This is a genomic window from Brevibacillus centrosporus (genome assembly GCF_046622605.1).
In the GTDB taxonomy this organism is placed as follows: domain Bacteria; phylum Bacillota; class Bacilli; order Brevibacillales; family Brevibacillaceae; genus Brevibacillus; species Brevibacillus centrosporus.
In genome coordinates this window covers 2,148,618-2,205,933 of sequence record NZ_CP176856.1, presented here as the reverse complement: position 1 = coordinate 2,205,933, position 57,316 = coordinate 2,148,618, and the positions used below count along the sequence as shown (strand labels likewise).

Genomic DNA, 57,316 nt, shown 5'->3' with positions numbered 1-57,316 from the left:
TGCAGCGTATGCATGAGTGGCCCCATGACATCAATGGCTGGGATTCCGTGCAGAGCCGCTTGCTTCGTAATGTAGGCATTCAGCTCGGGAATGACTAGCGTAAAAACGATCATTGCTTTGGACTCTTTTGCGGAAGCAATGATCTCGTCGATGGATTCTTTATCTTCTATGTAGGGATACTTCTGTACATCAATCAAAAAACGGTCAAACTGACTAGCACCAGCGCGAACAACAAGCTCGGCGGTTTCACCGATCGAGTCTGAAACTACGTAGATGAGCTGTCCTTGTTGATTTCCTTGCATTGCTTCTCCTCCTACACTTTCGGTTCGCTGCCCAATTCTACAAACGCTTTGGCGATCGTTGTCTTCGTGACTCTGCCTGTAAGCTCCATGAATTTGGGATCATCCTCGCTGGGACGAACCACTGGCAGGGAATCAATCTGGAAGTCGATCAGCTTTTTGGCTGCTGCATACAGTGTTTCCTCAGGAGCACAGGTGATGATATTGGGCATTCGTGACATGATGATGCTGACCGGTACATCCTCCAGCGTCTTGTTGCCAAGAGAGGCACGCAGCAAGTCTTTTCTGGAGATGACACCTGCCAGGTAGCCCTTCTGATTCACGACAAACAACGTCCCTACGTCCTCGAGAAAAAGCGTTACAATCGCATCGTATGCAGAGGCTGATTCGGACACAACGATGGGAACCGCCTTGTAATCATTGACGAGAAGCTTGTGAAGCCGTTCACTTATGACCGAGCTGGCTGGTCTCCCCGCATAAAAATACCCGACCCGAGGCCTGGCTTCTAAATAACCTGACATGGTGAGGATGGAAAGATCGGGCCGCAGCGTCGCACGGGTCAGATTCAATCGATCTGCGATATGCTCGCCTGTAATCGGACCTTCATCCTTCACTATCTGTAAGATTTGCTCTTGTCGTTTGGTGAGCTCGATGACCAATCACCCCGGTTTACGTCTGTTTACCTCTTCCTAGTATTACTCTATTCGACCGGATATTCCTTCTTTCGCATGGAAAAAAGGTACCTCCGCCAGTATATGGACGAAGGCACCCGGTGATTCTCACTCTATTTCTAGTAAGAAATATCTTTTTTTAGGCAAATACAAGCTTGGAAAAATCAGCATAAGCGAAAATGAGTCGAGAGAGACGCAGCAGCAAGCCCAGTCTGTTTGCCCGCACCGCTTGATCCTCCGCCATGACCATAACTTTATCGAAGAACGCCTTGATCGGCTCGCGCAGGGTTGCCAGCGTTGCCAGTGCCTTCTCCTGATCTTTCAGACCCGCTACTTCCTGTTGTACGGACAGGTACGCCTGATACAGGCTACGCTCCACGTCCTCCACAAACAAAGCTTCGTCTACTTGATCCGCTTCGGCTTTTTGCGCCAGATTGTTTACACGGTTGAACTGCTCCACGATGAGCTTGAACTCCTCGTCACTTACAGCTGTCATCAGCGCTTTTGCTTTTGCCAAAATTTCTGGCACGTAGGACAGGTCCGCAGACAGGACAGCATCGACTACATCGTAGCGCACGCCGTTTTCTTGCAGAACGTTTTTCAAACGAAGGCCAAAGAAGTCGACCAGATCCTTCTTCACTTCTTCAACCGTGCGCTTGTTCACACCTTGAGCTGCATACGTCTCGAGAGTTGCATCCCATAGCTGATCCAATGAAAGCTGCCAGCCTCGCTCCAGCAAAATGGTAACGATACCTGCTGCCATTCGGCGCAATCCGTATGGGTCTTGAGAACCAGTCGGCACGATGCCGATGGAGAAGATCCCGATGATCGTGTCCAGCTTATCCGCCAGGCTCACAATCGCTCCTTGCGCGGATTTCGGCGTCAGGTCACCTGCGAAGCGCGGCAGGTAGTGCTCAAATACACCGCCAGCAACGATCTCGTTTTCCCCTGCTTTGCGGGCGTAGTCTTCACCCATAATACCTTGCAGCTCAGGGAACTCGCCAACCATGTTGGTCACCAGGTCGAATTTGGCTATTTCTGCGATTCGATCGACTTGCTTTGCCTCTTCCTGACTCACACCCAGCTTTTCTGCGATTTGAGCAGCCGTTTTGCGAACACGGCGTACTTTGTCTCCGATCGTTCCCAGCTCTTCGTGGAAAACGATGGTTTCCAGACGTTTTAGGCAGTTTTCAATCGGGAGCTTTTGGTCTTCTACATAGAAGAAGCGAGCATCAGAGAGACGTGCACGAAGCACCTTTTCATTTCCTTTTGCTACGTTTTCCAGCGCACGGCTATCACCGTTGCGTACCGTTACGAAGTGGTTCAACAGTTGGCCTTGTGCGTTTTCCACAGGGAAGTAGCGCTGGTGCTCACGCATGGAGGTTACCAGAACCTCGCGCGGGATCGTCAGGAACTCTTCTTCAAATGTTCCGTACAGGGCAGTAGGATACTCAACCAGATGCACGACCTCGTCCAGCAGCCCTTCGTCCATCGGGATTTTCCAGCCATTTTCCTGTTCCATCCGGCGAATCTGCTCCACGATCGTGGCACGGCGCTCTTCCGGATTGACCATTACATGCTGTTCAGCGAGCTTGCTTGCATATTCAGCAGGCGAGTTGATTTCCACATCTGTGCCCAGGAAACGGTGACCACGGGAGATTCGGCCGCTTTTTACACCAGCAATCTCCAATTCAATGACCTCTTCCCCAAACAATGCTACCATCCAGCGAATCGGACGAACGTATTTCAGATCGTTTGCGCCCCAGCGCATGTTTTTCGGAAAGTTCATCCCGGCAATGACGTCTGCGAGCTGCGGCAGAAGCGTCTTGGTTTCTTTTCCTGCTTCTGATTTGCGCGCATGCACGTATTCCACGCCATTCACGTCTTTGAAGTACAATTGATCTGGTTCTACTCCGTTGCTGCGGGCAAAGCCCAGTGCCGCTTTCGACCAGTTCCCGGCTTCATCCTGGGCGATCTTGCGTGCAGGACCTTTCGCTTCGTCATTGCGATCTGGCTGCTTTTCTGCAAGGCCATTGATCAATACAGCAAAACGACGCGGCGATTCCATCGAGATGATTTGATCAAAGGGGATGCGCTCTGCTGCCAACCATTTTTCCACTTTTTCTTTCAACTGCGCTGCTGCCAAAGCGACGAAGCGAGCAGGCATTTCTTCGAGACCGACTTCCAAAAGCAAATCGCGCTTACTCATTCGAATTCTCTCCCTTCTCCACAACCGCACCATTGTTTCCTTTTTGCAAAAGCGGGAAGCCCAGTCTTTCACGCTCGGCGTAGTAGGTCTGTGCCACTTCACGAGATAGGTTGCGTACACGAGCGATGTAGCCTGCACGCTCGGTCACGGAGATAACGCCTCGCGCATCCAGAAGGTTAAAGGTATGGGAGCATTTCAGCACGTAATCGTAAGCTGGATAAACCAGGCGTTCTTTCATGAGACGCTTGGCTTCAGCTTCATAGGTGTTGTACAGATTGAACAGCATGTCCACGTCAGACAGCTCAAAGGTATATTTGGAATGCTCGTATTCCGGCTGAAGGAACACGTCACCATAGGTGTAGCCGTTCACCCATTCCAGGTCGAACACGTTTTCTTTTTCTTGAATGTAGGAAGCAAGGCGCTCCAGTCCGTAAGTCAACTCGACGGCTACCGGTTTGCACTCCAGACCGCCCACCTGCTGGAAGTACGTAAACTGGGTGATCTCCATCCCATCGAGCCATACTTCCCAGCCGAGGCCCCATGCGCCAAGGCCAGGATGCTCCCAGTTGTCTTCTACGAAGCGAATGTCGTGCTCCAATGGCTCAATGCCCAGCTGGCGCAAGCTGTCCAGGTACAGCTCCTGGATGTTGTCAGGCGACGGCTTCATGATCACTTGGAATTGATGATGCTGGTACAGACGGTTTGGGTTTTCTCCGTAACGTCCGTCTGCCGGGCGACGGGAAGGCTCTACGTAAGCTACGTTCCACGGCTCAGGACCGATGGAGCGCAGGAATGTCATAGGATTGAGCGTACCTGCCCCTTTTTCTACGTCATACGGCTGTACGATCAGGCAATTTTGTTTTGCCCAAAAGTTTTGCAGCGTCAAAATGATGTCTTGAAACGTCATCTTCATGCTCTTTCCTCCTCAAATAATAAAAACCCCTCGCCGCCTACACCGTCTACTTGCGACAGTGTAGGGACGAGAGGATTCTCGCGGTTCCACCCTACTTGGCGAAAAAAGCTTCCGCCCACCTTGGATTATGCATTGCTCCAGAACGCCCTTCATCAGCTTGGTGACCGGGCTTACACTATCCCCGGTTCGCTAACACATCCAGCGGCCGACTACTCTTTTCCTTCATGGCAACATTCGGTATCAAGTTTGGTAATTATCATAACGAAAAGACAAACGGATGTCAATTACTCGCTGTCTTTCATCGGCAGCCGTTCCATCCGCTCCAGTTGTTCCAGAAACGAACGACTTTTCAGGCGAAGATCGAGATGCTCATCCATAAAGCTGCGCAGTACATGCTTGAGCTGATTGCGCGTCGCGGGCTTCACTTCGATATCCCCCAGTCGCTCCAAATCAAAAACCTGAAACAGCCGCAGCAGCTTCCAGGTCGAGGGTGTCACTGCTATCGCATATGGATCTGCAGGCAGGCAAACAGGGCACAAAAGGCCTCCTTGCGAGACACTGATCGCATAAGGCTCCCTCTGCGCACCACAGTTTGCACACGCGGAAAGTTGTGGCGAGATCCCTGCCACGATCAGCATCTTCGTTTCAAAGATGCGACAGAGGATCTCCGCATCCCGCCCTTCGTCCAAATATCGAAATGTATGGAGAAGCAGCTGAAACAGATACGGATTGGGCTCTCGCTCATGTGTCAGTCGATCCAACAGCTCTGCTATGTAGGCGGCATAAGCCGTCGCACCCAGGCTTTGCCGCAGGTCCCGGAACGATTCCATGATGTCTCCCTGCGAGAGATCAGGCATACCTGTACCGGGTCCAGCCTTGCATAGATAGTATCCATGTGAAAACAATTGGGAGACGGCTGCCAGTCGGCTCTTGGTCTTTTTGGCTCCGCGCGCCATCAGACCCAGCTTGCCGTTCTCCCGGGTAAACAACGTCACCACTTTGCTGGACTCGCCATAGTCCACACTTCGGATGACAATTCCTTCCCACTTTACAAGCATGCCTGCGAGTCACCCAATTCTTCCTGGGCGAGATCAAAGGAGGCCTCCTCGACAGCACCATCCGTTTGATGGTGATCCCGGTAGAGAAGGTACGCATGGATGTCACCGGTTGAAGCGAAAACTCTCCAAGAAAAGTCACGAAGCATGGAGCATCATCCTTTCCTATATCGGGTCTATCCACTTCCTTCTTAGAATCACCTTAGCCCGTTTTTCTATGCCTTGGAAAAATTAACACGTATGAAGCTCGTCCTATTCTTCGTTGTAAAAACCGAAATTGCGCAGCATCCGCTCCTGGTTTCGCCAGTCCTTCTTCACCTTGATCCACAGCTCCAAGAAGACCTGGTCCCCCATTAGCCGCTCAATGTCCTTGCGCGCACGGCGCCCGATCTCTTTGAGCATTTGACCTTTTTCGCCGATGAGGATACCTCGCTGGGAATCACGTTCTACGTAGATAGCTGCGTAGATGTACAAAGTCTTGCCGTTTTCCCCACGCTTCATTTCCTCAATCACGACAGCGATCGAGTGCGGTACCTCTTCCCTCGTCAAGTGCAGTACCTTTTCACGAATCAGCTCGGCTGCTACAAAGCGCTCGGGATGATCCGTCACCTGATCAGCTGGGTAGAACATCGGACCTTCTTCCATCTCGCCCATGATAGCTTGCATCAAAGAATTGGTATTGTTGCCTTCGAGAGCGGAAATCGGCACGATCTGCTTGAAATCATAAAGCTTGCGATAGTCGTCGATGATCGGCAGAAGCGCTTCCGGATGTACCTTGTCGATCTTGTTGATGACGAGGAAGACTGGTGTTTTTACCTGTTTCAGACGCTCGATGATATACTCATCTCCCGCCCCGCGTTTCTCCGTCGCATCCACAACAAACAAAACGAGATCAACTTCGTTCAGCGTATTTTCCGCTACGGTCACCATGTAGTTGCCCAATTTCGACTGCGGCTTGTGAATCCCTGGTGTATCGAGGAAGATGATCTGCCCATCCTCTGTCGTATGGACAGCCGTAATTTTGTTGCGTGTTGTCTGCGGCTTATTGGACATGATAGCGATTTTATGACCTACCACATGGTTCAACAGTGTCGATTTTCCAACATTCGGCCGTCCCACGATAGAGACGAAGCCGGATTTAAAGCTTTTCTTGGTCTTGCGGTTATCCACGTAAATCCTCCTTGGTGAACGCCCCTGGAAGCAGGGCAGATACAGTCGTTTCCCAAACATCTCCGTTCAGGTTTGTTAAATAAACAGGCATTTCAGGCGGGCACAGCTCCGCCATCACTTGACGGCAAGCACCGCACGGAGACACTGCTTTTGGAGTATCTGCCGCTACTGCGAGTGCTTTGTACTGTTTATCCCCCTCGGAATATGCCTTAAACAAAGCCGTGCGCTCTGCACAGTTGCACAGAGAATACGCCGCATTCTCAATATTGCCGCCCAGATAGACTTTGCCTTCCTCTGTCAGGAGTGCAGCCCCCACTTGAAATTGGGAATACGGCACATAGGCGCGCTTTCGAGCTTCTATGGCTTGCTTCATCAATGCTTGTTTATCCATTCTCATCATTCCTCATATCGGTATTCTCTAACACCTAGGAGACACCAAGAGACCAGACTTCTTTCTCTTGGTAGAGGAAAGCATCTGGTCCATAGTAGTCTGATCATGCCATATTTTCAAGAAAGAAACCACTCTAACATTTTTTCATACAGTGGAGGTCCGAAAATAAAGCACCCAATCACCACTGACGCGATGGCTGCCACGAGAACGGCACCCGCTCCGACATCCTTGGCAATCTTGGCTTTGGCGTGCCAATCCGGGGAGGCCAGATCCACCGCTGCTTCGATCGCTGTGTTGACCAGCTCCAAGGATGTGACCAGCCCGATAGAAAAAAAGACCAGCAAAACATCGCTGCGTGGAATTTGCAGCCACCAAGCCGCCGCCAGCACGAGGAGAGCGGCAGCTACGTGGATTTGCATGTTTCGCTGTGTCTTCACGGTATAAACAATCCCTTGCCAGGCGCAGGAAAAACTACGCATCAAGCGACTCCACTCTTTCACTGCCATCGCCTACCTCGTCAAGCCAATTTGCTCCAATACCGCATCTTGACGGGAAAACATTTCTTTCTCTTCTTCTTCGCTGCCGTGGTCGTACCCTAACAGGTGCAGAAAGCCATGCACAGCGAGAAAGCCCAATTCTCTTTCCAAAGAATGCCCGTAGTCTTCTGCCTGCTCCTTTGCTTTTGGGAGCGAGATAATGATGTCTCCGAGCATGTTCGGGAAGTCTTCGAGATCACTCTCATCCAGAAAGATTTCCATCTCGCCTTCACCCGGCTCATTCATGGCAAAGGACAAAACATCTGTTGGCCGATCAACATCCCGATAGTCGCGATTCAGCTCGTGAATCCGCTCGTTGCTTACAATCGTCACAACGACTTCTCCACTCACGTCCTCGTGCACAGCAGCCGCCTCGAGGCTTTTTACAATCAAGCTTTGCAAATGTTCATCGATCGGTTCGATATCTTCATGAAGAATTTCTACAGATAGCACAGATGCCTAATCTCCTTTATCCAAAACAATTTATCCATAATTGTGCTCGACTTCTTCTTTCGCATACGCTTGGATAATCTTCTGTACCAGGCTATGCCGCACGACATCCCCTTCTTGAAAATGGATGAAGGCCACATCCGCGATCGGGCTCAGAATGCGCTGGGCTTCCCTCAGGCCAGACTTTTTGCCTTTTGGCAAGTCAACCTGGGTAACGTCACCCGTGATTACCATTTTCGAGCCAAAGCCGAGACGAGTTAAAAACATTTTCATTTGCTCGGGAGTGGTGTTTTGCGCTTCGTCCAAAATGACAAAAGAGTCTTCCAACGTACGGCCACGCATATACGCCAGTGGAGCGACCTCGATCAGCCCTCTCTCCATCATCTTGGCCACCTGCTCATTGCCTAGCATGTCATACAAGGCATCGTAGAGAGGCCGCAAGTACGGATCGACCTTTTCCTGCAAATCCCCAGGTAAAAATCCGAGACTTTCTCCTGCTTCCACAGCCGGTCTGGTCAAAACAATCCGTTTTACCCGAGCATTCTTCAATGCATTAACCGCTGTGACAACAGCTAGGTACGTCTTCCCTGTTCCAGCTGGTCCGATTCCAAAAACGATGTCTTTCTTTTTGATCGCCGACAAATAGTGACGCTGCCCTAGCGTTTTGGCACGAATGAGCTTCCCGCGTTGGGTTCGGGCTACTTCTTCGTCATAGACGTCCAGCAGTTGGGCTGCATCTCCCTGGTTCGTGAGCATCATCGCATACGAGATGTCACGCTCGGACAAGGCAATCCCTCTGCGGATCAGCTGCAGCAGTATGCCGACCAATTCAGCCAGCTTATCCACCTCAGGCTTGTCGCCAGAAATCACGAGCTCGCCTTCGCGCGTCATGATTTTGGCAGAGCTTTTCTCTTCGATCAATGTTAAGTACGCGTCGTGTGGTCCGAACAACAGCAAGGCCTCAGATGCGTCTGCAAATGGGATTCTTACCTCATCTTGTAGGTGCAACAGGCTTCCATCTCCTTGCAATGATTATCAGCAATCCATCACGGCTTGCCAGCATCGGCAGGCGGCTGCGGTGCTCCCACAATCGGCTGTTCAACGGCAATATCCTCAATGACGGAAAAATGAATGCTCAAGTAAACTTTACCATTCTCTGTAGTGACGTGCAAAACTTTTTCGTCTGAAATCTCCGCATCCTTACCCGCTTTCCTCAAGATGTCCTCTCTGGCAAAGCGTTTCGCGATCTCGGTCGCTTCCTCCACACTAAGCTTGCGCTGGATAGGTTCTGTCTCCGCAGTATGAACGGACTTCCACCCAATCGGAAAGGTGTACCCTGCGTAGGAAGGAATAAAGCGCGATTCCGTACTCTCCGCATGGACAAAAGTCCCTTTGTTGAATGGCCATACCTGGACAGCGTAAGGCCCAACAAGCAAGTATTGCTGCTCCTGATTTTCACCGGTTAAGCGGTACATGTTCTGCGTCAAGGGAACAGACGTTTCACTGACATACCATACTTCTCCACGTACAGTCCCTCGCGCGGAGACGACCTGCTGACGCGTTTCATTTCCGATTATCCCTGAAATGAGGACCTGTCCTTTTTCAACCAGCTGGTTGATCGTCACTTGACTCTTCCCAACCTCTGGCAATATCTTGGTTATAACGGCACGTTTTTTTGCGACCAAATGGCGTGGACTTGTCGGAAGTGGCTTGACAGGGGCATCCTTTTCAACCACCTGCAACTGCACCTTGGTTCCTTGGAAATCGATTCCGACCCACGTCACTTCCGGAAGCAGGCTCATCAGCTCTTTTTGCAAAACCAGTGGTTCCTTTAGTTTGACCTTCCATGCCCCTTCTTTAATCCCAACTTGTTCGGCAGCGAGCAGAACCTTTTGCGGATCCATGTGACGTGTGCCCGTGACCTCTACCGACCAAACAAACGAAGAGAGCATGTACAATCCGAGAAAAAAAAGAGAAGCGCCTATAGCCAGTCCTGCCCGCCTGCGAAGACGAATGAACCAGAACGGCAGTCCCCCTCGCCCCTCTACATGGCTGCGACAGCCTGTCTCCCTGAGCAACGGCCGCAGCCGGAAATAATCCCGAATCAGAATATCGCAGCGAGTCAAATCCTCACCGACCCGGCGGATGTTCCAGATGCGAATCCCATCTCGGATCGCCATATTCAACAAGCGCTCAAACCGCTTCCCTCGCACTGTGATGGTGACGTGTCCGTCTATCCACTCTTTCAGCCCGTTTCGCATGTGACTTCCCGCCCTTTCAAGTGTTACGAGCCCTGCGGCCCGGTTTCCAGAAATTTTACGCCCCCGATCCTGCCTTCCAGGAGCACTTCCTCGGGCAAGATGGCTCGTATCACGAGCTGCTCGCCAGATACGATCATCTGTCCATTCGTCAACAACAAGCGGAGCTCTTTTTCACTGAAGTGGAGAACTCCACGGTGATTCTCTATGTACATTTGCAAATGGCCGATCATGGTGATGCGCGGGACTTCCAGGACAACATCCTGCGGCAGCTCCAAAACCCCTCCCGCCAGTTGGCGCAGACGGCGGCTCCAACGCTTCATGGATAAGCCCCCTCTCTTACTAGCGCTACTGCGCCGAATATACTTTCCAATGGCCGTGCAAAACCGTTCTTACCTATGCGTATGCGGCTGACGAAGGTGGCATTCATGAAAAGAAAAAAGACCCTAACCGTCACGATTTCTCGTGCAACAAGGGCCTTTGTCAGCTATTGATCATCTTTAAGAGGTAGGGTTGCCATTTCGTTTCGAGAGAGTGCTTTCCATTTTTTCATGACACGTTTCACTTTTTCCGCTGTGCAGCCGCAAGCTATCGCTGTCTCATAGACCGATTTCTTTTCTACATACACGCATCGGATGACCTTTTGACGAAAACTCCCCATTTTTTCAAAAGCTTGTTGATTCATCGCTTGTCCACTACCCCTCATCCCGATTGGAAGATATTTCTATATAATCAGAATAGTCAACCGCAGGATGTGACACAAGACAAGATATTCGTGTTCTTTCGACACTTTTCTGTATCAGCTTGCTATTTTCTTCGCGCCTTTCGCCTACCAAAAAAGAGACAGGCAGACCCGCAGGCCCACCCGTCTCTCTACTCATTTCTTATACGTGCCTATTTCTTGCAGCAGGTGTCCCATGCGGAGCTTTCGCACGAGGCTCGCCAAAAATGATTGCCCACTTCATCCCTTGACGAGGATCCATGTGAGGTGCCGTAGGTTCTGCTTCGCTCTGCACCTCAGCTTGCACAGGCTTTTTGCGCTCTGCTGCGGCCTTTCTTTCATCGTCGCTCTCAGCAAAAGCCCACTCCTGCTCGACACCTACGCCTTCCATCGACTCGGAAGCGATAGGTTCGTATTTGGAAGAGGCACGAACGATTTGGCGCTCTCCCGGTGGTGCGGTGTTCGGATATCCACCGCTTTCCACAGGGGTCAATTGACGGCGAGGCTTTCCTTGTGCCATCTTCTTGGCACCTTTTCCAAAAAACTTGTAGCCGATCAGCGCCACGATGAGAAGCCAAAACTTGCCGATCAGTGGAATAACCCAGCCCAGGAGATCAAAAAGCAGATCAAGGAGTGCGTCCATGGCGGTCGCCCTTATTCCTGTCCGTTAGGCGGTGTATTCTTTTGCTTGTCGCCCGGCTGTCCAAAGGATTGGCGCATTTGCGTATCAGCAGCAATGTTTTGCATGTTGTAGTAATCCATGACTCCCATTTTGCCGCTGGTCAATGCTTCTGCGAGTGCAAGAGGTACTTGCGCCTCCGCTTCCACAACCTTCGCCTTCATTTCCTGTACGCGGGCTTTCATTTCCTGCTCCTGGGCTACGGCCATCGCGCGGCGTTCTTCCGCTTTTGCCTGTGCAATCCGCTTGTCAGCTTCGGCTTGGTCTGTCTGCAGCTGTGCACCGATGTTTTTACCGACATCGACGTCCGCAATATCAATGGACAGAATTTCAAAAGCTGTTCCTGCATCCAATCCTTTGTTCAATACTGTTTTGGAAATCAGATCCGGGTTTTCCAGAACTTCTTTATGGCTGTTGGAGGAACCAATGGTAGAGACGATCCCTTCGCCTACACGGGCGATGATTGTTTCTTCGCCGGCACCACCGACCAGTCGGTCAATGTTCGCACGTACGGTCACTTTTGCTTTTGTCCGCAGCTCAATCCCGTCTTTCGCCATCGCAGCAACAACCGGTGTTTCGATGACTTTCGGGTTAACGCTCATTTGCACAGCTTCCAGTACATCGCGTCCTGCCAGGTCAATGGCAGCCGCACGCTCAAAGCCCAAAGGAATATCTGCGCGCTGTGCCGCAACGAGAGCATCCACGACACGGTCTACGTTACCTCCCGCGAGAAAGTGACTCTCCAGCTGGTTCGTATCCAGCTCGAGACCAGCCTTGCGGGCCTTAATGAGCGGATTTACGATACGGGATGGAATAACGCGACGCAGTCTCATCGCAACAAGTGTAATGATTCCGATCCGCACGCCCGAAGCCAATGCTGAAATCCACAGCATGACGGGAACGAACGAGAAAAATATAGATAGGACAACAATGGCGACTGCCACCATGAAAATAAGTGGTATCAATCCGCTTTCTAGCATAATCCGATCACTCCTTTTGTTCTTGTTCTTGCACCACGACGCGTGTGCCCTCTACCTGGACAATAATTACAGGCGTACCTGCCGCCACATAACCGCCAAGCGTTACTGCGTCGATTCGTTTGCCTTCTACCTTTACCATCCCTGCAGGACGTAATGGCGTGAGCGCAATCCCTTCCTTGTTGAGCAATTCACGCTGATCTTTTGGTGCAACGTATCCTTCTTCGTTGCGCTGTACATCTCCCAGAATGAATTTGTTGAACAATCCCTTCACCCCAAATCGTTTCACGAGTAGGAGCGTGACGATCACCGTGATTACCACCGCGATGCCAAGCGATGCAAGTCCCTGCTGCGTGTCATAGGCTGCCATCACCAAGCCAGTGACGATACTGATGAATCCGAGGGCTCCGACGATACCACCTGGAAGAAAGATTTCCATAATCATAAGCAGAATCCCGATGATGAACAGTCCAATATGGAGCCAGTTGGCAAATCCAGCGACGAAGTGACCAAAGAAATACAATCCAAAAGCCACCAAGGATATGGTTCCGGCAACACCAAATCCGGGCGCAAAAAGCTCTACAACGATCCCGACAAGACCAATGACCAAGAGCAGGCTCATGACAATTGGACTGGTCACCCATCTGGCGACGCGTTCACCTGCTGTCGGATCGATGCTTTGGACAGCGGAAGCGCTCACACCTAATTGACGAAACAGCTCCTCCTTGTTAACAACGACCCGGTCCGCATATCCTACGTTCTGAGCTGTCTGGGCGTCCAGCGAGAGCACCGTCCCCTTTGGCTTTAATCCAGGGAACTCGGTATCAATCTCCACCATCGCCCGAGCCACTTCCGGATTGCGCTTATTTAGCTTGGCAGCACCCTGCATTTGCTCGGACCATGCAGAGATGACTTTGATATCCGCTGCATTCCCCGCCAAATCGATCGGCGTAGCGGCTCCCATACTGCTGCCTGGTGTCATGACGATTTCATTCGCATTCAAGGCAATGTAGGTCCCTGCTGAAAACGCCTGATTGTCTATATAAGCGACCACATGCATCGGTGCCTCACGGATGAGCTGCCCGATCTCTCCTGCTGCTCTCACTTCACCACCCGGTGTATTGATATCCAGGATGACTAGATCAGCCTGCTTCTGCTCTGCCTCCAAAAACGCACGCTTCAGAAAGCTTTCCAGTCCGCGTTCAATCGTGTTGTCCACCGGAATCCAGAAGGCTTTCTGGTAAGAGGCAGCCTTTGCTGCTTGCATGGAAGCGAACATCATGAGTCCAGTAAGCAAGCTGAGCAGCGATAACCAGAACCGAACGCGGCGAATGGATGGTCGTGCGGCTGCTGTATTCATCTCTTCTCCCCCCTCTCTATTTATCAGCTTCCACGAATGGCTACTATGGTATACGAAAGGGGGCAGGAAACGTTTCATTTTTATGCGTCCCGATCCCAAAAGAAAAAACCCAACCGCAATCGGCTGGGTTTTTCCTATTCGTATCTATATGAGGTGTTACTCGTCTACGTTGGTAGTTCCTCAGATACAATCTTCTGCACGAGGTTTCCGTCTGCTCTGCCTTTCACTTTCGGCATGATCGCACCCATTACTTTGCCCATCTCTTTTTTCGAGGAGGCATTCGTGGCTGCAATCGCTTCCCGAACGATATCACGAACTTCTTGTTCGCTTAGCTGAGCGGGTAAGTAAGCGGCGAGCACGTCAATCTCTTCGCGCGCTTTCGAGGCAAGGTCATCCCGGCCTGCCTTTTCAAATTCGTGGAGGGATTCACGGCGTTGTTTTAACTCACGAGTCAAGATGGTCAGCACTTCGTCGTCAGACAAAAGTCTGCCTTTGTTAATCTCTTCGTTCTTTAACGCGGCTTTCACCATGCGAATAACAGAGAGTTTTAGAGCAGCTCTGTCCTTCATTGCTTGCTTCATATCTTGATCGAGTCGCTCCATTACACTCATGATGGGCCCTCCGTCAATTAAAACTTGCGCTTGCGAGCTGCTTCGGATTTCTTCTTGCGCTTGATGCTTGGCTTCTCAAAGTGGCGACGTTTACGGAGTTCCGCCATCACCCCGGATTTTGCGCTCTCACGCTTGAAGCGGCGAAGTGCGCTATCCAAAGACTCGTTTTTCTTGACTCGAATTTCTGCCATTTGTCTTCCCTCCCTCCGCTAAAACCGTGGGACGCCTGAATCGAACGTACGAACAGACTGTCACACTTCATTATAGGATAATTAACTAAAGAAGGTCAACCTTTAGTTCATTTTTCTTCCTGAAATCCGGCAAGAAAATGATAGTGAATGTGGAAAACTTCCTGTCCACCTTCTTTACCGCAGTTGTTGATCAACCGAAATCCTTTGAGTCCAAGCTTGTTTGCCAGCTTCTGAGCGACGACATGAATATGGCCGATCAGTGGCAAATCCTCTTCCTGGACGTCCATGAGCGTAGCAATGGGCTTGCGTGGAATGATCAACAGATGCACCGGGGCTTTCGGAGCAATATCATGAATCACGATGACCTGTTCGTCCTCATATTCTACACGAGCCGGGATTTCTTTTTCCATAATTCTCGTAAAAATACTTTTTTCCATCTCAAATCACCTTTCGTTTCCGTAGATGCGGGAAAACTTTCGTTCGATTATGTACGCTAAGATAATATCATGATAGCGGACAATCCAGAGGAAAAGCAATCTTTTCGACAGCACGTTCCCCTTGCGGCTGCTTTGCCAGCGTGTTAGCATGACTTCGAGGTTTGGACTTATTTCATCATAAAGGAGCTCTTGGACATGAAACCAATCGCATTGGAACATGCGGCCATCAAAGCAGAAGGGATGGTACGAGCAGGCGATCCCGGATTGCTATTGCAAGCAGTTCACTTCGACACCCGCCAATTGATAGACGGATCCCTATTTGTAGCCTTGACCGGCGGTGCCAGGGACGGCCATGATTTTCTCCTCCAAGCGGCGGAGCAAGGTGCCGTTGCAGCGGTTATTTCAGACGAAAGCAAAGTTCCACAGGGTTTGCCTCAAGGATTTGGGCTGATTCTGGTCAACGATACGCTGCGTGCCTTTCAAAAGCTGGCCGCCGCCTATCGCAAAGAACTGACGATCCCGCACATCGCAGTAACGGGAAGCATCGGGAAGACGACCGTAAAGGACATCATTGCCCATGTGCTGGGAAGCCACTACTCGGTCTATAAAACCTACAAAAATTTGAACAATCATCTGGGTGTGCCCTATTCGCTTTTGCAAATTGAAGCGAGTCATCAGGCGGCTGTCCTGGAGCTGGGTATGAATCATGCAGGGGAAATCGATCTGATCGCCTCCCTGACCAAGCCGGAAATCAGTGTGATTACGTACATAGGGGATTCCCATATGGAGTTTTTCGGCTCCCGTGAAAAAATTGCTCTCGCCAAAGCGGAGCTGCTGCCCCATACTTCGCCAGACGGGCTCGTCCTTTTAAACGGCGACTCCGAATACTTGCGCATGATCGCTCATCTATATCCGGGGAAAATCGCCTATTATTCCGTCGAAGGCCCTGCGGATATTTGGGCAGAGGATATTCTGTCAACCGATGACGGCATGCAGTTTACCGTGTGCTTTCCTACTGGAGAACGCTTTGCAGCCGCTTTGCCTTTGTACGGAACGCACAGCGTGCTGAATGCTCTCCCAGCCATCGCCATTGCCATGCGCCTGGGAATGTCTGTCGAGCAGATTACGGACGCTCTCTCGACTGTCAAGCTGTCTGCCATGCGTTTTGAACAGGTGACTTCCGCTCATGGTGCTCTCTATATCAGCGACGCCTACAATGCCAGTCCGGCATCCATGGAGGCAGCGATCGGTACCTTTGCCGAGCTGTTCCCCAATCGTAAAAAAGTACTGGTACTCGGAGATATGTACGAATTAGGTGCTGAAAGTGATGCGATGCATATACAAGTCGGAGCCTATGCAAGTGCCCTGCGCGACCGCTTCTCCTTGCTCGTAACGGTCGGGGAACACTCTCGCCACATCAGCGAGGCGTACGAGGGACAAAAGCTCCATTTTGCCACGAAGGCGGAAGCTGTAGCCGCCCTGCTCTCTTTGCGCAACGAGCAGCATGCATTCTTGCTGAAAGCTTCTCGCGGCATGGAGCTCTGGACTGTCATTTCCGATCTGGAGAACCTGTCATAAGTAAGACGCCACTCCTGTGAAGCACTCACGGGCAGTGGCGTCATTTTTTATTCCTCCCACAATCGGACGACTTCTCTCAAGTCATTTTCGGCGAATGTCAATCGATACAAATCCGGCTTCGTGGTCTTCCTCCAGAATTGGAAGTCGTATGTGGAGTCAAAGCGATTCATGATGATAGTCATGATGTTTCCATGCGTCCCTATCGCCACCTTTTTCCCCCGATACGTTGCGAGCAGCTCCTCAAGAGCCTTCACCCCTCGCACGCCTGCGACTGCGTTGGACTCACCGCCTGGGTAGGAAAAAGCAGGATCCGAGAAAGCTCGTTCGACCGCCTGCTCCATGTCTATGAAGAAATGATCGTGACGAGCAAGGTCGCGTTCACGGAATCGGGAGTCGATTACAATGGATTTCCCCAATCGTTTTGCCGCGATCTCGATCGTTTGAATGGCTCTCTTGTACGAGCTGGAAACAAACGCGTCCACGCCCTCTCTTTGCAGGATCTCTGCGATACGCTCCGCGTCCTTCCAGCCTTTCCTCGATAGCTCCCTCGTCTCTTCCGCGTTTAAGGTAAAAGGAGATTCCGCATGTCGAACCATATAAATGTGAGTAAGCATAGTGTTCCTCCTCCGCTTCTAGGGCCCAGCCTTTTCAACAATTCGCTCCAGCTCGTCCAGCTTGTCGGCCGCAAAATCAGTAAAGTGCACCTAAGACCAATCTGCTACGTAAAAAGAAACGTTTCTGCACGCGCTTTGTTGCAGGTAACAGCAAAAAAGGGATGCCTTCGCCGGCACCCCTCGTTTCCCACGCTCCCATATTCGTTCCTGTGCAGCTATTCCAGTTCTTCTGCATCTACGATGTTGCGCTGCTTATCTGCATGGCGTTCAATTCCCAGTTGTACAAGTCTGTCAATCAGCTCGCTATAGCTGATTCCTGCAGCTTGGAACAGCATCGGATACATACTGAACGGCGTGAATCCTGGCATCGTGTTGACTTCGTTGATATACAGCTTGTCGTTTTTCTCGTCCCAAAAGAAATCTACCCGAGATAAGCCGGAGCCATCGAGCGCATGGAAAGCTTTTTTGGCGATCTCAGCAATTTGCGCGGAAACATGCTCGGGTACAATCGCTGGAATCGACAGCTCTGTCCCTGCCCCTTTGTATTTCGCTTCGTAATCGTAGAATTCTTTTGCAGCGATAATTTCACCGACTACAGACGTGATCAGCTCTTCATTTCCGAGCACACCGATTTCCAATTCGCGCGCATTCACAAATTCTTCGACAATCAATCGGCGGTCGAACTTGGCTGCAACATCGAGTGCGGCCGCGAGTTCATCCCTGTTCTTCGCTTTATTGACACCTACGCTTGAGCCCATATTCGCCGGCTTTACAAAACAAGGAAACCCGAGCTCTTCCTCGATGCGGTCCATTGCGGCTTCCTGATCTTTTTCCCATTGGGAACGCAGCAGTCCAATATATTTCACCTGTGGCAGACCCACCTGGCCAAATACGGTTTTCATCATCCATTTGTCCATACCGACGGCGGATGCCATGACACCAGCTCCTACATACGGCAGGTTCGCTAATTCCAGCATCCCCTGCATGGTGCCATCTTCCCCATTTGGTCCGTGTACGACCGGAAAAATAACATCAATCTGTTGGCCGATCGAAAACAGAGAAGCAGGCTTCGAGGAAGGGACCAATTGCTGTCCCGAAATTTCTTGGTTGTTGATTTCGTCTGGACGTCCTGGTGTCAATCGAAGAGCATCAATTCCCTCAGGCAATTGTCCGGCAATGACCTCTCCTTTTACCCATGAACCGTCGAGCTGAACGTAAATCGGGGTCACTTCGTATTTATTAGCATCGACTGCCTGCATAATAGACATCGCCGTCCGCAGAGAAACCTCATGCTCCGAGGATTTTCCACCGTAAATAATTCCCAGACGAATTTTCTCGCTTCCCATCTTCCTTACTCCTTTCCCCTCTGCTGCGGCAGAGAGCCTACCCAGTATCTTTCTCTCCTATGCTATGCGAAAGCCCAGCATCTGTTCTTTATCACTGGGCCGAGCCCATCAATCAGCATACACAAACTGTTCTCCGAATTCAAGGGATTCACCCATGGACTTCATCCGTCATATCATAGCAAATAAACTTCCTGACATGGAGCTATTATGTTGGAGGGATGTCCATGAGAGACTATCTCGTCTACTGTACGTACTGCTCTTCTTATACGCTGTTGCACAGCTTTGACAAAGACAGTGGCTCGTTTTTAGGGGAATATTCCCTCCTGCACAACGATTACACGCGAAACAGTGTCGTGCTGAACAAATTCCTGCTCTCTCACCTCGGTCATACCATCCGCTCGATTCCTTCCAAAACGGAAGACTATCGAAACATCATCTGTACGGCCTCCCATTTTCTAGAGAATGACATCGACAAGTACGTCGAAGAGAGCCAGGACCGAATGAGGTTCAGTGAGCGGAATCGGAAAAGCGAGCGGGAAATTGGTCAGGTACAGCTTTATCTCGTCGAGCATTTGCTCACCCACGAGCTGCAAATGATGACGCAAGCCCGAGCATCTACACCGGCAGAAGGACAAGTCATGCTGGGCAAGGAATTAGGTCTCAAGCAATCTCTGGAGGTACTGCGCAAAGTCCGCAGCGACAAGCAGTTCGCGTGAATACAGGAGGATATGGCAAAACCCCCGTTCGCGATGACGGGGGTTATTTTTCTTGCTCTATTTTCGATCGCGCACTTCAAAGATGGCAAACTTCAAGTAGTGCGCTTCATCGGCTCCGCTAATTTGCGGATGGTCTTTCCCTGCTCCACGCCACTCGATCAGGCGCAGAATTTTCTTCGCATCGATTGCGGCTTCCTGAATCGTATCAAGAAACAGCTCCGGCGACATATGATACGAGCAAGAAGCAGTCACCAGGAAGCCTCCCGGACGGACAAGCTTCAAGCCGTTCAGGTTGATGTCCTTGTATCCGCGGATGGCCCCTTTTACGGCACCCCGAGATTTGGCAAAGGCTGGCGGGTCAAGGATGACGACATCCCAGCTGCGTCCCGCTTCCACATTTTCACGCAGGTAATCAAACGCATTGGCTACCACAAAATCTACGCGATGCAAAAAGCCGTTCAAGGTGATGTTTCGCTTTGCTGTTTCAATCGCATGCTCGGAGATATCGAGTGCGGTTACCTTTTTAGCTCCATGCTTGCAAGCATTTAGTGTAAACGAGCCTGTGTGAGTGAAGCATTCCAGAACCTCGGCTCCGTCCCAAAACGGGTTTTTGATGGCTTTTCCCCGCTTGTCTACTGGCACGTTCTTCAGCTCTCCATCCACCTCAACCGACTGCAAGGAGATGCCATGCGACTCCCCCCACCCCTTCATCAACGGCGCGATCGATGCGCGGTTTTCACGCTGATCGTAGAAAAACCCTGTCTTCTGGCCTTCGACGATATCTACGTAGTACTTGAGCCCATTTTCTTCGATCAGTACTTCCCGCGGGCATTCTCCGTACAGAACCCCTTTTCCTTGCTCCAGACCTTCCAGCTTGCGCACGGGCACGTCATTGCGCAAATAAATACCTTCCGGGGCAAAGACTTCTACCAGCGCATCACGGATCCATTCGATTCGCTGCTCCATCCCAAGAGACAGTACTTGCACGACCAGCACATCGTTATAACGATCGACAATCAAGCCCGGCAAAAAGTCGGCTTCGCCATAGATAACCCTGCAGGCACGCGGGTTGTCCACAAAGCGCGTGCGAAACTCTGCCGCTTGTCTAATTTTACGCAGGAAAAAATCGTAGTCGATCGCTTCATTTGGATCAAAGCTCAAGATGCGGACGATCATTTGAGATGCTGGATTGATGTAGCCTTTTGCAAGGAAATGACCTTTGTGATTGGTCACTTCCACAATTTCTCCTGGCACGACATCGCCCTGGATCTCCAAAACCTCCGATTGATAAATCCATGGGTGACCGGTTTCCAGCCGTTTTTTTCGATGCTGATTTAAAAGTACTTTTGCCACTGTTCTAGGGCCTCCTTGTCATGCTCGTCTCCGTACAGGCATAGCGTAGTAATATCTTGCAGAAATCTCCTTAAGGAACAAAAGGATCTGCGCATGTATGTCTAGGGAAGGAGGATTTTGCTTTGTGATCGTGTCCATCCTCGCCCCGTTCACTTTTGGGCTCAGTTTTTTTCTGTTCGGTATGTATGCCATGAGGACCGGGTTTCAAAATCTTGCAGGCAAAAAAATGGAGCAATGGATGGGGCGCTTTACACGTACGCCTATCCACAGCTTTTGGATGGGGCTTTTATCCACGTTTGTCTTGCAAAGCTCCAGTGCAGTCACCGTGCTGACCATCGGCTTGACCAATGCAGGGATTATCCGCTTTAGCCAAACCGTCGGCATCATCCTCGGCACCAATCTGGGTACGACTGTTACCACAGAGCTGATCGCACTCAAGCTGGAGTCGTTCGCCATACCCATGCTGCTCATTGGAGTCGCCCTCTGGCTCATGCCTCGGCGCAACATCCGCTGCACGGGACTTGTCGTCGCAGGGTTTGGGCTGATTTTTCTCGGGATCGATACCTTGAAGCTCATGGCTGCCCCTCTGGAGCAATCGGAAACCTTTCGCTCCCTGTTTCTGGAGAGCAGCCATTCAATTGGGGTAGGTCTATTGACCGGGATCATTTTTACCGGGTTGATCCACAGTGGCTCGGCTACAACGGTCATCACGATGGGGCTGCTCAGCCACAACATCTTGTCGATGGAGACAGCCATCGCGATCGTGCTTGGCGCCAACATTGGCACCTGCTTTACCGCCATTATCGCCAGCATTGGAACCAATACAGCCTCGAAGCAAGTAGCGTGGTGCCATACCTTGTTCAACGTCGCCGGTGCTCTTGCCTTTCTGCCTATTCTTCCTCAGCTTTCCCTGGTCAGCGCCTTTTTAACGTCCAACCCTTCTATGCAAATCGCCCATTCTCAAACCATTTTCAATCTGGTTTGCTCGCTCGTCGCGCTGCCTTTTACCAGCCAGATCGCCAGCTTTATTCAGTGGCTGATTCCGGACAAGCGAATCCCGATCAAACGCTCCTGATCCAGAAGCGTTTCAAAAGGAGAATGGGATCAAATAGATCGAGGTGATGACTCCCGCTACAATCATCGCCACACTGGACGCCGCGGTTTGAACGGGAGAGATCCGATTCAGACTGGCCGTTCCTATGGCGTGGGCACTCGTTCCTACTGCGATTCCAATCGCCCAGTCATCCCGGATACCCCCCCATTTGAGGACAGGTCGGGCAACCAGAACGCCAATCATCCCGGTCAGTGCCGTGAAGAAGGCAGCCAAAGCAGGTACGCCGCCAACCGAGCGTGCCAGCTCCAAAGCGATCGGCGTAGTCACTGACTTGCTCAGCATGCTTTTCAAAAGGACATCATCGGAGCCTAGGCACCAGTGTATAACGTACACGGTGAGTATCGCAACTGCACAGCCTATCGCCACCCCCAACAAGACACCTTTCCATATATGAGCGAACTCTCTGATTTGTTTGGCTAACGGAATAGCGAGTGCCACCGTAGCCGGACCTAGCCAAAAGGAGATCCATTGACCTCCTGCCGAGAATGCCTCCCAGTCGCCGCTCACAAGCCACCACAAAAGCCAGACGAGTACGACCGCTACAATAAGAGGCTGTAAGCGCGGGAAGCGAGCACTGATTGTGGTCGCTCCTTTGTAGCCGATGAGGGTCACCACAATGGCAGACAGCTGACTAAGCATCCAGAGCCCTCCCTTCGTGCTGAACGGATGGCTCTTCTTTGTGCTTGTGTCGGCTCAAATACCATTGGACGACGCGACCGGTAACCAGCATAACGATGACGGGTCCTAGTACCAAAGACAGAAGGATCGTCCATGGATCTTTCGCGATTCCGCTCATATAAGACGCGACTCCCACAATAATAGGCACAAAGAACAACATCATGTGCCGTACTAAAAACGCGCTCGCTCGTTCAACCCAGTCCATTCGAATCCAGCCCATGCATAAGCACAGGGTCAACAGCAGCATGCCAATCAGATTGCCTGGCATCGGTATGTGCAGCCATTTGCTCGCCAAGGTCCCTACTCCGTAAAAGGCAAGCAAGATCAAAATTCCAGAAACGAGCTTCATCCCTGCTAACCCCTCTCCCCCAATTTTCACCCATCGGTGCTTCTCTTTTTCTCATTTTGACGATGAAGAAAAAGCCCGGCCTTTCCTTGGCCAGGCTTTACTCTGCTCCTAGTATCCGTTTCCTGTCGTTTTTGCACCTGTCACGATCGCTACGCCAGAGCTGGTGCCGATCCGGCTCGCTCCTGCTACGATCATCGCTTGTGCCGCTTCTCCGTCGCGGACGCCGCCAGAAGCCTTGACCCCAATATCAGGTCCTACTGTCTTACGCATCAAGGCGATGTCTTCCACCGTAGCCCCACCTGGTCCAAAACCCGTGGACGTTTTGACGTAGTCTGCTCCTGCTTCCACAGATAGCTTGCACGCGGTTTCTTTTTCGGCATCAGTCAATTGGCCCGTTTCCAGAATAACCTTGAGCAGAACGGAACCCGCTGCTTGTTTCACAGCCGCAATATCTTGCTTCACTGCATCCAGATCTCCGGATTTCAGCGCGCCTACATTTAGAACCATATCTACCTCAGTTGCGCCATTGGCGATCGCATCGCGCGTTTCCGCCGCTTTGATCTCTGTTGTATTTACACCCAGAGGGAAACCGATCACCGTGCATACTTTTACGTCTGTCCCCGCCAGCAGTTCTGCACAACGCTTTACCCAGTAAGGATTGACGCAAACGGAAGCAAAATCGTGTTCCTTTGCTTCTGCACACAGTTTGTCAATCATCGCTGCGGTGGCTTCCGGTTTTAACAAGGTATGGTCGATATATTTATTGATATTCATAGGCTACACCTCTATCCCTAATTGTTCAAAAGCCAGTAGGAACACTTTGTCGTTGTTTCGATAGCCGCGAGCCTGCTGGAGCGCCCAAGCCTCTGCAGCCGGATGCCAATGAACGTCATTGATCTCTTCCAGCTGCACCGTGATCTCTGTATTGTAAGCTTCAACCAAATAGTAGTGGACTTCCTTGTCGACGGCTTCTCCCGTCACCGGATGGTGGTATACATACGTAATCATATCCAGCTTTCCACCCAGACGCCCTGCTACACCGGTCTCTTCCAGCACTTCACGCAAAGCAGTTTCTTCGATGGTCTCCCCGATTTCCTGCTTCCCTTTTGCCAGCGTTACCTTCCCATAGCGATCCTCAATCAAGAGAAGCATGTATTCTCCGTCTTGCTCGCGGTAAACAACGCCTCCTGCCGAGATCTCTTTCATATGGCTCGCTCCTTCAAGAGGGGCAGATGTTCGTTTTCCAAGACGCGCACGAGTGTCCCTTTGCAATATTCAGAGCCTGGTTCGTCCAGACGGACCTTGCAAATTTTGCCGATCATGCTCTCGTCACCTGGGAAAACGACGTTCAAATAGTTGTCGGAGTACCCCATCAAAAGCCCGCTCTCTGGAGCTTCTTTGTAAGGGCGTTCTGGAATGACTTCCAGAACATCGCCAACGAATTTCGAAGAGTATTCCATGGTCAGCTGTTGATTCAGCTCGAGCAGCTTCGTCACGCGCTCGTGCTTCACTTCTTCCGGAATCTGATCGGTCATGCGGGCAGCAGGTGTACCTGTACGCATCGAGTACGGGAACACGTGCAGCTCGGCAAACCCGATTTTTTTGATGAACTCGTAGCCGTTCATGAACTGCTCTTCCGTTTCGCCAGGGAAGCCTACGATGACGTCTGTCGTGATCGCTGCACCTGGCAGAGCTTCGCGCACTTTCACCATTCTTTCGTAGAACTCAGCTGTCGTGTACTTGCGGCGCATGCGCTTCAGCACCTCATCATCCCCTGCTTGCAGCGGGACATGTAGATGGCGCACGACACGGTCTGAATTGTTGATGACTTCGATCACTTCATCCGTGATTTGGCTTGCTTCGATCGAGCTGATCCGAATGCGCTTCAGCCCTTCGACTTGGTGCAGGTCAACCAGCAGCTTCGCCAGGTTGTAATCTTCCAAATCCTCGCCGTAACCGCCGGTATGAATGCCCGTCAGCACGATTTCCAAATACCCTGCATCCACCAGCTTTTGCGCTTGTTCAACCACGCTCTCCGGTTTGCGGGAGCGCATCAAGCCACGCGCCCATGGAATAATGCAGAAGGTGCAGAAGTTGTTGCAGCCCTCCTGAATTTTCAAGGATGCGCGCGTGCGGTCTGTGAAGTTCGGTACATCCAGCTCCTCGAATTCACGAGCCTTCATGATGTTTCCAACGGCATTGATCGGTTGGCGCTCCACTTTGATCTGGTTCACATACTCGATCAGCTTCTCGCGTCCTTGCGTCCCTACGACGATATCCACCCCAGGAATTTGCGCAATTTCGCTCGGAGAGGTTTGTGCATAGCAACCCGTAACGGCGACGATTGCTTCCGGATTGCGGCGGATCGCCCGGCGAATGACCTGACGACTCTTTTTATCACCTGTATTGGTAACCGTACATGTATTGATGACATACACATCCGCGTCCTCCTGTTCGAAGTCGACGCGCTCATAGCCCTCTGTTTTAAATAGCTGCCAGATAGCCTCAGTTTCATAGCTGTTCACTTTGCAGCCCAATGTATGAAATGCAACGGTAGACATTGCGATTCCTCCTTTCTTCCTTGTCAAACTTAGCGTGATGATGGAGTCGTCCGTTCAAACTGATAAGAAGCACAGGCCAACACATACTGACTCGCTGTTTCCGTTCGCAAAATGCGTGGGCCGAGTGAGACAGAAAGAAAGCCCTTTGCTTCGGCTTGAGCGACTTCATCAGGGGTAAAGCCCCCTTCAGGTCCAATCAAGACGAGCAAAGACTCATCTGCAGTCATCTCGGTCAGCACCTGATGCATCGTCGTACCGCCCTCTTTTTCATAGGCAATCGCACAACGAGTGTACTGTTCGCCAGCTTTGAGCGCCTCCCGAAACGATACGGGTGCCAAAAGCTCGGGAAGCACATCGCGATGAGACTGCTCCGCCGCTTCCTTTACAATCTTTCGCCAGCGCTCCAGCTTCTTCGCCTCTTTTTTGGCATCGAGCTTGACGATGGTGCGCTCCGAGGAAAATGGGAAAAAGGAATACGCTCCCAGTTCCGTCCCCTTTTGCAGGATCCACTCCATCTTTTCGCCTTTTGGCAGCCCTTGGCCAATCGTTACGCGAATCGGCAATTCACGCTGTTCATTCAATAACTTCACTATGGTTGCTCTGACCTCTTTCGCAGACAGTGACACAAGCTTGGCCACTGCAGATCTGCCCGCTCCGTCAGAGACGAATATTTTTTCGCCTTCTTTTGACCGCATCACGTTTACGATATGGTGGACGTCGTCTCCAACAATCGTTACCTCGTGCTCGTTAAAGTGATCTGGCAGGGCAAAATATCGTTGCATCTCGCCAACCCCACTATTCTATCTTTTTTTCGACACAATTGCTACCCAGTCGTCGATCAAAATGGTTTCCACTACCACCAGTCCGGAATCAGCCAAAGCCTTCTTCACGTCAGCTTCGCGCGCCTGGATAATCCCTGATGCGATGAATACGCCCTCTGGTTTGAGAACGCGATATACGTCGTCCGTAAAGCGCACGATGACCTCCGCCAAAATATTGGCAACGACCACATCTACTGGCTCTTCTACTCCGTCTAGCAAGTTGTTCTGACGGACCGTGATTTTTTCATGAACCCCGTTCAGCTCCGTATTGGCTTGTGCGGAACGAACCGCTACCTCATCCAGATCCATCGCCAGCACATGCTCTGCGCCAAGCTTGATTGCAGCGATGCTCAAAATCGCAGTGCCTGTTCCAACATCGTAGAGACGGTCTCCTTCGTCTACATACTTCTCTACCGCACGCAGACACAGAATGGTCGTCGGGTGTGTGCCTGTTCCAAAGGCCATCCCCGGGTCCATCTCAATGATAATCTCCTTGTCATGTCTAGGCTCGTACTCTTCCCATACAGGCTTGATCGTCATCCGATCGGTTACATGCACAGGCTTGTAATACTTTTTCCAGGCGTGGGCCCACTCGTCTTCGTGCACATCGTTTACAGCAATGTTCGCCTTACCGATGTCCAAACCGTACTCGGTCAACTGTGCGAGCTGCTCCTTCAATTCTTCTACAACATCAAACAGCTCACTGCTATCAACCGGCAAGTATGCTTTGACGAATACGCCCTCGGCCGGAAAATCATCCGGGGAAAGCTGGTAGATTTCACCAAACGGCGTATCCCACTCACGATATAGTACCTCAGGGTCTTCAATTACGACACCATTTGCACCCATCTCGTACAGAATACTCGAAACCGCCTCTGTAGCTTCTGCTGTTGTATGGATACTGATTTCTGACCATTTCACGAATCTACCACTCCCCACGTATGCTCCCTAATAAAGCTGTGTAAAAGCGGACAACCGCGGCTGTTACTCGCCGCGGAATGCCCGTTTCATTTTTTCAAAAAAGCCTTCGTCTTCGCCGCCATGCTGTCCTGGCTTTTCACCTGACAGCTCAGCCAGCTCCCGCAAGAGCTCTTTTTGCTTGTCGCTCAGCTTGGTTGGAGTAATCACGCGCACTTTGACATGCTGATCTCCACGACCGTTGCCTCGCAGATGAGGAACACCTTTCCCCCGCAGGCGGAAAAATGTCTCGGTTTGTGTACCTGAAGGAATCTTCAGCTTCACACGACCATCTACTGTCGGCACTTCAATCTCGTCACCCAAAGCAGCTTGGGCGTAAGTGAGCGGAACCTCACAGTAGATATCATTTCCTTCACGCTCGAAAAACTCATGGCTCTTCACGCGCAGGACAACGTACAGATCTCCTGGAGGGCCGCCGTTTGCACCCGGTTCGCCTTCTCCTGTCACGCGCAGCTGCGCACCGTCATCCACACCCGCTGGAATGTTGAGATGAATTTTTCGGCGTACCTTCACGCGACCGCTTCCACGGCAGGTCGAGCATTTTTCTTTGAAGACTTTCCCTTTTCCTTCGCAAGTTGCACAAGTGCGACGGTTGGCAATCCGGCCAAACGGTGTGTTCGTGACCACTTCCTGCTGCCCCGTACCGCTACATGTTTTACACGTCTCGACTCCGGTACCTGGCTTGGCACCTGAACCATGGCATGTATCACACTCTGCTTCCTTGGGAATTTCCACGTCTGTTTCTTTCCCAAAGATCGCATCCAAAAAATCGATGCTCAGACCAAATTGAAGGTCGGAGCCTTTGCGAGGTGCATTCGGATTTGCCCGTCTGCCTCCACCGCCGAAAAACATATCAAAGATGTCGCCGAAGCCGCCCATTCCGGAAGCATCAAATCCGCCGCCACCAAAGCCCTGGTTTGGATCCTGATGTCCAAAACGGTCGTACTGCGCACGCTTTTGCGGCTCAGACAAGACATCATACGCTTCTTTTACTTCTTTAAACTTCTCTTCCGCATCTGCGGCTTTATTTACATCCGGGTGATACTGGCGCGCCAGTTTGCGGTACGCTTTTTTGATTTCATCTGCGTCCGCGCCCTTGCCGACTCCCAGCACCTCATAGTAATCGCGTTTCATCTCCTAAAATCACTCCCATGACAGTCAACTGTTATCATAGCATGTGACAGACTTGAAAAAAAGTCAAAGTCAGCATTCCGTGACTTTGACTTTCATGGGTCACATCGCGGGGAGGCAAGGGGAGAAACCTCCCCTGCCAGACTCCAACGTGATTACTTTTTATCGTCTACCACTTCGTAGTCTGCATCAACCACGTTATCCTTCTTTGGTTCTGCGCTACCTTCTGCTCCGCCTTGGGCAGCTTGTGCAGCCTGAGCCGCTTGCTCATACAGCTTCACAGAGATTTGTTGAACGATCTCGGACAGTTCGTCTTTCGCTGCCTTGATCTCGTCGAGGTTGGTACCTTCGAGCGCTTTTTTCACTTTGTCTTTCGCAGCATTTGCACGGTCGATTTCCGCTTGATCTACTTTACCTTCAACCTCTTTCAAGGTTTTCTCGGTAGTAAACACGAGCTGGTCAGCTTCGTTGCGGACTTCTACTTGCTCTTTGCGCTGTTTGTCAGCTTCTGCGTTCAGTTCCGCTTCTTTTACCATGCGGTCGATCTCTTCATCGGACAGACCAGAGCTCGCCGTGATCGTGATGCGCTGTTCTTTACCGGTACCCAGATCTTTCGCACGAACGTTTACGATACCGTTCGCATCGATGTCGAAGGATACTTCGATTTGTGGAACGCCGCGTGGTGCTGGCGGGATGTCGTTCAGGTTGAACCGACCCAGTGTTTTGTTGTCTGCTGCCATTTGACGCTCCCCTTGCAGTACGTGGATTTCCACGCCTGGCTGGTTGTCAGCTGCAGTAGAGAACACTTGGGATTTGCTCGTTGGGATGGTTGTATTGCGATCGATCAGCTTAGTGAATACACCACCCAAGGTTTCGATACCCAGGGACAATGGCGTTACGTCGAGCAGTACAACGTCTTTCACATCGCCAGTGAGTACGCCCGCTTGAACAGCAGCACCCAGTGCTACTACTTCATCAGGGTTTACACCTTTGTGAGGCTCTTTGCCTGTGAATTTTTTGATCGCTTCTTGTACAGCCGGGATTCGTGTAGAACCACCGACGAGGATTACTTTGTCGATTTCGTTTGGAGTCAGTCCTGCGTCGTTCAGCGCTTGACGAGTTGGACCCATCGTACGCTCTACGAGGCTTGCGGACAGCTCTTCGAATTTCGCACGAGTCAGGTTCATTTCCAAGTGTTTTGGACCAGTCGCATCTGCTGTGATAAATGGCAGCGAGATGGTAGTAGTCAATACGCCAGAGAGGTCTTTTTTCGCTTTCTCAGCAGCATCTTTCAAACGCTGTTGAGCCATGCGGTCTTTAGACAGGTCAATGCCATGTTCTTTTTTGAATTCGCTCACCAGGTGATCGATTACGACTTGGTCGAAGTCGTCCCCACCCAGTTTGTTGTCACCGGAGGTCGCTTTTACTTCAAAGAAGCCTTCGGACAGCTCAAGGATGGATACGTCAAACGTACCGCCGCCCAAGTCAAATACGAGCACAGTTTGATCTTCGGACTTTTCCATACCGTATGCAAGCGCTGCAGCCGTTGGTTCGTTTACGATACGCAGAACTTCCAGACCTGCAATTTTACCAGCGTCTTTTGTTGCTTGGCGCTGGCTGTCATTGAAGTAAGCAGGAACCGTAATAACTGCCTGCGTCACAGATTCACCCAGATACGCTTCTGCGTCAGATTTCAGCTTTTGCAGGATCATCGCAGAGATCTGTTGAGGGGTGTACTCATTGCCTTCGAGGGTTTCTTTATGAGCAGTACCCATGTGGCGCTTGATGGAAATTACGGTGTTGTCAGGGTTGGTAATCGCTTGACGTTTCGCTGCTTCCCCTACGATTTTCTCGCCATTTTTGAACGCAACAACAGATGGAGTGGTGCGGTTGCCTTCTGGGTTTGGGATAACGACTGGCTCTCCGCCTTCCATTACTGCTACACAAGAGTTGGTGGTTCCAAGGTCAATACCAATTACGCGACTCATACTATATGTCCTCCTAACGCTTCACTGTCTATTTAATAAGAAATGGATCTTACTCGTTTACTTTGACCATCGCCGGACGAACGACGCGATCTTTGAACATGTATCCTTTTTGCAGCTCTTCTACAACCACACCGGAATCAAACTCTGGATCCTGTGTTTGCATGACAGCCTGATGGACATGTGGATCAAAAGGCTGACCTTTTGCGGCAATAGCAGCCAAGCCTTCTTTTTCAAAGACTTGCACCATTTGACGATGCACCATGTCGACGCCCGTCAGCAGGCTTTCTACTGTCATGGATTCCTTGTCAGCTGCCAAGGCACGCTCGAAGTTATCCAGAATAGGCAGCAGCTCTTCCACGATTTTCTGGGAAGCGTACTTAGCCAAGTCTTCCTGCTCCTTGCGAACACGTCTTCTGAGGTTATCCATGTCAGCCATGGCGCGAAGCATCCGGCTTTGATGCTCTTCTGCCTGGGCCTTCCAATGGGCAGCTTCCTGTTCCCAGTTCACTTCTGCCGATTCCTGCGTATCTGCAGCTTCTGCTTGCTCTTCAGCAATCGGGTCTTGCGTCATTTTTTCTTCGCTCAACTTCGATACCTCCTGCGGCCAAGCTCCGGCTAGTAGAGCAGGAGCCTTTCCATCCATTTATTTCTCAAACTGCGAAGTCAGCATGCGCGATAAGCCTTCTGCCAAATAGTTCAGGACCGTAATGACTCTGCCGTATTCCATTCGCGTCGGGCCAAGTATCCCTACCATCCCTACAGGCTTGCCGCCCAAAGAATACGAGGTAGTAATGATACTGCATTGCTTAATCGCGTCTAGCTGGTTTTCCTGGCCGATGCGCACCGTGAGTCCATCTGCCGGCACTCCGAACAGGTGAAGGAGCTGATCATTACGCTCTAAGAGCTCCAAAATATCCTTGACCTTGTCTACATCCCGGAATTCTGGCTGGTTCATGATCTTGGTCGCACCGCGTAAGTATACTCGATCCTCTTCAGGCTGGATCAGGGATAGATCAAGGAGCTTCAACATTTCTTCATACTGCTCCGCATGGCGGCGCATCTCTCCTGAAATTTCCTGATACAACCGCTGGCGCAGCTGCCATAACGGGACATCGGAAAGCTTGCTGTTCAGCAGATTGACGAGTCGTTCGATCTCGGACGCCCCTATCCCTTCTGGCAATTCAATCAGCTTGTTTTCCACACGACCGGTATGGGTGACCACGATGGCCACAGCCTCCTTGTCGTTGAGAGGAACGATTTGTATATGTTTTAACCGATGCTCAAAAATCTCGGGTCCAAGAACGACGGCTGTATAGTTCGTCAACTGGGAGAGGATTTGAGCGGTGTACTCTACTACTTGTTCAGCATGTAGAATACGCTCGGCAAACAACTGTTTCAGTTTACCCAATTCACCCTCATCCAAAAGATGGGGCTGAATCAGGTTATCGACGTAAAAACGATAGCCCTTTGTAGAAGGCACGCGCCCTGCCGATGTATGTGGCTGTTCGAGATACCCCAGCTCCTCCAAATCGGACATCTCATTGCGGATCGTAGCCGAAGAAAATCCGATGTCGTCCCGTTTGGAAATCGTGCGGGAGCCAACAGGTTCGGCTGAATGAATGTAATTATCGACGATCGCATTCAGAATCAATTGTTGACGGTCAGATAACATAAATGTCTTTCGCCTCCCTGTTGTTAGCACTCATCTCGATCGAGTGCTAATTCTACTTACTAAGGTATCAATAGTAGAAGGATTTGTCAACGGACTTCGTGTGTTCCAGTGCGAAAATCACATCATTCGCCAGCAAGCGTGGGCTTATCGCAAAAAACGAGCAAAGACTTCGTTGCCGAGCGGCAGTCCTTTTTTTGTCAGACGCAGATGGCCATGTTCCTCTTCCAGCATGCCTTTGGCAATCTCTTCTTCTATTATGTTCCCAAAGACTTGCCGAACAGATACGCCAAACCGCTCTGAGAATCGCTCAAGACCGACGCCTTCTCGCAAACGAAGACCCAGGATCATTTGCTCCTCCATCGCATCCTCGCGCGGAACCGGGAATTGCTCGACACGCGGCAAGCCACTTTTGCTCATTTGCATGTAGACGGCTAGCGGTCCGGCATTTACATGTCTTTCCCCACTCACATAGCCGTGGGCACCCGCTCCCAAACCATAATATTCGTCATTGAGCCAATAGGTTTTATTATGTTTGCTTTCAAAACCTTTTTTGGCAAAATTGCTGATTTCGTACTGCTCGTAGCCGTGCTTCTCCATTTCCTCGATCAAAAGCATGTACATGGCAAGCTCCGTATCTTCCGAAGGCAGCGGCAGCTGATCCTTTTGGTACAAGGTATGGAAGAGGGTGTTCTCCTCTACCTTTAAGCTGTAGGCCGAAAAATGCGTAGTTCCAAGCGCAAACGCCTGGCGCAGCGTATCCCTGAAAATGTCCATCGTCTGATCAGGCAAGCCGAACATCAAGTCAATGGTGACGTTATCAAAGCCGACTTTCCGCGCATTTTCAATACTGCGATACACATCCTCTGTGTCATGGATCCGGCCGAGCCGCTTGAGCAGTGCATTGTCAAACGATTGCACACCAAAGCTCAGGCGATTCACTCCTAGCTCTCGCATAATCGCCAGCTTTTCTACATCTGTCGTCCCTGGATTGGCTTCCATCGTAAATTCGATATCATCCGTCCAATACTTACCGAGGTTATCACGAACACTTTCCAAAAACTGACGCATCTGAGCGTGATCGAGGAAAGTCGGTGTCCCTCCGCCCACGAAGATCGTTTTGACCCGCTCAGGCGGTTTGCTGGCGAAGGTCAGCTCCATCTCCTTTTTCAAGGCATCGAGATAGTCCCAGACCAGCTGGGGGTTGTTCGTCACAAACGAGTTGAAATCACAGTAAAAGCACTTATTGGTACAAAAGGGAATGTGGATGTAAACCGATTGCGGCAGCATGTCCCTTCCCCTCCTTTTTTCCTGAATTCAAGAATGGAAAAGACCTGACACCAGGGTCAGGCCTACTTCTTATCATCCATGCGCAGAACGGCCATGAAAGCCTCTTGTGGCACCTCGACGGAACCGACCGATTTCATGCGCTTCTTTCCTTCTTTTTGTTTCTCGAGGAGTTTGCGCTTCCGCGAGATATCCCCGCCGTAGCACTTCGCCAATACGTTTTTACGCAGGGCGCTGATCGTTTCGCGTGCTACTACTTTTTGACCGATTGTCGCCTGAATCGGCACCTCGAATTGCTGGCGAGGAATCAGTTCCTTCAGCTTTTCGCAGATGACTTTTCCGCGCGCGTACGCCGTATCCTTGTGCACGATAAACGACAGGGCATCCACCATTTCACTGTTCAACAGAATATCCATTTTCACCAGCTTGGATGGTTTGTAGCCTGCCAGCTCGTAATCGAACGAAGCGTAACCGCGAGTACTAGACTTCAGCAGATCGAAAAAGTCGTATACGATCTCAGACAGAGGCATATCGTATTTCAGCTGAACGCGATTTTCCCCCATGTACTGCATGTCGAGGAAATCACCGCGCTTGCCTTGGCACAGCTGCATCACGTCACCTACATATTCCTTCGGCACCATGACGGTGGAGAGAACATACGGCTCCTCAATAGTCTCGATCTTTTGCGCTTCCGGCATTTTCGACGGGTTGTCAATCTCGAATACTTCCCCGTTCGTTTTGGTAATGCGATAAATAACGCTCGGTGCGGTCGTGATCAGATTGATATTGAATTCGCGCTCAATGCGCTCCTGAATGATTTCCATATGCAGAAGTCCGAGGAATCCACAGCGGAAACCAAAACCAAGTGCTTGAGACGTCTCTGGTTCAAACTGCAGAGACGCATCGTTCAGCTGCAATTTTTCCAGGGCTTCCCGAAGGTCGTTGTACTCATTCGTCTCAATCGGGTACAGACCACAGAATACCATCGGGTTGATCTTGCGGTAACCAGGCAAAGGCTCAGCAGCAGGACGGCTCGCATCTGTGATGGTATCCCCCACGCGCGTATCTCCCACGGTTTTAATGGAAGCAGCCACGTAGCCTACATCCCCAACGGTCAGCTCTTCTACCTGCGTCTGGCGAGGTGTCGACGTACCGATCTCGGTTACCTCGAACGCCTTGCCAGTTGCCATCATCTTGATCTTCATACCTTTTTTCAGTGTACCGTTAAGCACACGGATAGAGGCAATAACGCCACGATAAGCATCGAAGTAAGAGTCAAAAATCAGGGCTTGCAACGGAGCGTCTGGATCTCCCTCTGGAGCCGGCACTTTTTGCACCACGGCTTCGAGCACTTCCTTGATCCCGATGCCTGCTTTCGCCGAGGTCAGAACGGCATCACTCGCATCCAGACCAATGACGTCCTCGACCTCTTGCTTCACGCGCTCAGGCTCTGCGCTAGGCAAATCGATCTTGTTAATGACCGGGATGATCTCCAGATTGCTGTCCAACGCCAGATAGACGTTTGCGAGAGTCTGTGCTTCAATCCCTTGCGCGGCATCGACGACCAGAATCGCCCCTTCACAAGCAGCCAAGCTGCGAGAAACCTCGTACGTAAAGTCTACGTGTCCAGGGGTGTCGATCAGGTGGAGAATATATTCCTCTCCGTCTTCCGCTTTATAGTTCAAACGCACGGCATTCAGCTTGATTGTAATCCCGCGCTCTTTTTCCAGCTCCATTGTGTCCAGAAACTGGGCTTCCATCTCACGCGCTGACAGTGCACCGGTCAATTCCAAGATCCGGTCAGCCAGCGTAGACTTTCCATGGTCAATGTGGGCGATGATGGAAAAATTTCGAATCCTCTTTTGTCTTTCACGGCGATCCATGTGTTGTTCGTTCCCTCCCACGCGAATCCATTCACTCGCTGACGGATTGCGGTCGCAAAAAATACACTAACGTTTATTATATCAAACGCATGACTTCCCGTGCAACCAAAGAGAAACAGGCTTTCGCCGCTTTTTCGCGCACAGATCACTTCGCTTAGGTTTTCTGGATAAAAAACAGACCGAAAAGAAAATCGGTCCGTTTTCCTCATCCCTATTATTGGCGGGTTTGTATTCGTTCCAATACCTTTTGGGGAAAGATTTGTTGCAGACTGCTTTGGTAGCGGTTCCCGTCCTCTGGCATCTGAAAGCCGGTCACTTTGTACTTGCTCCCGTCGTAAGCAATCTGGAAGGCCATAGGCGCGCTGACCCCTGACGATTTGAGCGGGTCCTTGCTCAATACTTTTACCCAAGCATAAACGCTGCGGTTGGCAGCATCTGGCGCTTCTACTCCCAAAAGCTCAATCGTCACGTCTCGTTCTTTCCCCAGATCGCCCAGTTCGGAGCTTTCCCTCTCCACATATTCACGGATAATCGGCTCGACCAACTCCCGATTGGCAGGAGAAACGCCTGTCTTCACCTCTACAAACACTTGACCGAGATGCTTCCCGTCTGCATTTACCTGCAGCTTCCAGATTCCTGGATCGGGCAGCGTGACTCCAGTGGGCACATGGCGCTGCGCATCAAACAAAGGGCCACTAACCGAGTACGATCCCAGCTCTACACGCCTTCCCTCACTGTTGTAGGCAACCAGCTCTACCTTTTTCATTTGCCCAGCATCTAGCAGCCAAAAGACTCGTTGCTGCTGATCTTCATAAAAACCGGACGGATCGGTGATGATTCTCACCGGCTTGTTTCCGAGGTAGGAGAAGGGCTGACCATTAGCGGTCGTTTCTGTTCGAGGGGATGCATTCCACAGAAGAGGAACATCCAGGGAGCCGCCTGGTAAAAGCTCTGGTACGGACGTGGTTTGCTCAGAGGGTTTTGACGCATGTCTCTCTCCAGAGAAGAGAGACAAAAGCCCTACCTGCCATGCCAGAAACAGCAGCAATACGGTCAGGACAGGGAAAGCAAACCTCGACCACCTGACCATCCTTTTGGAGTGTCGGTGGTGGATGCGCTGACGGACACCTTCTTTCATGGCAGCCGTGAAATGGACATCGCGGAACATCTTGCTATCCGCCTTCTCTTTCAATTGTTCGATCCACTGGTTCTCGTCCATTCCCACTCACGCCCCTCTCCCATCCTCTTTTTCAGCTGCTGTCTGGCCCGGTGCAAACGCGTACGTACGGACCCCTCCGATACAGACAGGACGTTTGCCACTTCTGCTATGGACAAGTCTGCATAGTAATGAAGGACGATCACTTGACGGTACATGGGAGGAAGGCTTTGCACCTGCTCCACCAGTTCATCCCTCTCATACTGCTTCATCACGACATGCTCGGTAGAAGCATCGCTCCCCGCTTTGATCCAGGAGCCCGGCCATATTTTTCGAAAGGCCCATGAGCGCAGGTATCCTTTGCATTCATTGACCGCGATCCGGTATATCCACGTTTGCATGGTGCTTTGTCCACGAAATCGCGGCAGGTTTCTGTATACCTTCACAAACACATCCTGCGTGATATCTTCCGCGACATTCCGCTCTTTTACCAGAAACGTCACCAGCCTAAGCACGCGCGTCCCGTATTCCCGCATGATTTGTTCAAATGCGGCATCCTCCGTGGGCTGCAATTTCTCCACGTGCGCGCCTCCTCTGCATGAATTCGTTACTGGTTAGATGCAGCTGCTGACGTTTTGTTACACGATTCCGGATATTTTTTTGGCGATTGCAGTCCAGCCAGTCCCACCAGCGGAGGCATCTGTCGATCGGACGAAAGGATAACCCCTTGTGCTGCCACCGGTCCCGGTCATAATCTTTCTCCCCTGTTTCATGCGTGGTCTTCCCGATCACCTGGAAGCCCTCGGACTCTAAGAGCAGCTCCAGCTCATTTGGCAAAAGCAAGGCATATTCACGGTCCACTCGATACCTCGGCTGTTCGAATTCCCCTTGCCTGAAATGCTGTCGAGATAAAGTAAATCTGCTTCTTTCCCGTAATCGGATGCACAGATACGTCCGTCTCCACCCCAAAAACCTCTCGAATCAAATCGGACGTCAGCATCTCATCTGGCGAACCCGATGCAACAAGATGGCCTTCTTTTAATACATACAACCGATCACAATACATGGCCGCAATGTTCAAGTCGTGCAGGGCAGACAGAACGGTAATCCCCAACTGCCTGACGATATCCATGACCTGCAGCTGGTAGCGCACATCCAAATGATTCGTGGGCTCGTCCAAAACCAGAAAATCAGCTTGTTGTGCCAATGCTCTGGCAATCAAGACACGCTGCTTCTCTCCTCCAGACAGCGAGAAGAAACTGCGCTCGGCATAATCGCTCATGCCAACGCGTGCCAACGCCTCGTCGCTGATCTCTTTGTCCTCTACCGAATCCAGCTGAAACGTTTTTTTGTGCGGCGAACGTCCCATCATCACGATTTCCTGCACGGAAAAATCGAATTCGACCGAAGATTCCTGCCGAACAACGGACATACGCCGGGCGCTTTCCTTCGGAGACAGCTTGTATAGATCGTCCCCGTCCAGCCCGATCCAGCCCGCAGTTGGCTTCATGACACGATAGATGCTTTTGAGCAGCGTGGATTTGCCGCTGCCATTTGGTCCGATTAGCCCCACGAACTCCCCTTCTTTTACCTCCATGCCTATATCGTGAATGATTCGCTTGTTGGTCAGGGAGACGGTTATGTCACTTGCAACAAGCTTCATCGCCCACCACCTCCAAATGAATACGAGCTGCGAAGCATCAACCAGATAAAAAATGGCCCACCACAGAGTGCCGTAATAATGCCAATGGGCAATTCTTCAGGAGCGAAGGAAAGCCTTGCCAAGGCATCCGCCCAGATCAGAAAGCTGGCTCCCAAGAGTGCGCTGACGGGCAAGACACGTCGATGATCGGATCCGACAATGACTCGGACGATGTGTGGCATCATCAGACCAACAAATCCGATTGACCCACTGATGGCTACGATGACACCCGTTAAAAGCGCCGTAATAACCAAAAGCAGCTTGCGAAATTGCACCGTATTCACACCAAGAGTGCTCGCCGACTCTTCGCCCATCAACATGGAATTAAGAGAGCGGTATTGCGCCAGCAAGACTGCGAGACATACCAGGACGACAAGGCTGGGAATCGTCAAGTACTCCCATTTGGCCCCTGTCAAACTGCCGCTCAGCCAAAAGAGGACAGAACGTATGCCATGCTCATTCGGAGCCGAAAAGATAATCAAGCTCGTGACACCCGATAGAATAGCCGAAATCGCAATCCCTGCCATGAGCAGGCGGACGGTTGAATTTTGTCCGCCTATCCGAGAAAGCGAGAAAATCAGCACGATGGATAGCAGAGAGCCGAGAAATGCGCCTACCGACAAGGCGTATTGACCGTACATGCTAAAGGCGCCAAACAGGATGACGAGTGTGGCACCTACCGAGGCTCCTGAAGAAACACCTAGTATGTAAGGATCAGCCAGGGAATTTCGAACCAACGACTGGATGGCTACACCGACCACAGACAGACCAGCGCCAACGACTGCGGCCAGCAGAACACGAGGAAAGCGAATGTCCCAAATGATCGAGTGCTGCGCGCGAGTCCAATCTTCTGTCGTCCATTCCCCGAGGAAGGGGACATGGTTCAGTGCAATTCTCCAGACTGTCCTAGGATGAATGTCTACAGACCCCAGTGTAATGGCGAGCGTAATCGATACAAGCAGCCCGATCATTAGAGAAAGGATAAGCACAGTCAGGCTTGTCCTACGCAATTCTGACTCCCCCTCCTGCAAGATGCCCTCGTCTGTTACCCTTCGTCACTTTGCTAATGCTCGGTCTCATTGCTTGAATTTCTCCGGATAGAGCCCTTCCGCCAAAATCTTCAAGGCAATCGGCCCACGAACCCCTTCGCTTGCAGCCGATAGCGGCAAAACGATCAATCGATTGTTTTGAATAGCTGACACGCTTGCCAGCTCTTTTTTGCTCAGGAGCAGCTCACGTTTTTGCTCCAGGCTCTTGTCTCCGTAATCAACGATGATGATCACGTCTGGATTGCGACTCACGACTTCTTCCCAGCTCACATCAGCCCAGCCTTTTTGAATGTCGTCAAAAATATTTTTGCCTCCCGCCATGTTAATCAAGGCAGTCATATAGTTGTTTGCAGCTGTAAAGGCCTGCTCTTCCCCGCTGTCATAAACGAATACCTTTAACGGTTTATCTACCTGGCCCAGCTTGCTCGTCGTTTGTTCCATTTCTGTTTTCATTTTGCTCACTAGCTCATTCGCCCGATCCTCCATCCGGAAAATGCGTCCGATGTTTTGAATATCGGTAAATACATCTTCTACAGTCGGAGCTGCCTTATTAGACGATTCATGCAAGTACGACTTGATCCCTGCTTTCTCCAATTCCTCCATGGATCCTACGCCTTTGTCACCAAAACCGCTTTTCCAGCCTGCATACACGAAATCAGGCTCAGCTGCCATCAGCACTTCCTTACTCGGATACTTATCAGACAGCACAGGAACTTTGTCATACGCTTCTTTCAACTCAGGCAGAATTTGATCATCTAGATAGGCTGTCCCAACCATTTTGTCGCCCAAGCCCAAATCCAGCATGACCTCTGTTACATGCTGATTCAACGTGACCGCTCTCTTTGGTGCTTCCGGATAAGTCATTTCCATGCCGTTGTTTTGCAGCGTGACCGGCTTGTCTGCTACTGGTTGTGCTTGCTGCTGTGCAACAGGAGCTGGATTCCCTTGTGCTTGCTCTCCCTGTCCGCTAGCTGCCGGCGAGCCGCATGCCGTTGCGACCAGCATAAGCGCCAGAATCAGCGCTGACCAGCTCCCCTTCCACAGTCGATGCCATTTCTTTTCAGGTGCTTTCATCTTTCTCTTCTCTCCTTTTTTCGTCCCCCGGTTATCGGTTTGGTTTCATCCTTTTCATTTCGCCAGCGAAAGGTAACTCGCCTCACCTCCTCTCCAGATTTGAAAGCTTGGCTTCGTGAAGCCTTCAGCGGAGCTTTCGCGGAAATAAAAAAAGCATCTCCCACGCGCAAACGGGAGATGCTTTCCAATGTGGACAGAGTATGGCAAATAAACGGGATTCCGCCTTTACACATGCTGCTGTACTTCCACATCATCCCATCCGCGTGGGTCGATTGTGCATGGTTTCATGGCAGGTCTCCTGGCTTGGAATCATCGTCCTCTACGTCCTTCCCATTCCCTACAAACAGCGGAACAGTGGTTCATCGCAGAGGACTCCTCCTTACAGTGGCGGGACCGCGCCGGAATTTCACCGGACTTCCCTATTAAGCTGGCTGGACTTGTCCTGTTGTCCAGCAGCACCATCAAACACCTATTCAATTATGGCTTGCTCTTATCCAATGACAGTCAGTTGTTTCGGGAATTGCGTCATGACTTCTACGCCTGTCTCCGTTACGAGTACGTTGTCTTCAATCCGCACGCCGCCTACGCCTGGAACATAAATTCCCGGTTCGATGGTAAACACCATACCTGGGCGCAGCGTCTCCTGATTTTGTCCGTGTACAGATGGATACTCATGTACGTCCATGCCGAGTCCATGGCCCAAACGATGCATGAAGTATTCGCCGTAGCCTTTCGCTGCGATCACATCGCGTGCTGTTTGGTCGAGGTGAGCAAAGGTCACGCCGGGACGAACCTGTGCGATCGCTGCTTCATTCGCAGCCAGAACGGTTTCGTAAATTTCACGCAATTGCTCACTGATTTCTCCGACCGCAAATGTGCGCGTGATATCAGAGACATAGCCGTTTGCTTCCACACCGATATCAAACAAGAGTACTTCGCCTTCTTGCACTTGGCGAGAGCCCGGTTTTCCATGCGGCAGCGCAGACTTTTCTCCAGCCAATACCATCGACGTAAAGGACGGGCCGTCAGCACCCAAGCGCTTCATTTGAAACTCCAGCTCAGCCACCAGCTCCGTTTCGGTTACACCAGGCTTCACTTTTTTCAAGGTCTCGCGCAAGGAGTCCTCCACCAGCTGGATCGCATGCTTCATACGATCCACCTCGTCAGCGGATTTGATCAGACGCATTTCACGCAGAGGCTCTTCTACATCGACGTAACGGGAAGCGCCAACCATTTCGCCCATTGCCTCATAGCGCTCGACTGTCATATGGCTTTTTTCAATGCCCAGCTGCTTCAAGCCAGCAGGAAGCGTTTGCTTTAAGACTTCATATGGATTTTGAATATCAGTGTGGGTGAAAATATTTTGTACGCTCGAAGCGGATGCTGCGGCTTCACGATCCAGCGCAGGCACGATCAGAGATGGTTCTCCCTCCGCCGGAATAATCAGACCCAGAAAACGTTCATGGGGATCGGTGAAAAAGCCTGTCAAATAATAAACATGTTTGGGAGAGGTGATCAACACCGCGTCAAGTTCTTGTTTGCTAAGAAAATCGTGCAGCTTTTGGATGCGTTCTTGGAACATTTTCGTCACCTAGCTTTCTCCATTTATTCTATTGCGAGAATACCATTTCCCTCTATAAAAAAGAAGCTTATCCGAGAAAAAAACCTTTTCAAAACCAAGTTATAGCTGAGGTGAATATTGCTATGGAACACACAATTACTCTACCAAACGGAACCCTGGCATGCACCATTGTCGGACAAGGCACTCCACTCCTCTGCATTCATGCGCCCTGCATTGGCTCTATCAATTTTGTCTCTCAGCACCCTCTCGCGGATACGTTCCAGCTGTTCGTACCCGATTTACCTGGTCATGGACATAGCAGCCCGCTCCCTGAACCGTTCTCTATTCATGATCTCACCGTATGCCTGCATGAGCTCATACAAACGCTAGGTTTGGAGAAGCCTTACTTGCTCGGCTACTCACAGGGAGCCTCGATCGCTCTCGAATACGCTCTTTGCTTTCCCGAGCAGGTGAGTGGACTGATCTTGGTCAGCGCCTTTTCTGAAGTAAATGATCTTTATTTGCACAGTCGTTTTTACCTCGCGCAAGCCATGGCAGGCATTCACGGAGTACCCCTTTTGGCACAAAGCATTACGTCATCTCATATCGATGACCTACAACTGCAAGAGAGATGGATCAAGCACGCCTCTCTGACCGACTCTACCACCTTGAGTCACCTCTACAAGGCAGGTCATTCCTACAACTGTACCCAAAGACTTCCCGAGATTACTTTGCCCACCCTTCTCGTGTACGGGGCAGAAGATCGAAGCATTCACCCCTATGGGCAGCTGCTTAGTGAAGGCATACGGAATTCTAAAATGGTCATGATCCCGGGAGTCGCCCATCAAGTGGTTACCAAGGCTGCATCCGAATTGAATCGTCTGTGCCGGGAGTTCTCCACATAGGAAAAGGGAGGGTAAGAACCTCCCTCCCACACGAGCCCACATGTTTAGTTTTTCATACGAGGGTCAAGCGCATCGCGCAAACCGTCCCCAATGAGGTTAAAGCCCAATACCGTCAGCATGATCGACAATCCCGGGAAGATGACCGTCCAAGGTGCCTTTTGAATGTATTGCCGCGAATCGGAAAGCATTTTTCCCCACTCCGGCTCGGGCGGCTGCGCACCCAAACCGAGGAAACCCAAGGCTGCCGCCTCAATAATCGCTGTGGCAATGCCCATCGTCCCCGTTACGATGATGGGAGCCAGGCTGTTCGGCAAGATATGCTGCATCAAAATGCGCGAATCCTTCATCCCAATGGCACGAGCCGCCATCACAAACTCTTCTTCTTTCAAGCTCAGAACCCGCGAGCGTACGAGACGACCAAACGTCGGAATGTTGATAATCGCGATGGCGAGCAAGGCGTTTTGCAGGGATGGACCCAAAATCGCTACGATCGCAATCGCCAGCAGAATGCTAGGGAATGCCAGCATGATGTCAAAAATACGAGAAATAAGCGTGTCAATCCATTTCCCATAATAACCTGCAAGAAGTCCGAGCACCGTCCCTGCTACTACCGAACCGATAACGGAGAACGTACCTACCCACAACGAAATGCGAGCACCGTACACGACGCGGCTGAATACATCCCGACCGTTATAATCCGTTCCAAACCAATGCTCTTCGGATGGTGGCTTGTTTTTCATGACAAGCTCACCTTCGTCGTACGGATACGGCGCGATGATCGGCGCAAAGACCGCTACGACGACGAAGAAGAGAATGATACCCAGTCCTGCCATCGCCAGCTTGTTTTTACGCAAGGCTCTCCATGCTTCTCGCCATGGTGAGATAATTTGCTCGTCCTTTACTTGCAAAGGCACTGTTTGCACTTGTGTATCTGCCATATCTCCTGCCTCCTTAGCGATATTTAATACGTGGATCGATATAGGCGTACAGGAGGTCGACCAGCAAGTTGATCAGCACGAAGATGGTAGCGATCACCAAAATCCCTGACTGGATGACCGGATAATCGCGGTTCCCAATGGCGGTAAAAATGTATCGCCCTACCCCTGGCCATCCGAAAATCGTCTCGGTCAAAACAGCTCCCCCCAGCAGCAAGCCCGTTTGCAAGCCGATTACGGTCAGCACCGGAATCATCGCGTTTTTCAAAGCGTGCTTGTAGACAACCCAAAATTGAGCCAGTCCTTTTGCTCGCGCCGTTCTCACGTAGTCCGCACGCATGACCTCCAGCATACTGGAGCGTGTGATGCGAGCGATAATCGCCATCGGAATCGTTCCGAGAGCCACTCCCGGCAAAATAAGATGCTTGATTACTTCCCACAGCTGATCCCATTGTCCAGCTAGAATCGTATCCAGTATATAGAACTGCGTAATGGCCTCCACGGGATTACGCGAATTGTCACGACCAACGGATGGCAGCCACTTCAGCTCTTGCGCAAAGAACCACTGCTCCATCAAACCCAACCAGAAAATTGGCATGGAGACACCAATCAAGGCGATCAACATCGCACAGTAGTCAAACCAGGAGTTTTGCTTCCACGCAGATAAAATACCTGCATTCACACCGATGATTACAGCGAACAGCATACTGACGATAGTCAGTTCGGTCGTTGCTGCTAAATAAGGCATGATTTCTTGCGTAATACTCGCGCCGGAGTGCAAGGAAACTCCGAGATCACCCGTCAAAATCTGTTTGAGATAATCAAAGTACTGAATGTACCAAGGATTGTTCAAGCCAAGTACTTCTCGTAAATCTTCGATCGCTTTTGGACTTGCTTTCTCCCCCAAAATAGTGAGAGCCGGATCACCTGGGATGGCACGAATAATAGAAAAAACGACGATCGACATGCCCAGTAGAACGGGGATGAGCATGAGAATTCTTCGGATGCTGTAGGATAGCAATGCCATCTCCTCGCTTTCCTTAATAGAAAACTTGACTTTGCCCCTGGAAGGAAGCAGGCACAGCCTTTCTTGCCTATATAGCAAGGATAAGTGCAGAAAAATAAGGAAAGGGCAAGAAGAGGGATAACTCCTCTTACCCTTCGCCTATTCATGAATCACAGCATGAGCTTACTCTTTGAAATCAACCTTCTCCAAGCTCTCGGATCCTTTTGGATGCGGCTTGTAGTTGATGATGTTTGCTTTTGCTGCCAGGGCAGGAGTGGAGTGAGCCAGTGGAACCATAGGCACATCCTTGAAGATGATCTCTTGCACTTGCATGTACAGCTTTTCACGCTCTTCCTTCGTCGTAGCAGATTGCGCTTGCATCAGCAATTTGTGCGCGTCTTCATTCGCCCAACGTGTACGGTTGTTACCGCCAATGTTGTTCTTGTCAAGCAAGGTAGCCAGGAAATTGTCTGGGTCTCCGTTGTCGCCAGTCCAACCGAGCATGAACATTTCTTGTTCGCCTGCTTTTGTTTTTTCCAGGTACGTTGCCCATTCCATTGTTACGATTTCTGCTTCTACACCGATTTTTTTCAGGTCTTGCTGGATTGCTTCCGCGATTTTTACGCCATCTGGCATGTACGGACGAGCAACTGGCATTGCCCAGAACTTAATCTTGAAGCCGTTCGAGAAGCCAGCTTCGGACAGCAATTGTTTTGCTTTGTCCAAATTGAATTCGCGGTCTTTGATGTTGCCATTGTGTCCCCAAATGGAAGGTGGCATTGGGTTGGTAGCTGGTTCTCCCAATCCCGCAAAGAATGCTTCGATGATAGCTGGTTTGTTGATCGCATAGGCAATAGCTTCACGAACTTTTGGGTTATCCAGTGGTTTTTTCTCCACGTTGAACCCTACAAAACCGATGTTCATGGAAGGACGAAGAATCAGTTGCAGCTCCGCATTGTCTTTCACAGCTTGAGCGTCATCTGGGTTCAGGCCGTCCATCATGTCGATCTCGCCGGATGTCAAGGCAGTCAGACGAGCTGTATTCTCAGGAATGACTTTGAATACGAGCTTGTCCAATTTCGGGAAGCCTGCGTTCCAGTAGTTCGGGTTCTTTTCCAGTGTGATCGTGTCGTTGCGCTTCCACTCTTTGAAAACGAACGGGCCAGTACCTACTGGATTTTCGTTGAACTTCTCAGGTCCCATTTCTTGTACCGCTTTCGGGGATGCGATCGCAAAGCAGGACATGCCCAAGTTTTGAATGAATGGAGCCAAAGGACGGTTCAGTGTGAACTTCACCGTTTGTGGGTCAACGGCTTCCACTGACTTGATTACATGGGTCTCATCCCCTTTGTAACCACCGAACATGTCGTTGTAATATTCAAAGCCTTCTTTGTTGTGTTGTGGATGACTCTTGTCCATCCAGCGCTCGAAGTTCCATTTCACGGCTTCCGCATTGAAATCAGTGCCGTCGTGGAATTTTACACCAGAGCGCAGGTGGAAGGTGTAGGTCAAACCATCAGGAGTGATTTCCCATTTCTCCGCCAGAGAAGGAACGACAGCTGTGCTCTCTTCCTCGTAACCTACCAGCGTGTCAAATACGTTTTCTGTTACTTTGAAAGACTCCCCGTCTGTTTGTGCGATGGGGTCCAAACCTACCGTATCGCCACCGCGACCTACGATCAGCTGTTTCGGTCCGCTGCTTTTCGCAGGTTCAGCAGCAGGTGTTGTTGCCGGCGCTTCTGTCTTTGGCTGCTCTGCCGGTTTTTGTGCCGTTTGAGTTCCGCTGCAACCCGCAAGCAGCATAGCAAATGCAAGCATGCCGGTCATGGCAGCCGAGAGCACTCTCTTCTTCATGAATAATCCCCCTCTTCTAGAATTTCAGATTTTACAGTTGGTAGAGAATCGATTGGCATGGCTTTGCTTCGCATCCCCCCTTTGATGAGGATCCTTCCCCAATTAAGACTTGTATAGATGGCAAGCCACAAAATGTCCGTCTCCCACATCCTGGAAGAGTGGTCGAGTCGTGCGGCATTCATCTGTCACATGAGGGCAACGCGTATGGAACGTACAGCCACTTGGCGGATTCGCTGGACTTGGCACATCGCCTTGGAGTATGACTCGTTCGCGTGCAGCGTCTGGGTCAGGCGTGGGAACTGCCGAAAGCAAGGCTTTGGTATACGGGTGCAGGGGATTGCTGTACAGCTGTGCACTGCTCGTCAGCTCGACGATTCGGCCGAGGTACATGACCCCTACCCGGTCACTGATGTGGCGGACCACACTCAGATCGTGAGCAATAAACAAATAGGTCAAGCCGAGATCGCGCTGCAGGTCCTGCATCAGATTCAGCACTTGGGATTGAATCGATACATCCAGCGCTGATACAGGCTCGTCCGCCACAATCAGCTTGGGATTGAGCATCAGCGCGCGTGCGATCCCGATCCGTTGACGCTGGCCGCCACTGAATTGGTGTGGATAGCGCCTGGCGTGATAGCTGCTCAGTCCCACGACCTCCAGCATCTCCTGCACGCGTTTTTTGCGCTCAGCAGATGAACCCATGCCATGAACAATCAACGGTTCTTCCAGAATCTTCTCAATATTGTGACGGGGGTTTAGAGAAGCAAATGGATCTTGGAAGACAATCTGCATGTCTCTGCGCATCTTCCGCATTTCTTCTATCGAGAGAGCGGATACATTTACGCCATCAAAATAAACGTCTCCTGCTGTCGGCTCGATCAAGCGAAGCAGCGAACGTCCTGTCGTCGATTTGCCGCATCCACTTTCTCCAACCAATCCCAATGTTTCTCCACGATTCACAGTAAACGAGACATCGTCTACGGCTTTTACGACTCCGATTTCCCCTCCGAGGACACCGCCTGTGATCGGATAGTATTTTTTCAAGTTTTTAACGACGAGCAGTTCTTCAGTCACCTGCATGCTCCTTTCGGGTTATTCGGCTATCCAGCAGCGCGAGCGATGATTTTCGCCTACTGCTTTTAGCTCGGGCATCTCCTGGCGACAGCGATCTGTCACCTTGTCACAGCGCGGGGCAAAACGGCACCCAACCGTGAGTGATCCCGGGATAGGCACGTTCCCTGGAATGGAATATAAACGCTCTTGGGATTGGTCCAGCTTGGGCAATGATTGCAGCAGGCCAACCGTGTATGGATGCTGCGGATTTTTCAGGATCGTCCGCACGTCTCCTTCTTCAATCACATTTCCTGCATACATGACTACGACTCGATGACACATTTCCGCTACGACACCCAGATCGTGTGTAATGAGCAAAATAGCCGTATCCGACTCTCGATTGCACTGGCGCATCAAGTCCAGAATCTGCGCCTGGATCGTTACATCTAACGCAGTCGTCGGCTCGTCCGCAATTAACAGCTCGGGATCACAGGCCATCGCCATCGCGATCATGACGCGCTGCCGCATCCCCCCTGACAGCTGGTGCGGATACTCATCTACGATCGCTTCCGCTCGTGGAATGCCTACTTTTTTCAGCATTTCGATCGCACGCTGCTTGGATTCCTTTTTACTCGCCTTCGTATGTAAACGAACAGCTTCCCCGATCTGATCGCCAATCGTAAACACGGGATTGAGCGATGTCATCGGTTCCTGAAAGATCATAGCAATTTCATTTCCGCGTATTTCACGCATCCTCTTTTCATCTGCCGCTACCAGGTCTTCTCCTTTAAAGCGGATCGAACCGCCGACAATTTTCCCTGGAGGATTCGGAACCAGCTTCATTACGGAAAGGGAGGTTACACTTTTTCCACAGCCGGACTCACCGACGATACCGACAACTTCACCTTTGTTTACGGTAATGGTGACTCCGTCTACGGCAGGAATCTGGCCGCGATCTGTAAAAAAGTGCGTCTGCAAGTTTTCGATTTGAAGGACAGGGTGTGACACGGGGCGCACCTCTCTTACCGATATATTCAATAGAAATAGTTCTATCAATAGATATTATGCCATTAGTACAATTTTTTGGCAACACAATAAATTCAAATAATTATATTTTCGCTGACTATATAAAATATTGTTTTAACTCGAAATAGAATGTTAAAATAGTTGCCTCACATCTTCTGATCCCAAGCCCCGTCTATGATTCATGGCTTTTGTCACTTTTTTCATAGCCATTTGGGAAAACAAAAAAGGCCCAATGGCTCGGGCCTTTCGTCTCTCATGCTTTCTGCCTATGGTTTTTTTGTCCATAAACAATTGTTACGGTGCAAAGAGTCCCCCTACCCAATCGACAAAAGTTTGCGCTCCGCTCTTTATTGTCGAACCGAGGGTCATCCCCATATTACTCATGTAGTTGACCACTTTTTCCGGATTCTCCGTCTGCACCTGCTTGCCCATCACAGCGATTTCCATCTTGCCTTGATCCATTTTTTTGATGTAAAAGGTTTGCTGCTCCTGTTCCACCGTTCCGCTCACTTTTGATATGCCGCGTTCTGCCGTTTGCAAGCCTAATACGACTCCGATTAATAGGATCAGTAATAGCCCCGTCAATTTTACCGTCACGTTCACGCTCGTCACCTCTTTGCCGGCTCATCCGAAGCCGGTTTGTCCACTTTTTCCGCCTTGAGGTAGTAAGCGGCAAACACATCTGCCAGCGCTTCCGCCGTGTTGTAGCTCTCCTGCAGGGTGTTTTCCGTGCCACCTATTTCCATTAACAGGCTTCCCGGTGAAATGGACTGATTATACTCCCCATGATCTGTCTTTGCTCCTTTTTCCATCACACCTCTAGATAATTCGGGATACATCTCTTCCATCAGCTTGTGCAATTCGGTAGCAAACGCTTCATTTTTCTCGAAGCTCTTGTTTCTTTTTCCGATGACAAACAGGACGCGCGCATAGGTTTTTCCCTTTATCGTGACGGTCGTTCGATCCCTGGGGGCAGTATCGCGATGCAGATCAAAGAAGTAATGCAGCTCGCGGTTGTTCTCGGCAGCGGCCTTCACGACTTGCAGTGACTGCGCGTAGGACAAGGCGTAATCCTTTTTTTGATTAAGGAGCTCCTGATAAATGTCGTCTGTGCTCACATCCGCTCCAATGCCTCTCTCGTTTAAGGCCTCAGACAAATGCTTGCCTACCATCGAAATATTTCTCGTCGGGTGATCCACAGAGGATCCGACTGGCTTCGTCTCGCTGTACCAAGACTCCCGATTGTGCGTATTGTACACATAGACGACTTTCTTGCCGCCCGTATTCGGTTTTGCAATGGGCTTTAGCGGTTCAGCTGTCTTGTCTGTTTCATTCTCAGCCGGCTTGGGCGAGAGAGGAATGGCGTCAGAAGCGTCAATTACCTGCTTGGGGTGCGGGGGATATTCAATGTAAAAATCAGAGAGACTCGCCCCTTTTCCGGCTACAACGAATCTGGCGTCGTCCGTGGTTACCATGCCAGGAAGCTCTCTGCCAAGCAGGCTGCGCAAATCACCGGGTTGAATGCTAGTCGCGAGCTGGAATAAAAAGCCGGACACACTATTTGTTCGTCGGTCAGATCCGGTCTGCACGATTTCGCTTAGCACCGGGATCTCCTGCCCCATCCACCCTAGGATTGCTAGACTGGAGATGTGTGTAGCCGCCTGCTGGACAGTAGAGGAGGCGATCATCAGCTTGTTGCCTCCGAGGGAAAGGACACCGGTCATGACGAATAGAAAGGCTGTTATAAACGACAGAACAACGAATTGGCGTTGGATAAAGGATGCCATCTGTCTCACTCCTCATGCTGTAGCATTGATGCGGGCTTTTCTCTTTCGCTTCCCGCTTGTCTATGCTTTAGCCTATGAGCCTCATAGAGACGATAGAACCCTTTCCCTAGCATTTCTCTTAAATCATGCAGACTCTCCTACTGGATCGCTAGTCTAGTGCGTGTAGGACGCGCTATTTTCCTCATCTACCGCTCTGTGCAAGGCACGGTTGAGGCCAGTCGCGATGACATTGGATATTCCTTCGATAAAATCGTCCACCTCTTTTGGCGTTACCACTAAATCCTGACCCAACGGACGCAGCACCTCGTGAATCAGCTGACGCTTCTCCTCCTCGGGGAGTGACCCTACCAGACCCATGAACGTTTTACGCGATTCCAGATCAGGCAAGTCATCTTCGGTGTACGGCTCTTTGCGCTCAGGCAGCGTACTCATGGAAAGCTTGTTGAAGGCACGCTTGCTCTCCGCCATGGACTGACCAAAGTGACCGAGCAGATACGTAATGGCGTCGTTCACGATGGTAGAGGCAAAGACAACCGTCGGCACACCGATCGCGATAACCGGGATCCCAAGCGTATTCTGGTCAATGGCCTTACGCTTATTGCCGACACCCGAGCCTGGATGGATGCCCGTATCCGAAATCTGGATGGTTGTATTCACCCGATGCAAAGCGCGCGAAGCCAAAGCATCGATACAAATGACAAAGTCCGGCTTGCTTTTTTCCACTACACCAAAGACAATCTCGCTCGTTTCAATACCCGTAATGCCGAGAACTCCTGGAGACAGCGCACTCACTTCCCGATAGCCGTCTCCAACCGTATCCGGAGCCAGCTGGTACAGGTGCCGGGTCACCAGCAGGTTTTCCACCACCATCGGGCCGAGCGCATCTGGCGTTACGTTCCAGTTGCCCAAACCTACGACAAGTGCCTTTTTCTCTTCCGTAATTCCGAGCTTCATCAGGAAGCTGGCGAATTCCAGAGCAAATCGTCTCGTTACCTGCTCTTCTATAGAAGTATCATTGTCACGAAGCTTGGGAACTTCGATCGTGAGGTAACGCCCCGGCAGTTTCCCAATCGCTCGGCCTGCCTCTTCATTTTCCACGTGAAGTCTGGTGACTTTTATATTCGGTTCTTCATCGTCTGCCTGCAGCCAAATCCCGGGGATATTGCTCTCATTTTGCTGCTGCGCCAGCTCGTGTGCTTCTACCGCCAAATCGGTTCGAATCGAGTAGCCAGACAGATCAATATTGTGTTCCATGGTTAATCGCTCCCTTCTCCATTTTGTTCCTGCTACTAGGTTGCTTGAATCCTTCATTTTTATTCCGAATCCTTTCTTGCAAATGGATTCCGTGCATGCTAGAATTACTTTGTTGTATGACTGTATGTCTATGGTCGTTCTAAGGAGGTGACACACATGCCAAACATTAAATCCGCGATTAAGCGCACCAAAACCATTGAAAAGCGCCGCGCACACCGTGCTTCTCAAAAGTCTGATCTGCGCACTTCCCTGAAGAGCTTTGAGAAAGCTGTCGCCGCTTCCGATGTAGCATTGGCGAAATCCACTCTTCTGGTGGCTGTGAAAAAGCTGGACAAGGCCGCTTCGAAAGGTCTCATTCATAAAAACGCAGCAAACCGTCAAAAGTCTCGTTTGATGAAAAAGCTTAACGTTCTGAGCGCTCCTGTAGCGTAAGAGACCATGGAACAGAAAAAAGCCCGCGAACCTAGCGTTCACGGGTTTTTTCTTTTTATCTGCTCGTTCTGCTCCGTTCCTCATACGCACGCGTAATAAACAGCTCGAGGGCCAATCGCTTGTCCACCTGACCGGACTTCATCCGAAAATCGTCCTCGGCCAAGATCAGCAGCAATTTTTTCAAGGAATCCTCAGAAAAATGACGGGCCTGCTCCATTGCCTTTTTGACGGCGTATGGATGCATTTTGATCATCCCGGCCATCTGCTGCTGCGAATAGCCTCGTGGGGCCAGCTGCCTTACTTGCAGGAGCATGCGAAATTGCCTCGCAAAAAGGGAAAGCAGCTTGATGGGCTCCTCACCGGTTTTCATGCTGTCATACAGCATGCGCAGCGCCCTGTCCAACCTTCCCGACGCTACCTGTTCAATCAGGGCAAATACGTCCTGTTCGAGCGTTCGAGCAGCGAGGTCCTCGATATTTTGGTCAGTAATGGTTCCGCCTTCTCCCACAAAAATCGCCAGCTTTTCAATCTCCTTGTCCAAAAGGCGCAGCTCGCTGCCGACTCGCTCTACAAGCTTCATCGACTGTGGCCGCTGTATAGACGCCCGGTATTTATCTGCCTGCCGTTCAATCCAAGCGTAGAGATCTCCATCCTTCAAATGCATGAAAGGAATTACTTTTGCCTTTTGCTGCAAGGTTTTGACCAGTTTTTTTCGTTCGTCCAGCTTTTCCGCTTCTGTCTGTAAGATCAACGACGTGTAGGCAGGAGGATTTTGCATGTACCCGTGCAAGGCATCAGGATCACTTTCTACCTTCGAGGGAGGCTTGCTCCCCGTTAAAAAATACGCTTGTCGCGCAATCACGAGCCGATGCTCCCCCATGAATGGCAGTGTTTCCGCATCCTGCAGAATATCACTCAGGCTTGTTTCCGTGCAGTCGTACACGCTTATATTGAGATCACTGAAATCAGGATCGATCATTTCCCGTCGAGCTAAAGACAGAAACTCTTCTGCCAGAAAGGATTCCGGACCGTGAAGAACGTAGACGGGCGCGTACTGTTTTTGGCGTATTTCCCGAATGGCCGATAGCAATGGCATGGATCTTCCCTTCCCTTCTATGTTCTGTCCTGCGCTATTATAGCATAAAACGGATCGAATGGAGGCAGCGAAGCATCCTCGATGATCTTTTGCCCCGCTTCCTTAAATAGAAAGAAAAAAACCGCTCTCCATGTTGGGTAGCGGTTTTTCCATCTGTTGGCACCTCTATGTAAACGTCTAGGGAAAAGCCCCGGGATTCCTCCTCCCCAAACGGTAAGCAGGGGGTGCTTGATAATGTAGGATACGCAAGACTCCCCTGTTCGGTGCCGGTCCAGATGTGAAATCCACGTTTGCCAGACGTTTTTTTCACATCAATCATCATCGTTCTCTCTGTCTTTTTTTCGGTCATTGTCTTTGTTTTTTTCTTTGTCCTTACTCTTCACTTTTTCCCTGTCCTCGGAGTCACTGTCTCTGTCGCGTGAGTCTTTGTCCGATTCTTCTCCTACACCATACGGGAATGCTGGTGGCTTTGGATCTCTGACAACAGGCTTTGGCGGAACGACTGGTTTCGTTTGTGCCGGATTCGAAACGGGCTTCTTGTTGGAATTGTTCTGGTGCGACTTGGAAGAAGTATTCTTCGCAGGCGCCTTTTTCGTAGTTCCAGTGTTTTGTGTCGCCTTTTTATCCTCCTCCTGAGAATTGGATGTAGAGGGATTAGTGCTTGGAGGTGGAGATTGCACAGGCGGCCCCAAAATCGGAGCTTTCTTTAGTGCCGGATTGACCGCTTCCGATCCTTGCTGGTACGGGTCGGCCTCGATCTTCTTTCCATCACTGCCAGTAAACATGATTCCAATCAAGAGGCAGGCAGCCACTGCGGTACTGCCAATGCTGGCCAACCACACATTTGTCTTCTTCCACTTTTTCGATACCGACGGCGAAGTTTGCTTGCGCTTTACTTCCAGAGTGGGCAGGACTTCTTCATTCAGCGTAGATGAAGCTGCAGGAACGGCAGCAGCCGACTCTAGCCGAGGCAGAATCGAATCCACGATGCTGAACGAAGGTACGACAGGGGGCAGCTGTTCAAGCTGCTGCGAAACAGTTTTCAGACGGTTGTATTTCAGTTGCAGATCAGAATCTTTGCGAATGAGATTGAACAGCGCGTCCTGTTCCGTCGGAGAAAGATCTCCATCCAAGTCCCGCTGCATCCATTCCCAAATTTCCTCGTTGGTCATCAACCGATCCCCCCTTTCTGGTAGTCGTACAGGAGTTCCTGCAATTGTTGCCTAGCCCGGAACAAATACGACTTTACCGTGTTAAGCGGCAAATCCAATGCTTCCGCAATCTCCTGATAGGACAGATCCTCGAGATAGCGGAGTACTACGACCATCCGGTACTGTCTGGGCAGCTTCCCGATGGCTTCCTGAATGTCATTTGACAATCCAGTGAGAAGAATCTCATCCTCTACGTTGTTACGATCAGGGATAATCAGCTCATGCTCCTCAATTGAGACCGTTTCCTTCTTCGCTCGAAATTTGTCCATGCAGACATTACTGACAATTCGTTGCACCCATGTGGAAAATTTGGCCTTTTCCTGATAGGTATCTAATTTTCGATAAATGCGAATAAGCACTTCCTGGGCTGCATCGAGTGCGTCCTGCTCATTCCCAAGAATATAGTAAGCGCTGCGGTAAACGGAGGTCTCAATGGATCGGAGCAGATCGACTAGCGCATCGTGATCCCCGGATTGCGCCTTCCTGATCAGCTCTGCTTCCTGCATATTCTCCTCTCCCCCCTACAGACGGTACGTTTAAAGAAAAGGTTGCAACCATATTATGTATTTGATCCTTGGGTCTTCCAGGACATGCCATCCGGTGTCAGAATCAGCGTTACTGCCCCATTCATGTCCGTTCGGAAAACCTGCGATCCCATTTTTTTGAACCGTTGCAATACTTCTCGCGACGGATGACCATAGCGATTGTTTGCCCCGACGGAAATGACCACCGCCTTTGGGCCCAATGACGCCAGCAGTTCTTCTGTACTCGACGAGCTGCTCCCGTGATGAGCTACCTTTAATACATCCACTTCTGACATTCCCAACTGGACTACTGCCCTCTCCCCTTCATGCTCGATGTCGCCGGTGAACAACACCGATTTTCCGTAAGCTGTAAGTCGCAGTACGACGGATGCATCATTGCCAGAAGCTTCTGATGTTTGTCCCGGCCAAAGCCATGTCCATTCCACTCCCGGAAGATCTGACCACGTCTGTCCGGGGCTTCCCGTCAAGATCGGTACTCCCTCTCGTTGCAGCTGATGAAGGATTTCTCTCTGTTTTCCTTCAGGTGTGATTCCATTCACAAGCACAGAGCCTATGGAAAAACGGGGAACAATCGCTGCCATTCCTCCGATATGGTCCATATCCCCGTGCGTCATGACTACACGATCAATCTTCTCTATCCCGCGCGCTCGCAAAAAGGGGAGTAGTACGTCTTTTCCCACCTCATAAGGATCGCGCTTTTCCCTCCAGGATTCACGCACAGGAAGACCGAGTGTCCCACCTGCATCAATTAAGTATACCTTCTGATCACTGATTTCGACAACGATGGAATCCCCCTGGCCTACGTCCAAAAACGTAATCCTCACTTCGTCCCCTGCCGAAAAAGGTTGCCTAGCCAGTACAAATAGCCCGATAAATAGGGTAATACAGACGATGACATCTCTTTGCCGATGATAACCCAATTTCCACAAAATGGGCAATACGATCAGGAACCCGGTATACAAGACGAGCCACCACCAGCTTGGATGCGGCCAATGGGAAAAGGGAATTCTCCATTTTTGCATGACGAATAAAGGCTCGTGAAGCCAGTGCAGCAGTTCAGTGGATAGCAGAACGGGCCAGCTTGCCAGAAAGGGATGAATCATCCCGGCTACGAGAGCAATGTATCCAAGCGGGAGGACGACCAAGGACAAAATGGGAGTCACGACTAGATTCACCAGCCATGACGCCATGGAAAATTGATGAAAATGATAGATGAGAAAGGGAAACGACACGACCTGTGCTGCAAGAGTGACAGCGAGCAGCGTGCGAATCCAAAGAGGAATCCGAACAAGCACATCCTGACTAAACGGAACCAGAATAATGAGCCCAAGCGTAACGGCAAAGGAAAGCTGAAAGCCAATATGCCATAGCTGATAGGGATCGGTCAGCAGCATAACGATCAGCACACCGGCCCATACATCCTTTCCGTCCACTTTTTTGCCTGCCACCTGCGAGGCAAGCCCAACTCCGCCCATCATTCCCGAACGGACGGCAGATGCGCTCAGACCAACCAACAGGACGTAGCCGACAAGCAAACAAGCCGTTGTGACCAGCGCACTTCTCCGTCTCATTCCAACCCGCTCCAGACACCACATGAACATGCTGCTGACAAGCGTGACATGGAGCCCGGATATGGCCAGCACATGGCTCAGGCCCAAATCGGCGTACATATTTGCCGTTTCGAGATCTACCTCATCGCCTACCCCTAGCAGCAGCGATTTCATATACCCCGCGACCTCGGGAGCTTCAAACAGCCGCTCTACCCTTTCCGCAGCATCCTTTTGCCATTGTTGAAAATACCCCCATAGTCCTCGCTCCCCTCCGACTTTGATCTCGGAGTACGAGGCTTCCCCTGTCACATGTACCCCCTGCCAGCGCAGGTACTGGGCATAATCAAAAGCATGCGGATTACGAGCCGAAGCGGGTAAGGAGAGCTGAAGGTTTGCAGTGATTGTGCTCCCTCTCTTCCAGGTGTCTGCCTGCACCGCTTGTTCCTCCTTACTTAGACGGACGCGTACCGCAATCCGTTCCGAGTGGCGCAGAGAAACCCACTGTTTCATGTCATGGGTCCAATCGCTTGCCTCCACATAGAGCCTGGCGATATCTCCATCCCGTTGAACGGCCGAATCAATCGAGCCGCGTACCCAGATGCTGATCTCTTCTCGCCCGTACCCTTTCAGCTCGGAAGCATGAAAAGCGTCGTAGACGAGAAAGTAACTGCCTGCCACGACCGCCGAAAGGGTGCAGAAGACGAGGTGCTTTCGCAAGCTCGTGCGAAACGCAAGGACAGCAAAGCCGGCAGCCATCCCAAGAGCAGCAAGTATCCATACGGGGTGCAGATAAGCGGACAGCAGCAATCCCACAATCATAGAGAGACTAGCTCTATATATCGTCATGCCCACTCCTCCCTTCCTTTGTCGAACCATTCTTTCGTATCCGCGAGTATATCCTGCTCACAAGGGACAAAAATAGGGAGGAAAAGGCTATACATCACGTTTGAGAGCAAGCTCGTAGGCATTCGGAGTGATTGCACTGTCTGTCGATCCATGATAGAGTTAGCAGGAGCAATCCAGTGAGAGGAAGAGTCATTTCATATGTGTGGAATCGTATCACTCTACAACAAACGGCAAACACCTGTCGTGCAAGAAGCGATCAGCGCAATGACCGGTGTCATCC

General features: G+C 50.8%; 61 protein-coding genes and 1 riboswitch (2 of these 62 only partly in view). Of the genes, 6 read left to right on the top strand and 55 right to left on the bottom strand.

All coding sequences use genetic code 11. The features are described 5' to 3' along the window. The 20 genes from ACLIN2_RS11330 to ACLIN2_RS11235 all read right to left on the bottom strand — a co-directional run. On the bottom strand, positions 1-302 hold the start of the coding sequence (locus ACLIN2_RS11330) for a pyruvate, water dikinase regulatory protein (protein WP_092268978.1). It extends 535 nt beyond the left edge of the window; 302 of the gene's 837 nt are visible here — the first part of the coding sequence; the start codon lies at positions 300-302; its stop codon lies beyond the left edge, outside the window. A gap of 11 nt (positions 303-313) precedes the next feature. Beyond that, positions 314-958, bottom strand: coding sequence for a helix-turn-helix transcriptional regulator (locus ACLIN2_RS11325; RefSeq protein ID WP_092268980.1), 645 nt, complete (start codon positions 956-958; stop codon positions 314-316). Between the two features lie 151 nt (positions 959-1,109). Next, positions 1,110-3,179, bottom strand: a complete 2,070-nt coding sequence (glyS, locus tag ACLIN2_RS11320; protein ID WP_411504076.1) for a glycine--tRNA ligase subunit beta — start codon at positions 3,177-3,179, stop codon at positions 1,110-1,112. Next, positions 3,172-4,092, bottom strand: coding sequence for a glycine--tRNA ligase subunit alpha (gene glyQ, locus ACLIN2_RS11315; protein ID WP_092268984.1), 921 nt, complete (start codon positions 4,090-4,092; stop codon positions 3,172-3,174). Before glyQ ends, glyS begins: the two co-directional genes overlap by 8 nt. Before the next feature lie 284 nt (positions 4,093-4,376). Continuing rightward, on the bottom strand, positions 4,377-5,150 hold the full coding sequence (recO, locus tag ACLIN2_RS11310; protein ID WP_411504075.1) for a DNA repair protein RecO: 774 nt from the start codon (positions 5,148-5,150) through the stop codon (positions 4,377-4,379). Then, the gene (locus ACLIN2_RS11305; protein ID WP_092268988.1) at positions 5,141-5,296 is read right to left on the bottom strand and encodes a YqzL family protein; all 156 of its coding nucleotides are present in this window, start codon (positions 5,294-5,296) and stop codon (positions 5,141-5,143) included. Before ACLIN2_RS11305 ends, recO begins: the two co-directional genes overlap by 10 nt. 103 nt (positions 5,297-5,399) lie before the next feature. Next, on the bottom strand, positions 5,400-6,317 hold the full coding sequence (gene era / locus ACLIN2_RS11300) for a GTPase Era (protein ID WP_092268991.1): 918 nt from the start codon (positions 6,315-6,317) through the stop codon (positions 5,400-5,402). Next, positions 6,310-6,708 (bottom strand): cytidine deaminase, encoded by a 399-nt coding sequence (locus tag ACLIN2_RS11295; RefSeq protein ID WP_092268993.1) that lies wholly within the window; start codon positions 6,706-6,708, stop codon positions 6,310-6,312. The genes era and ACLIN2_RS11295 overlap by 8 nt, the downstream gene beginning before the upstream one ends. Before the next feature lie 116 nt (positions 6,709-6,824). Next, the gene (locus tag ACLIN2_RS11290; RefSeq protein WP_122962042.1) at positions 6,825-7,208 is read right to left on the bottom strand and encodes a diacylglycerol kinase family protein; all 384 of its coding nucleotides are present in this window, start codon (positions 7,206-7,208) and stop codon (positions 6,825-6,827) included. Between the two features lie 9 nt (positions 7,209-7,217). Then, on the bottom strand, positions 7,218-7,697 hold the full coding sequence (ybeY, locus tag ACLIN2_RS11285; RefSeq protein ID WP_092268996.1) for an rRNA maturation RNase YbeY: 480 nt from the start codon (positions 7,695-7,697) through the stop codon (positions 7,218-7,220). A 30-nt stretch (positions 7,698-7,727) separates the two neighbouring features. Beyond that, positions 7,728-8,702, bottom strand: coding sequence for a PhoH family protein (locus ACLIN2_RS11280; protein ID WP_092268998.1), 975 nt, complete (start codon positions 8,700-8,702; stop codon positions 7,728-7,730). A gap of 38 nt (positions 8,703-8,740) precedes the next feature. Next, positions 8,741-9,955 (bottom strand): sporulation protein YqfD, encoded by a 1,215-nt coding sequence (gene yqfD / locus ACLIN2_RS11275; protein ID WP_411504074.1) that lies wholly within the window; start codon positions 9,953-9,955, stop codon positions 8,741-8,743. 23 nt (positions 9,956-9,978) lie between these two features. After that, the gene (yqfC, locus tag ACLIN2_RS11270; RefSeq protein WP_055743267.1) at positions 9,979-10,275 is read right to left on the bottom strand and encodes a sporulation protein YqfC; all 297 of its coding nucleotides are present in this window, start codon (positions 10,273-10,275) and stop codon (positions 9,979-9,981) included. 164 nt (positions 10,276-10,439) lie between these two features. Beyond that, positions 10,440-10,637: a sigma-70 family RNA polymerase sigma factor gene (locus tag ACLIN2_RS11265; protein WP_400582872.1), complete on the bottom strand. Its 198-nt coding sequence runs from the start codon at positions 10,635-10,637 to the stop codon at positions 10,440-10,442. A 199-nt stretch (positions 10,638-10,836) separates the two neighbouring features. Continuing rightward, positions 10,837-11,316, bottom strand: a complete 480-nt coding sequence (locus tag ACLIN2_RS11260; RefSeq protein ID WP_411504073.1) for a hypothetical protein — start codon at positions 11,314-11,316, stop codon at positions 10,837-10,839. Positions 11,317-11,327: 11 nt separating this feature from the next. Beyond that, positions 11,328-12,332 carry a flotillin-like protein FloA gene (floA, locus tag ACLIN2_RS11255; protein ID WP_400582868.1) on the bottom strand — a complete coding sequence of 335 codons (1,005 nt, stop codon included), beginning with the start codon at positions 12,330-12,332 and terminating at the stop codon, positions 11,328-11,330. Between the two features lie 7 nt (positions 12,333-12,339). Further along, positions 12,340-13,689 (bottom strand): NfeD family protein, encoded by a 1,350-nt coding sequence (locus ACLIN2_RS11250; RefSeq protein WP_411504072.1) that lies wholly within the window; start codon positions 13,687-13,689, stop codon positions 12,340-12,342. A gap of 164 nt (positions 13,690-13,853) precedes the next feature. After that, positions 13,854-14,300, bottom strand: coding sequence for a GatB/YqeY domain-containing protein (locus tag ACLIN2_RS11245; protein WP_092269010.1), 447 nt, complete (start codon positions 14,298-14,300; stop codon positions 13,854-13,856). A gap of 17 nt (positions 14,301-14,317) precedes the next feature. Beyond that, positions 14,318-14,491 (bottom strand): 30S ribosomal protein S21, encoded by a 174-nt coding sequence (rpsU, locus tag ACLIN2_RS11240; protein WP_007727630.1) that lies wholly within the window; start codon positions 14,489-14,491, stop codon positions 14,318-14,320. Between the two features lie 107 nt (positions 14,492-14,598). Further along, on the bottom strand, positions 14,599-14,928 hold the full coding sequence (locus ACLIN2_RS11235; RefSeq protein ID WP_092269012.1) for a histidine triad nucleotide-binding protein: 330 nt from the start codon (positions 14,926-14,928) through the stop codon (positions 14,599-14,601). Positions 14,929-15,123: 195 nt separating this feature from the next. On the opposite strand from ACLIN2_RS11235, the gene ACLIN2_RS11230 reads away from it, so the two are divergent. Further along, positions 15,124-16,506 carry a UDP-N-acetylmuramoyl-tripeptide--D-alanyl-D-alanine ligase gene (locus ACLIN2_RS11230; protein ID WP_411504071.1) on the top strand — a complete coding sequence of 461 codons (1,383 nt, stop codon included), beginning with the start codon at positions 15,124-15,126 and terminating at the stop codon, positions 16,504-16,506. 47 nt (positions 16,507-16,553) lie between these two features. On the opposite strand, the gene ACLIN2_RS11225 is transcribed toward ACLIN2_RS11230, so the two are convergent. Further along, entirely contained in the window at positions 16,554-17,120 is a 567-nt protein-coding gene (locus ACLIN2_RS11225) for a histidine phosphatase family protein (RefSeq protein ID WP_411504070.1), read from the bottom strand. Between the two features lie 215 nt (positions 17,121-17,335). Continuing rightward, positions 17,336-18,466, bottom strand: a complete 1,131-nt coding sequence (locus ACLIN2_RS11220; protein WP_411504069.1) for a D-alanine--D-alanine ligase — start codon at positions 18,464-18,466, stop codon at positions 17,336-17,338. A gap of 224 nt (positions 18,467-18,690) precedes the next feature. On the opposite strand from ACLIN2_RS11220, the gene ACLIN2_RS11215 reads away from it, so the two are divergent. Beyond that, positions 18,691-19,182 (top strand): hypothetical protein, encoded by a 492-nt coding sequence (locus ACLIN2_RS11215; protein ID WP_411504068.1) that lies wholly within the window; start codon positions 18,691-18,693, stop codon positions 19,180-19,182. A gap of 57 nt (positions 19,183-19,239) precedes the next feature. Here ACLIN2_RS11215 and ACLIN2_RS11210 read toward each other — a convergent pair whose 3' ends face one another. Continuing rightward, the gene (locus ACLIN2_RS11210) at positions 19,240-20,535 is read right to left on the bottom strand and encodes a class I SAM-dependent rRNA methyltransferase (protein WP_411504067.1); all 1,296 of its coding nucleotides are present in this window, start codon (positions 20,533-20,535) and stop codon (positions 19,240-19,242) included. 124 nt (positions 20,536-20,659) lie between these two features. Between ACLIN2_RS11210 and ACLIN2_RS11205 the strand changes: the two genes are divergently transcribed. Beyond that, positions 20,660-21,610 carry a Na/Pi cotransporter family protein gene (locus ACLIN2_RS11205; RefSeq protein WP_092269024.1) on the top strand — a complete coding sequence of 317 codons (951 nt, stop codon included), beginning with the start codon at positions 20,660-20,662 and terminating at the stop codon, positions 21,608-21,610. Positions 21,611-21,622: 12 nt separating this feature from the next. Here ACLIN2_RS11205 and ACLIN2_RS11200 read toward each other — a convergent pair whose 3' ends face one another. The 20 genes from ACLIN2_RS11200 to ACLIN2_RS11105 all read right to left on the bottom strand — a co-directional run bounded on the left by ACLIN2_RS11200 (position 21,623) and on the right by ACLIN2_RS11105 (position 41,557). After that, positions 21,623-22,288, bottom strand: a complete 666-nt coding sequence (locus tag ACLIN2_RS11200) for an LrgB family protein (protein WP_411504066.1) — start codon at positions 22,286-22,288, stop codon at positions 21,623-21,625. Then, a complete protein-coding gene (locus tag ACLIN2_RS11195) occupies positions 22,281-22,676 on the bottom strand; it encodes a CidA/LrgA family protein (RefSeq protein ID WP_122962025.1) in 396 nt (131 codons plus the stop codon). The genes ACLIN2_RS11200 and ACLIN2_RS11195 overlap by 8 nt, the downstream gene beginning before the upstream one ends. A 108-nt stretch (positions 22,677-22,784) precedes the next feature. Next, positions 22,785-23,450, bottom strand: coding sequence for a deoxyribose-phosphate aldolase (deoC, locus tag ACLIN2_RS11190; protein WP_092269030.1), 666 nt, complete (start codon positions 23,448-23,450; stop codon positions 22,785-22,787). A 3-nt stretch (positions 23,451-23,453) separates the two neighbouring features. Further along, the gene (locus tag ACLIN2_RS11185) at positions 23,454-23,882 is read right to left on the bottom strand and encodes an NUDIX hydrolase (protein WP_092269032.1); all 429 of its coding nucleotides are present in this window, start codon (positions 23,880-23,882) and stop codon (positions 23,454-23,456) included. Further along, positions 23,879-25,237, bottom strand: a complete 1,359-nt coding sequence (mtaB, locus tag ACLIN2_RS11180; protein WP_122962024.1) for a tRNA (N(6)-L-threonylcarbamoyladenosine(37)-C(2))-methylthiotransferase MtaB — start codon at positions 25,235-25,237, stop codon at positions 23,879-23,881. Before mtaB ends, ACLIN2_RS11185 begins: the two co-directional genes overlap by 4 nt. A 29-nt stretch (positions 25,238-25,266) precedes the next feature. Further along, complete coding sequence (locus ACLIN2_RS11175) at positions 25,267-26,019, bottom strand: 16S rRNA (uracil(1498)-N(3))-methyltransferase (RefSeq protein WP_411504065.1); 753 nt, start codon at positions 26,017-26,019, stop codon at positions 25,267-25,269. A gap of 18 nt (positions 26,020-26,037) precedes the next feature. Next, positions 26,038-26,979 carry a 50S ribosomal protein L11 methyltransferase gene (gene prmA, locus ACLIN2_RS11170; protein WP_411504064.1) on the bottom strand — a complete coding sequence of 314 codons (942 nt, stop codon included), beginning with the start codon at positions 26,977-26,979 and terminating at the stop codon, positions 26,038-26,040. 63 nt (positions 26,980-27,042) lie between these two features. Continuing rightward, positions 27,043-28,170 (bottom strand): molecular chaperone DnaJ, encoded by a 1,128-nt coding sequence (gene dnaJ, locus ACLIN2_RS11165; RefSeq protein WP_400582836.1) that lies wholly within the window; start codon positions 28,168-28,170, stop codon positions 27,043-27,045. Positions 28,171-28,322: 152 nt separating this feature from the next. Further along, complete coding sequence (dnaK, locus tag ACLIN2_RS11160; RefSeq protein ID WP_411504063.1) at positions 28,323-30,155, bottom strand: molecular chaperone DnaK; 1,833 nt, start codon at positions 30,153-30,155, stop codon at positions 28,323-28,325. A gap of 49 nt (positions 30,156-30,204) precedes the next feature. Continuing rightward, the gene (gene grpE, locus ACLIN2_RS11155) at positions 30,205-30,798 is read right to left on the bottom strand and encodes a nucleotide exchange factor GrpE (RefSeq protein ID WP_092269044.1); all 594 of its coding nucleotides are present in this window, start codon (positions 30,796-30,798) and stop codon (positions 30,205-30,207) included. Continuing rightward, on the bottom strand, positions 30,799-31,827 hold the full coding sequence (gene hrcA, locus ACLIN2_RS11150) for a heat-inducible transcriptional repressor HrcA (RefSeq protein ID WP_092269046.1): 1,029 nt from the start codon (positions 31,825-31,827) through the stop codon (positions 30,799-30,801). It abuts the gene before it with no gap. 144 nt (positions 31,828-31,971) lie between these two features. Continuing rightward, the gene (gene hemW, locus ACLIN2_RS11145) at positions 31,972-33,114 is read right to left on the bottom strand and encodes a radical SAM family heme chaperone HemW (RefSeq protein ID WP_092269048.1); all 1,143 of its coding nucleotides are present in this window, start codon (positions 33,112-33,114) and stop codon (positions 31,972-31,974) included. 62 nt (positions 33,115-33,176) lie between these two features. Further along, positions 33,177-34,994, bottom strand: coding sequence for a translation elongation factor 4 (gene lepA / locus ACLIN2_RS11140; protein ID WP_092269050.1), 1,818 nt, complete (start codon positions 34,992-34,994; stop codon positions 33,177-33,179). A gap of 214 nt (positions 34,995-35,208) precedes the next feature. Further along, the gene (locus ACLIN2_RS11135; protein WP_411504539.1) at positions 35,209-36,213 is read right to left on the bottom strand and encodes a hypothetical protein; all 1,005 of its coding nucleotides are present in this window, start codon (positions 36,211-36,213) and stop codon (positions 35,209-35,211) included. Next, positions 36,183-36,731, bottom strand: a complete 549-nt coding sequence (locus ACLIN2_RS11130) for a sigma-70 family RNA polymerase sigma factor (RefSeq protein ID WP_411504062.1) — start codon at positions 36,729-36,731, stop codon at positions 36,183-36,185. The genes ACLIN2_RS11135 and ACLIN2_RS11130 overlap by 31 nt, the downstream gene beginning before the upstream one ends. Continuing rightward, the gene (locus tag ACLIN2_RS11125; RefSeq protein ID WP_411504061.1) at positions 36,694-37,011 is read right to left on the bottom strand and encodes a hypothetical protein; all 318 of its coding nucleotides are present in this window, start codon (positions 37,009-37,011) and stop codon (positions 36,694-36,696) included. The genes ACLIN2_RS11130 and ACLIN2_RS11125 overlap by 38 nt, the downstream gene beginning before the upstream one ends. Beyond that, on the bottom strand, positions 37,001-37,813 hold the full coding sequence (locus ACLIN2_RS11120; RefSeq protein WP_411504060.1) for a heme ABC transporter ATP-binding protein: 813 nt from the start codon (positions 37,811-37,813) through the stop codon (positions 37,001-37,003). Before ACLIN2_RS11120 ends, ACLIN2_RS11125 begins: the two co-directional genes overlap by 11 nt. Next, complete coding sequence (locus ACLIN2_RS11115; protein WP_411504538.1) at positions 37,810-38,823, bottom strand: FecCD family ABC transporter permease; 1,014 nt, start codon at positions 38,821-38,823, stop codon at positions 37,810-37,812. The genes ACLIN2_RS11120 and ACLIN2_RS11115 overlap by 4 nt, the downstream gene beginning before the upstream one ends. 105 nt (positions 38,824-38,928) lie before the next feature. After that, on the bottom strand, positions 38,929-39,975 hold the full coding sequence (locus tag ACLIN2_RS11110; protein ID WP_411504059.1) for an ABC transporter substrate-binding protein: 1,047 nt from the start codon (positions 39,973-39,975) through the stop codon (positions 38,929-38,931). Between the two features lie 270 nt (positions 39,976-40,245). Then, positions 40,246-40,453: riboswitch (cobalamin riboswitch) on the bottom strand. Positions 40,454-40,465: 12 nt separating this feature from the next. Beyond that, entirely contained in the window at positions 40,466-41,557 is a 1,092-nt protein-coding gene (locus ACLIN2_RS11105; protein WP_411504537.1) for a M24 family metallopeptidase, read from the bottom strand. A 122-nt stretch (positions 41,558-41,679) separates the two neighbouring features. Here ACLIN2_RS11105 and ACLIN2_RS11100 point away from each other — a divergent pair, with 122 nt between their 5' ends. Beyond that, positions 41,680-42,441, top strand: coding sequence for an alpha/beta fold hydrolase (locus ACLIN2_RS11100; RefSeq protein WP_411504058.1), 762 nt, complete (start codon positions 41,680-41,682; stop codon positions 42,439-42,441). Between the two features lie 44 nt (positions 42,442-42,485). Here the strand turns inward: ACLIN2_RS11100 and ACLIN2_RS11095 are convergent, their stop codons facing one another. The 8 genes from ACLIN2_RS11095 to gpr form a co-directional block, all read right to left on the bottom strand. Then, positions 42,486-43,379, bottom strand: a complete 894-nt coding sequence (locus ACLIN2_RS11095) for an ABC transporter permease (RefSeq protein ID WP_092269074.1) — start codon at positions 43,377-43,379, stop codon at positions 42,486-42,488. 13 nt (positions 43,380-43,392) lie between these two features. Then, complete coding sequence (locus ACLIN2_RS11090; RefSeq protein WP_092269077.1) at positions 43,393-44,403, bottom strand: ABC transporter permease; 1,011 nt, start codon at positions 44,401-44,403, stop codon at positions 43,393-43,395. Positions 44,404-44,565: 162 nt separating this feature from the next. Next, positions 44,566-46,236 (bottom strand): ABC transporter substrate-binding protein, encoded by a 1,671-nt coding sequence (locus ACLIN2_RS11085; RefSeq protein ID WP_411504057.1) that lies wholly within the window; start codon positions 46,234-46,236, stop codon positions 44,566-44,568. Between the two features lie 102 nt (positions 46,237-46,338). After that, positions 46,339-47,310, bottom strand: coding sequence for an ABC transporter ATP-binding protein (locus ACLIN2_RS11080; protein ID WP_411504056.1), 972 nt, complete (start codon positions 47,308-47,310; stop codon positions 46,339-46,341). Between the two features lie 18 nt (positions 47,311-47,328). Further along, positions 47,329-48,297: an ABC transporter ATP-binding protein gene (locus ACLIN2_RS11075; RefSeq protein WP_092269085.1), complete on the bottom strand. Its 969-nt coding sequence runs from the start codon at positions 48,295-48,297 to the stop codon at positions 47,329-47,331. Positions 48,298-48,609: 312 nt separating this feature from the next. Further along, positions 48,610-48,918, bottom strand: coding sequence for a DUF3679 domain-containing protein (locus ACLIN2_RS11070; RefSeq protein ID WP_122925524.1), 309 nt, complete (start codon positions 48,916-48,918; stop codon positions 48,610-48,612). A 5-nt stretch (positions 48,919-48,923) separates the two neighbouring features. Continuing rightward, positions 48,924-50,102, bottom strand: a complete 1,179-nt coding sequence (gene spoIIP / locus ACLIN2_RS11065; protein WP_411504055.1) for a stage II sporulation protein P — start codon at positions 50,100-50,102, stop codon at positions 48,924-48,926. Positions 50,103-50,255: 153 nt separating this feature from the next. Then, positions 50,256-51,356 carry a GPR endopeptidase gene (gene gpr / locus ACLIN2_RS11060; protein WP_092269094.1) on the bottom strand — a complete coding sequence of 367 codons (1,101 nt, stop codon included), beginning with the start codon at positions 51,354-51,356 and terminating at the stop codon, positions 50,256-50,258. 156 nt (positions 51,357-51,512) lie between these two features. Here gpr and rpsT point away from each other — a divergent pair, with 156 nt between their 5' ends. Beyond that, positions 51,513-51,788, top strand: a complete 276-nt coding sequence (gene rpsT, locus ACLIN2_RS11055; protein ID WP_055743229.1) for a 30S ribosomal protein S20 — start codon at positions 51,513-51,515, stop codon at positions 51,786-51,788. Positions 51,789-51,843: 55 nt separating this feature from the next. On the opposite strand, the gene holA is transcribed toward rpsT, so the two are convergent. From holA to ACLIN2_RS11035, 4 genes are all read right to left on the bottom strand, one after another. Further along, positions 51,844-52,884, bottom strand: a complete 1,041-nt coding sequence (gene holA / locus ACLIN2_RS11050) for a DNA polymerase III subunit delta (RefSeq protein WP_411504054.1) — start codon at positions 52,882-52,884, stop codon at positions 51,844-51,846. 311 nt (positions 52,885-53,195) lie between these two features. Then, complete coding sequence (locus ACLIN2_RS11045; RefSeq protein ID WP_411504053.1) at positions 53,196-54,056, bottom strand: hypothetical protein; 861 nt, start codon at positions 54,054-54,056, stop codon at positions 53,196-53,198. Then, positions 54,056-54,601: an RNA polymerase sigma factor gene (locus ACLIN2_RS11040; RefSeq protein WP_122925528.1), complete on the bottom strand. Its 546-nt coding sequence runs from the start codon at positions 54,599-54,601 to the stop codon at positions 54,056-54,058. The genes ACLIN2_RS11045 and ACLIN2_RS11040 overlap by 1 nt, the downstream gene beginning before the upstream one ends. A 53-nt stretch (positions 54,602-54,654) precedes the next feature. Continuing rightward, positions 54,655-57,036, bottom strand: coding sequence for a DNA internalization-related competence protein ComEC/Rec2 (locus ACLIN2_RS11035; RefSeq protein WP_411504052.1), 2,382 nt, complete (start codon positions 57,034-57,036; stop codon positions 54,655-54,657). Positions 57,037-57,234: 198 nt separating this feature from the next. Here ACLIN2_RS11035 and asnB point away from each other — a divergent pair, with 198 nt between their 5' ends. Continuing rightward, positions 57,235-57,316, top strand: partial view of an asparagine synthase (glutamine-hydrolyzing) gene (gene asnB / locus ACLIN2_RS11030; protein WP_122962015.1) — the beginning only. It continues 1,844 nt past the right edge of the window; the window shows 82 of its 1,926 coding nt (coding positions 1-82); it begins with the start codon at positions 57,235-57,237; its stop codon lies off the right edge, out of view.

Coding starts and splice junctions, on each gene's coding strand:
- glyS (WP_411504076.1), bottom strand. CDS start 3,179: ATGAGTAAGCGCGATTTGCTTTTGGAAGTCGGTCTCGAAGAAATGCCT.
- glyQ (WP_092268984.1), bottom strand. CDS start 4,092: ATGAAGATGACGTTTCAAGACATCATTTTGACGCTGCAAAACTTTTGG.
- recO (WP_411504075.1), bottom strand. CDS start 5,150: ATGCTTGTAAAGTGGGAAGGAATTGTCATCCGAAGTGTGGACTATGGC.
- ACLIN2_RS11305 (WP_092268988.1), bottom strand. CDS start 5,296: ATGCTTCGTGACTTTTCTTGGAGAGTTTTCGCTTCAACCGGTGACATC.
- ACLIN2_RS11295 (WP_092268993.1), bottom strand. CDS start 6,708: ATGGATAAACAAGCATTGATGAAGCAAGCCATAGAAGCTCGAAAGCGC.
- yqfD (WP_411504074.1), bottom strand. CDS start 9,955: ATGCGAAACGGGCTGAAAGAGTGGATAGACGGACACGTCACCATCACA.
- yqfC (WP_055743267.1), bottom strand. CDS start 10,275: ATGAAGCGTTGGAGCCGCCGTCTGCGCCAACTGGCGGGAGGGGTTTTG.
- ACLIN2_RS11265 (WP_400582872.1), bottom strand. CDS start 10,637: ATGAATCAACAAGCTTTTGAAAAAATGGGGAGTTTTCGTCAAAAGGTC.
- ACLIN2_RS11260 (WP_411504073.1), bottom strand. CDS start 11,316: ATGGACGCACTCCTTGATCTGCTTTTTGATCTCCTGGGCTGGGTTATT.
- floA (WP_400582868.1), bottom strand. CDS start 12,332: ATGCTAGAAAGCGGATTGATACCACTTATTTTCATGGTGGCAGTCGCC.
- ACLIN2_RS11250 (WP_411504072.1), bottom strand. CDS start 13,689: ATGAATACAGCAGCCGCACGACCATCCATTCGCCGCGTTCGGTTCTGG.
- ACLIN2_RS11245 (WP_092269010.1), bottom strand. CDS start 14,300: ATGAGTGTAATGGAGCGACTCGATCAAGATATGAAGCAAGCAATGAAG.
- rpsU (WP_007727630.1), bottom strand. CDS start 14,491: ATGGCAGAAATTCGAGTCAAGAAAAACGAGTCTTTGGATAGCGCACTT.
- ACLIN2_RS11235 (WP_092269012.1), bottom strand. CDS start 14,928: ATGGAAAAAAGTATTTTTACGAGAATTATGGAAAAAGAAATCCCGGCT.
- ACLIN2_RS11230 (WP_411504071.1), top strand. CDS start 15,124: ATGAAACCAATCGCATTGGAACATGCGGCCATCAAAGCAGAAGGGATG.
- ACLIN2_RS11225 (WP_411504070.1), bottom strand. CDS start 17,120: ATGCTTACTCACATTTATATGGTTCGACATGCGGAATCTCCTTTTACC.
- ACLIN2_RS11220 (WP_411504069.1), bottom strand. CDS start 18,466: ATGGGAAGCGAGAAAATTCGTCTGGGAATTATTTACGGTGGAAAATCC.
- ACLIN2_RS11215 (WP_411504068.1), top strand. CDS start 18,691: ATGAGAGACTATCTCGTCTACTGTACGTACTGCTCTTCTTATACGCTG.
- ACLIN2_RS11200 (WP_411504066.1), bottom strand. CDS start 22,288: ATGCTTAGTCAGCTGTCTGCCATTGTGGTGACCCTCATCGGCTACAAA.
- ACLIN2_RS11195 (WP_122962025.1), bottom strand. CDS start 22,676: ATGAAGCTCGTTTCTGGAATTTTGATCTTGCTTGCCTTTTACGGAGTA.
- deoC (WP_092269030.1), bottom strand. CDS start 23,450: ATGAATATCAATAAATATATCGACCATACCTTGTTAAAACCGGAAGCC.
- ACLIN2_RS11185 (WP_092269032.1), bottom strand. CDS start 23,882: ATGAAAGAGATCTCGGCAGGAGGCGTTGTTTACCGCGAGCAAGACGGA.
- mtaB (WP_122962024.1), bottom strand. CDS start 25,237: ATGTCTACCGTTGCATTTCATACATTGGGCTGCAAAGTGAACAGCTAT.
- ACLIN2_RS11175 (WP_411504065.1), bottom strand. CDS start 26,019: ATGCAACGATATTTTGCCCTGCCAGATCACTTTAACGAGCACGAGGTA.
- dnaJ (WP_400582836.1), bottom strand. CDS start 28,170: ATGAAACGCGATTACTATGAGGTGCTGGGAGTCGGCAAGGGCGCGGAC.
- dnaK (WP_411504063.1), bottom strand. CDS start 30,155: ATGAGTCGCGTAATTGGTATTGACCTTGGAACCACCAACTCTTGTGTA.
- grpE (WP_092269044.1), bottom strand. CDS start 30,798: ATGGATGGAAAGGCTCCTGCTCTACTAGCCGGAGCTTGGCCGCAGGAG.
- hrcA (WP_092269046.1), bottom strand. CDS start 31,827: ATGTTATCTGACCGTCAACAATTGATTCTGAATGCGATCGTCGATAAT.
- hemW (WP_092269048.1), bottom strand. CDS start 33,114: ATGCTGCCGCAATCGGTTTACATCCACATTCCCTTTTGTACCAATAAG.
- lepA (WP_092269050.1), bottom strand. CDS start 34,994: ATGGATCGCCGTGAAAGACAAAAGAGGATTCGAAATTTTTCCATCATC.
- ACLIN2_RS11135 (WP_411504539.1), bottom strand. CDS start 36,213: ATGGACGAGAACCAGTGGATCGAACAATTGAAAGAGAAGGCGGATAGC.
- ACLIN2_RS11120 (WP_411504060.1), bottom strand. CDS start 37,813: ATGAAGCTTGTTGCAAGTGACATAACCGTCTCCCTGACCAACAAGCGA.
- ACLIN2_RS11115 (WP_411504538.1), bottom strand. CDS start 38,823: ATGATCGGGCTGCTTGTATCGATTACGCTCGCCATTACACTGGGGTCT.
- ACLIN2_RS11110 (WP_411504059.1), bottom strand. CDS start 39,975: ATGAAAGCACCTGAAAAGAAATGGCATCGACTGTGGAAGGGGAGCTGG.
- ACLIN2_RS11105 (WP_411504537.1), bottom strand. CDS start 41,557: ATGTTCCAAGAACGCATCCAAAAGCTGCACGATTTTCTTAGCAAACAA.
- ACLIN2_RS11100 (WP_411504058.1), top strand. CDS start 41,680: ATGGAACACACAATTACTCTACCAAACGGAACCCTGGCATGCACCATT.
- ACLIN2_RS11095 (WP_092269074.1), bottom strand. CDS start 43,379: ATGGCAGATACACAAGTGCAAACAGTGCCTTTGCAAGTAAAGGACGAG.
- ACLIN2_RS11090 (WP_092269077.1), bottom strand. CDS start 44,403: ATGGCATTGCTATCCTACAGCATCCGAAGAATTCTCATGCTCATCCCC.
- ACLIN2_RS11085 (WP_411504057.1), bottom strand. CDS start 46,236: ATGAAGAAGAGAGTGCTCTCGGCTGCCATGACCGGCATGCTTGCATTT.
- spoIIP (WP_411504055.1), bottom strand. CDS start 50,102: ATGGCATCCTTTATCCAACGCCAATTCGTTGTTCTGTCGTTTATAACA.
- gpr (WP_092269094.1), bottom strand. CDS start 51,356: ATGGAACACAATATTGATCTGTCTGGCTACTCGATTCGAACCGATTTG.
- rpsT (WP_055743229.1), top strand. CDS start 51,513: ATGCCAAACATTAAATCCGCGATTAAGCGCACCAAAACCATTGAAAAG.
- holA (WP_411504054.1), bottom strand. CDS start 52,884: ATGCCATTGCTATCGGCCATTCGGGAAATACGCCAAAAACAGTACGCG.
- ACLIN2_RS11045 (WP_411504053.1), bottom strand. CDS start 54,056: ATGACCAACGAGGAAATTTGGGAATGGATGCAGCGGGACTTGGATGGA.
- ACLIN2_RS11040 (WP_122925528.1), bottom strand. CDS start 54,601: ATGCAGGAAGCAGAGCTGATCAGGAAGGCGCAATCCGGGGATCACGAT.
- ACLIN2_RS11035 (WP_411504052.1), bottom strand. CDS start 57,036: ATGACGATATATAGAGCTAGTCTCTCTATGATTGTGGGATTGCTGCTG.